The sequence below is a fragment of the Bradyrhizobium sp. SZCCT0231 genome, from assembly GCF_018130245.1.
GTDB lineage: Bacteria > Pseudomonadota > Alphaproteobacteria > Rhizobiales > Xanthobacteraceae > Bradyrhizobium > Bradyrhizobium japonicum_F.
On the sequence record NZ_JAFCKP010000012.1, the window covers coordinates 113,219 to 168,763 of the forward strand.

Genomic DNA, 55,545 nt, shown 5'->3' on the forward strand with positions numbered 1-55,545 from the left:
GGAGATTAGAATGATTAGGTTTCGTCGTCTCGCTCTGGCCGCGCTGATCCCGGCAGCGGCCTTGTCGCTTGGCTTGCCCGAGGTTCTGGCACAGACACAGAGCCCAGCGCCGGCCGCATCGGCGAGCCCCTCGCCTGCGCCATCGGCCTCGCCCTCCCCGGCCGCAAGCGCCTCGCCAGCACCCGTGGCGGCGAGCCCGTCGCCGGCGGCCAGCGCCTCGCCTTCCGCAACGGCGACACCATCGCCCGCAGCGAGCGCGTCACCGTCGCCCGCCCCGACGGCCCCACCGCCCGCCGCGGCCGCCACTCCAGCCCCGGTGCAGACTGCGGATCCCTTTGGCCTCGAGACCACGCTCGAGGCCAGGAAGGTCGTGATGGTCAAGGGCACTGCCAATTGGGACTCGGCCTTCGACACGCTGATCGACGCCTTCAAGGCCCTGAACACGCTGCTGGACAAGCAGGGCATCAAGCCGTCAGGCAATTCGATGATCGTCTACACCTCGACCGACGACACCGGCTTCACTTTCCTCGCCGAGATCCCGGTCGAGCAGGACCCGAAGAACCTGCCCAAGGACATGAGCATCGGCAAATCGCCCGAAGGCAAGGCGCTGAAATTCGTCCATCGCGGCTCCTACGACAACATGGACAACACCTATGAGGCGATCACCAATCACCTCGACGACAAGAGGCTTGAAGCCAAGGACACCTTCATCGAGGAGTACCTCACCGATCCCCTGAAGACGGTCGAGGACAAGCTCGTGATCAACGTTTTCGTGCCGCTGAAGTGAGACTGATGAAAAAGCCTGCCGTACTCGTTACGTCCCTTGCCGCCGTTTTCGCCACCGCCCTGTTGACGGCGCCCGCACGCGCCGACGATTTTCCGTCCGCCATCACGGTAAGCGGAGAAGCTACCGTTTCCGTGGCGCCCGATCTCGCACAAATCGATGCCGGCGTCGCCAACGACGCCAAGACGGCGAAGGAAGCCTCCGATGCCAACAATGCCGCGATGGGCAAGGTGCTGCTGGCGCTGAAGGGCGCAGGGATCGCCGAGAAGGATTACCAGACCTCGCGCCTGTCGCTGCAGCCGCAATACGGCCAGAACAAGTCCACCGGCGCTTCGCCCGTAACAGGCTTCCGTGCCTCCAACCGCGTCACCGTGAAGATCCGCGACGTGACCAAGGTGGCTGCCATCATCGACACCCTGGTCAGCGCCGGCGCCAACGACATCGGCAATATCTCCTTCGAGGTGACGCAGGCCTCAAAACTGCTCGACGATGCGCGCGAGCAAGCAGTCGCGGACGCCCGCCGCAAGGCGGAGATCTACGCCAAGGCCACCGGCGTCACGCTGGGCGCACCGCTCAGCGTCGCCGAAGGCGGCGCGCCGGTGCCGCTGTTCAAGGCGCGGATGGCGACGGCTCCGATGGCTGCGCCGGCCGCAGTCGCGCCGGGCGAGGAAACGCTGTCGGTGACGGTGAATGTGAGCTGGGCGATTAAGGCGGGGCAGTAAGGCGCAAGAGGCACACTGCCGCGGCACCCACAACTGTCGTCCCGGACAAGCGCGCCTCAAGCGCGCGCTGATCCGGGACCTATAACCACAAGAAGTGGTTGTCGCGCGAAGCCGGTAACTCCGAGTCTTCGCCAAACATCTCCCTGTGGCTATGGGTCCCGGATCGGCGCGCGCTTAGGGCGCGCTTGTCCGGGACGACGAGTTTATTTGCGTGGCGAGAGCTAAATCTCCACCACCTGCCCCGGCATCATCGCCACGAATCTTTCCTGCGGGATCCTCGCTGCATCGAGCGCTTCGACCAGCGCCTTGGCTGGCGCGTCGATTGCTTCGTCCGTCAGCTGGAACGTGCCGTGGTGATGCCCGAGCGCTTGCTCCGCGCCGCAGTCGGCCAGCGCCTTCACCGCGTCTTCCGGATTCATATGCTGGTCGCGCATGAACCAGCGCGGCTCGTAGGCGCCGATGGGGAGGATCGCCAGACGCAGCTTGCCGTGCTTCTCGGCGACGCGGCGAAAGTGCCGGCCGTCGCCATAGCCGGAATCGCAGACCACGTAGATTTTCCCGGCCGGCGTCTCCAGCACGAAGCTCGCCCACAGCGCCTTGTTGCGATCGAACAGGCTGCGCGCGGTCCAATGCCTTGTCGGCACCAGATGCACGGCGATGCCGCCGCCGAGCTCGACACGATCGTGCCAGTCGAAGGCCTCGACCTTGATGGTGGGATCGGCGCCGCGCATCGTGACGTCATTGCCGAGCGGGGTGACGACGCGCGGGGCGAAATTCTTGGTGAGCCGCGACAGCGTCGCGATATCGAGATGATCGTAATGCCCGTGCGAGACCAGCACGACATCGATCTGCGGCAGCTTCTCGAAGGCGATGCCGGGATCGTTGTGCCGCTTCGGCCCAGCCCAGGCGACCGGCGAGACCCGCATCGACCAGACGGGATCGATCAGGATGTTGAGACCGCCGGCCTGGATCAGCCAGCTGGCGTGACCGACGAAGGAGAGCCGCACCTTGCCGCCATCGACCCGCTCCGGCGGGATGTCGGCATGGGGACTCGGCGCCCACGCCGGCCATTTCGCGCGCTGCCGCTTGCCGTCGAACTGCCAGCGCAACACCTCACGAAGCGATTTCGGCGGCGCGCCGTCGGGGTCGAAGAAGTGCCGGCCGTTGAAATGACCGGAGGCGGGGCCGTCATAGGTTTTCATGCGGGACATCCAGAGGGAGCAGTCCGAAAAGGCGGGGGCCGGTGATCGGCAAAGCGGGCGTCCGGGGGCCGCCGGGTCGGTAACCCATCACCGGCTATATGGGCGGGGCTGGCAAAAAAGGAACCCGTCGCCGAAAATGTCACATTTTCAGTATCTTGCCTTACCAGAGGCACCCCGCCACCCTAACTTTCCTTGACTTTCGGGCGGGAGCGGCGTTTAACCCCGCCACTTTCTCGGAAAGGCTTTCTTTTCGACCCGCCGACCGGCCCTGGAGGCCGGAGGTGAACGCCCGACAGCGCTATGCGCCCTCGGGCGCAAAGGTGTTTGGACTTTCGTCTTGGGGCAATGCGCCAAGGCACATTCACGGTCATCCCCCGCGAAGGCGGGGGATCCAGTATCCCAGAGGCGCATCGGCCAGGGCCGAGAAGCCGCGGCGTACTGGATGCCCCGGTCAAGCCGGGGCATGACAGCGGACAGTAGCGGCGCCCCTTACCGGGGACAGCAACAGGACAACGGCATTGTTCGACAATCTGTCGGAACGGCTTGGTGGCATTCTCGATCGTCTGACGGGGCGCGGTGCGCTGACCGAAAAGGACGTCGATGCCGCGATGCGCGAGGTGCGCCGGGCGCTGCTGGAGGCCGACGTCGCGCTGGAGGTGGTGCGCAGCTTCACCGAGCGCGTGCGCGAGCAGGCGATCGGCGCCACCGTCGTCAAGTCGGTCACCCCCGGCCAGATGGTGGTCAAGATCGTCCATGACGAGCTGATCAACACGCTCGGCGCCGAAAGCCAGACCATCGACGTCAATGCCGTGCCGCCGGTGCCGATCATGATGGTCGGTCTGCAAGGCTCCGGCAAGACCACAACCACCGCAAAGCTCGCCCGCCGCCTGGTCCAGCGCGACAAGCGCAAGGTGCTGATGGCCTCGCTCGACGTCTATCGCCCGGCGGCGATGGAGCAGCTGGCCGTGCTCGGCCGCGACCTCGACATTCCGACCCTGCCGATCGTGGCGGGCCAGCAGCCGCCGCAGATTGCCAAGCGCGCGCTGGAAGCCGGCAAGCTCGGCGGCTACGACATCGTGCTGCTCGATACCGCCGGCCGCACCACGCTCGACGAAGAGATGATGGCGGAAGCGGCCGCGATCAAAGCGGCGGCCAATCCGCATGAAGTGCTGCTGGTCGCGGACTCGCTCACCGGCCAGGACGCCGTGAACCTCGCGCGCTCGTTCGATCAGCGTGTCGGGCTCACCGGCATCGTGCTCACACGAGTTGACGGCGACGGCCGCGGCGGCGCCGCGCTGTCGATGCGCGCCGTCACCGGCAAGCCGATCAAGCTGATCGGCACCGGTGAAAAGACCGACGCGCTGGAGGATTTCCACCCCGACCGTATCGCCGGCCGCATCCTCGGCATGGGCGACGTGGTCTCGCTGGTCGAGCGCGCCGCCGCCAATATCGACGCGGAGAAGGCCGCGCGCACCGCCGAGCGCATGCGCAAGGGTCAGTTCGACCTCAACGACATGCGCGAGCAGCTGTTGCAGATGTCCAACATGGGCGGCATCAGCGGGCTGATGGGCATGATGCCCGGCATCTCCAAGATGAAGAACCAGATCGCGGCGGCCGGCATCGACGACAAGATTTTGAAGCGCCAGGTCGCGATCATCGATTCCATGACCCGCGACGAGCGCCGTCATCCCGATCTGCTCAAGGCCAGCCGCAAGAAGCGCATCGCGGCCGGCAGCGGCCAGAGCGTCGAGCACGTCAACAAGCTGCTGAAGATGCACCGGAACATGGCCGACATGATGAAGGCCATGGGCTCGGGCAAGCGCGGCCCGCTCGCCGGCATCGCGCAGGCGATGGGCTTCGGCGGCGGCATGAAGCCGCCCTCGCCGGAAGAGATGAAGGCGCTGCAGGAGAAGATGCAGGGCGGCGGCGGACAAGGCCTGCCGAATTTGCCGAAGGATCTGCCCGCGGGTCTGCGCCAGGGCCTACCCAATGTGCCGGGGCTCACGGGCCTCAGCAACAAGCCGACCCTGCCCGGGCTCGGCGGCTTCCCCGGACTGGGGAAGAAGAAGTGAGGGCACACTCTCCCCTCGTCATTCCGGGGCACGCGAAGCGTGAACCCGGAATCCATCGGGCCGCAGATACGCGGAGAAATGGATTCCGGGTTCGCGCCTGACGGCGCGCCCCGGAATGACGAGCCATATCTTTCATTTTACGAACACTCAGGAGACCAACATGTCCGTCGTTATCCGCCTCGCCCGCGCAGGCACCAAGAAGCGTCCCGTCTATCACGTCGTCGTCGCCGACTCGCGCTTTCCGCGCGACGGCCGCTTCATCGAGCGTCTCGGCTATTTCAATCCGCTGCTGCCGAAGGACAACGAGGCGCGCCTCAAGCTCGACCTGGAGAAGGTGAAGGCCTGGGTCGCCAAGGGCGCGCAGCCGTCGGACCGCGTGGCGCGTTTCCTCGATGCCGCCGGCGTCAAGAAGCGCGAAGCGCGCAACAATCCGCAGAAGGCCGTGCCGCGCAAGGAGCGCAAGGCGCAGGCCGAAGCCGCCGCGAAGGGCTAAGGCTAGATCATGTCGGCGCTGGTCTGCGTCGCGCGGATCGGCGCCGCGCATGGTGTGCGCGGTGCGGTCAAGCTATGGACCTTCACCGAAGATCCCTTCGCCGTCAGGCGCTACGGTCCGCTCCTCGCCAAGGACGGCAAGCGCCAGTTCGAGGTCGCAACGGTGCGCGAGGCCAAAGATCATCTGGTCGCGACATTCAAGGGTGTCGCGACCCGCGATGAGGCCGAGCGCCTCAACGGCATCGAGCTCTACGTCCCCCGCGAAAAACTGCCCGCGACGGACGAGGACGAATATTACCACACCGATCTGATCGGGCTCGCCGCCGTCACCACCGATGGCGAGCCGCTCGGCCGCGTGCTCGCGATCCATAATTTCGGCGCCGGCGACATCATCGAGCTCGCGCCCCTCAAGGGCCCGACGATGCTGCTGCCGTTCTCGAATGCGGTGGTGCCGGAGGTCGATCTCAAAGGCGGCCGTGTCGTGATCGCGCTGCCGCAGGAGATCGAGGGCGAGGAGCGCGATGCTTCCTCCACGAGTCGTCCCCGCGAAGGCGGGGACCCATAACCATCGACTACAATTTTGGCTAAGCTGATTGCTCCAGCCATCGCAAAACTGGCTGCAGTGGTTATGGGTCCCGGATCTGCGCGCGCTTGAGGCGCGCTTGTCCGGGACGACGAGAACTGAGATCCGATGACACCCCCCTCCCCCTGGCGCGCGACGGTGCTGACGCTGTTTCCGGAGATGTTTCCGGGGCCGCTCGGCGTGAGCCTGGCCGGCCGGGCGCTGGCTGGCGGGCTGTGGGAGATCGAGGCGCGGGACATCCGGGCCTCCGCAACCGACCGCCATCGCAGCGTCGACGACACCCCGGCCGGTGGCGGGCCGGGCATGGTGCTGCGGGCGGATGTTCTGGCGGCCGCGATCGATGCAGCCGGGATCGCCCCTGAGCGGCCGCGCCTGCTCATGAGCCCCCGGGGTCGGCCGCTGACCCAGGCCCGTGTCGTCGAGCTCGCCCGGGGCCCCGGCCCGCTGATCGTCTGCGGGCGGTTCGAGGGGGTGGACCAGCGGGTGATCGACGGGCGCGGCCTGGAGGAAGTCTCGATCGGCGATTACGTGCTCTCGGGCGGCGAAATCGCCGCCCTCGCCCTGATTGACGCCTGCGTCCGGCTGCTGCCGGGCGTGATGGGCAAGGAGGCCTCGGGAACCGACGAGAGTTTTTCGGACGGGCTGCTCGAATACCCCCAATACACCCGCCCGCAGCTGTTCGAGGGGGTTCCGATCCCCGATATCCTGACCTCCGGCGACCACGCCAAGGTTGCCAGCTGGCGGCGGGCGCAATCCGAGGCCCTGACGGCGGCCCGGCGGCCGGATTTGTGGGCGAAAGTACAGGCCAATGTCCCGAATCGGGCCGGCCGCCAAAAAACGCCAAAAAACAAGACAGACGGGTGACAAACGCTCCGGCTTGCCTTATAGGAGCGGCCAAATCCGCAATGGCTGGATAGACGAATTTTGCGCAGCCCCCCGTTTCCAGGGCTGGGCGCGCCGATGGAGATTTACCCATGAACCTGATCAAGCAGCTCGAGCAAGAGCAATTCGACAAGCTGTCCGCCGGCAAGAACATCCCGGAATTCGGCCCGGGCGACACCGTGATCGTCAACGTGAAGGTGGTCGAAGGCGACCGCACCCGCGTGCAGGCCTATGAGGGCGTCTGCATCGGCCGTTCCGGCGGCGGCCTCAACGAAAGCTTCACTGTCCGCAAGATCTCCTATGGCGAGGGCGTGGAGCGCGTGTTCCCCGTGATGTCGCCGATGATCGACTCGATCAAGGTGGTGCGCCGCGGCAAGGTGCGTCGCGCCAAGCTCTATTACCTCCGCAATCTCCGCGGCAAGTCGGCCCGCATCGTCGAGAAGCAGGACCGTCAGGCTGCCGTCGGCGAGTAAGCTTCGCCCACCAGGCAAGTCTTTCGAAAGCGCGGGGCTCGGCTCCGCGCTTTTTTGTTGCGTCAGCCGTGCGCGTCAAAGCTCTCGCGCTTCCAATTCGGCCTGCTATATATTCTTGGAATGTTTCCAGATCTGACCAGCTTCGCCCCCGTCCAGCGCATCGTCATCGACGATCGCTCGCGGCTGCCTGGCCGGTTCTTCGGACGCTTCGCGACCTCGGCAACGTCAGAGCTTACGCGCGCAGCCTGAAAGGCTGCGCTGACGATTTTGTTGCCCGCGCGCTATCCGCGCATATCCGTCTACACAACATTCTTCGGAGCTTAAGCTCATGTCCAAGCCGACCACCCTGTACGACAAGATCTGGAACGACCATCTGGTGCACGAAGCCGACGACGGCACCTGCCTGCTCTACATCGACCGCCATCTGGTGCACGAGGTGACCTCGCCGCAGGCGTTCGAAGGCCTGCGCGCGACGGGACGCAAGGTGCATGCGCCCGAGAAGACGCTCGCCGTCGTCGACCACAACGTGCCGACCACCGACCGCACCAAGCCGAATCCCGATCCTGAAAGCATCGAGCAGATCAAGGCGCTGGCCGAGAACGCCAAGGAATTCGGCATCGAATATTACAACGAGTTCGACAAGCGCCAGGGCATCGTCCACGTCATCGGTCCCGAGCAGGGCTTCACGCTGCCCGGCACCACCATCGTCTGCGGTGACAGCCACACCTCGACGCATGGCGCGTTCGGCGCGCTCGCGCACGGCATCGGCACGAGCGAGGTCGAGCACGTGCTGGCGACGCAGACGCTGATCCAGAAGAAGGCGAAGAACATGCGCGTCACCGTCGACGGCAAATTGCCGGAGGGCGTGACGGGCAAGGATATCATCCTCGCCATCATCGGCGAGATCGGCACCGCGGGCGGCACCGGCTACGTGCTGGAATATGCCGGCGAGGCTATCCGCGCGCTCTCGATGGAAGGCCGCATGACGGTCTGCAACATGTCGATCGAAGGCGGCGCCCGCGCCGGCCTGGTTGCGCCCGACCAGAAGGCGTTCGACTTCCTGCGCGGCCGTCCGAAGTCGCCGAAGGGCGCGGCCTGGGACGCAGCGATGCGCTATTGGGAGGGCTTGCGCTCCGACGAAGGTGCGCATTTCGACCACGAGCTGCGGCTCGACGCGGCCAAGCTGCCGCCGATCGTGACCTGGGGCACTTCGCCTGAAGACGTGATCTCGGTGACCGGCATCGTGCCCGACCCCGACAAGATCGCGGACGAGGCCAAGCGCATCTCCAAGCATCGCGCCCTGAAATACATGGGCCTGACCGCAGGGACGAAGATCACCGACATCAAGCTCGACCGCGTCTTCATTGGCTCCTGCACCAACGGCCGCATCGAGGATCTTCGCGCAGCCGCCAAGATCGCGGAAGGCAAGCAGGTTGCAGGCACCGTCAACGCCATGGTCGTGCCGGGCTCCGGCATCGTGAAGGAGCAGGCCGAAGCCGAGGGCCTCGACAAGATCTTCATCAAGGCCGGCTTCGAATGGCGCGAGCCGGGCTGCTCGATGTGCCTCGCCATGAACCCGGACAAGCTGAAGCCGGAAGAGCGCTGTGCCTCGACCTCGAACCGCAATTTCGAGGGCCGCCAGGGCTTCAAGGGCCGCACCCATCTGGTGTCGCCGGCAATGGCGGCGGCCGCAGCGATCGCGGGTCACTTCGTCGACGTCAGGGACTGGCGGTAGGCCGGTTCCTGCAATTGTAGCGATCGCGGCAAACCGCCATTAATCGCCCGCAACGACACTGCGTCCTCGCGACGGTTTTGCGAGGACGCGTCATGGCCAACAAGCCGGAATATGTCGACCTGATCAGCGAGGCCACGCGCCAGCACCGGCGGCGCGCAGCGCCGCTGCGCATCGTCGCCAAGCCGGAGGTGGAGGAGACCTCCAAGCTCAGCCGCTGGCCGCCGGCGATGTTCAAGCAGTGGAAGATCGAGAATCTGATGCGGTGGAAAGCTTCGTCGTGGAAGCTGAAGGATTGGCTTTAGCCGCATTCTCCGTCATGCCCGGGCTTGTCCCGGGCATCCACGAACTTTGCTCGCACCGAAGACGTGGATGGCCGGGACAAGCCCGGCCATGACGCTGTTCGAATAGTTCACATCACCAATAACGATACGGATAGTGCCAGCGGCAGACGCGGCGCGGGCCGTAATAGGTCCAGATGATCCGGCAGCGGCGCGGATAGTTGTAGTAGGGATAATAGCCGCCGTAATAATAGCGCCGATGGAAGTGACGATAGCCGTAATGGGGACGATGATAACCCCAGTGCCGGTGGTAGCCGCCATATCCGCTGTGGCGAACGCCGCCATAGCGATAGCCGCCGACATGGCTGTGGTGAAAGGCCGGCGCGGCGCGGAAGCCGCCGCCATGAAAGCCACCGCCGCGGAAACCGCCGATATGTCCGCCGCCATGGAAGCCGCCACCGCGGAAACCTCCGCCGTGAAAATGCCCGCCGCCACCATGTCCGCCGTGCCCGCCGCCGTAACGAACCTGCGTGACGAGATCGGCGGTCGCGGCCTTCGTTGCGGGTGACGTCGCCGGATTGATCAAGCTCAGCGCTTCAGCACGACGCGCGGTGCCGGCCGACAGCATCAACGTTGCGGCGGCCGCGATCCCGAACAAGCGCATCGGGCTTGTCCCGAGCCCCAACATCCTCAGCATGGAATCCTCCCTGAAGCTGGACAGCAGAGCTGCGACGCGACGTCTCGGCCGCGCCATTGCTGTTCAATTACGGTCGCTCCCGGGATTAAATTGCGGACACCGATGTGAACGCGCCATGAATGAACGAACACCGGGCTCCGTGATGCGACGCCGTGCCGCGACGGAAGGAATTTTGCGACGGAAGGAATTTTGCAGATGACTGTCTACGCCATTGCGCAATTGAAGATGACGGACCGCGCGGCCTATGACCGCTATCAGGCGCAGTTCTTCGACGTGTTCAGAAAGTACAACGGACGGCTGCTCGCCGCCGACGAACATCCGCGCGTGCTCGAAGGCGCATGGCCGCATGACAAGCTTGTCATGATGTCGTTTCCCGACGAGGCCGCGTTCCTCGCCTTCTCGAACTCGCCCGACTACGAAGAGATCTCGCGCGACCGCAAGGCGGGTGCGCAAGCGACGGTGCTGCTGGTCAGGGGATTTGCACCCGGCTAGCGGATCACCAGAACGGCCCGTAGCTGAACACGAACGGGGCCGGCACGCCGTAGGGATAGGGACGGTAGTGGACGGGCCGCGCGTAGTAGCGTGGATCGCGGCGTGCAGCAGGCCGCGCCATGTCGTGGGTTCGCACGTGTCGTCGCGCATCGAAAACAGCGATCCCCGCCGAGGCCTCCGGTATCGTCACCCGTTGCGCAGTGGAAGCACGAGGCAGGCCGGCGGCAAGTGCGACGGCAATAGCCAATGCAATCCATCTCGCCATCACGACCCTCACGAGGCCGACGCGCTGTTGGCTGGCGCGGGGCATTGAACCGGTCAGCCCCGGCGCCAGTAGCAGCTCACGCGCGGCACGATCACGGTGCCGCTCGGCCGGTACTCCTGCACATACGTGGCGTTGCACACGCGGAGGGCGTCGGGACCGGGATTGTAGCGGGGATAGACGCCGTCCGGGCTGTAATAGGGCGTGACGCGCAAGCGCGCCGGCGGCCGCTTCCGCGGCTGGGGCATGTCGTCAGGCGGAACCGCCTGGGCGAGGCGAATCTCGGGGCCGGCGGTCTGGGCCTCGGCGCCGACGCAAAACTGCGAAAACAACCCCATGCACAGTAGAGTCAGCGCTGTTTTCGCTCGCATTTTTCCGCCCGCCTGAAACGTCCCATTGACGGCCCCACGCTCCCCGTTTTGGCGGCGCCCGTCAACCTCGCCGCGTTTATAATGCGGGATGCATCGCCGCGGAACCCGCGGTATGAGGGTCGCATGTGGACGAAATTGAAAGCGCCCTCGCTGGCCGAGATGGAAGCGATGGCTCATGACGTGTTCGAGCGCCTGCCGGCCGAATTTCGCAAGCTCTGCGAGGGCGTGATCGTCCGCGTCGACGACTTCCCGACCGACGAGGTCCTCGACGAGATGGAGTGCGAGAGCGAGTTCGACCTGCTCGGCCTGTTCCAGGGCGTCGGCCTGCCGCAGCAGAGCCTTGGCGACGTGGCGCGGCTGCCCAACATGGTCTGGCTCTACCGCCGGCCGATCCTGGACTATTGGGCCGAGCACGACGAAAGCCTCGGCCACATCGTCCGCCATGTCCTGATTCACGAGATCGGCCACCATTTTGGCCTGTCGGACGACGATATGGAGGCGATTGAGGCGCGGGCGGAGTGAAGGGTGGTTGCCGCACTGAAGGTGCGCTCCCTCCCCCGTGGCTTGATCCGGCCAAGCAGGCTAGATCTGCCCTATTCGGCCTAGGATTCCTGCCCCGATCGCGATAAACACCTGTTCTCCTAGACCACCCGGGAAAGCGCAACCATGGACAAGTTCACCACGCTGGAAGGCGTCGCGGCGCCGCTGAAGATCATCAATGTCGACACCGACATGATCATTCCGAAGCAGTACCTCAAGACCATCAAACGCACCGGTCTTGGCAAGGGGCTCTTCTCCGAGCAGCGCTACAAGGACGACGGCAGCGAGAACCCGGATTTCGTCCTCAACCAGCCCGCCTATCGCAATGCGAAGGTGCTGGTGGCCGGCGACAATTTCGGCTGCGGCTCGAGCCGCGAGCACGCGCCCTGGGCACTGCTCGATTTCGGCATCCGCTGCGTGATCTCGACCTCGTTCGGCGACATCTTCTACAACAACTGCTTCAAGAACGGCATTCTGCCGATCCGCGTTGCCCAAGAAGACCTCGACAAGCTGTTCGACGACGCCGAGCGCGGCGCCAACGCGACGCTGACGATCGACCTGCCGAACCAGGAGATCCGCGGTCCCGACGGCGGCAAGGTCAAGTTCGAGATCGATCCGTTCCGCAAGCACTGCCTGATCAACGGTCTCGACGACATCGGCCTCACCATGGAGAAGAAGGCTTCGATCGACTCCTATGAGGACAAGCTCAAGCGCGAACGCGCCTGGGCCTGATTGCAAGTTCGGTTTCGAGCCCCGGTGCCGCAAGCGCCGGGGCTTTTTCTTTGCCCTGCTTATCCCTTTATATTTTTGAGCATGATCCTCTCGGAAAACCGCTGCACACTTTTCCGGATCATGCTCTAAGCTTTGCCCATGCTGCCCGAGATCGTCACCTTCTGGCATGGCCCGATGGACGCGCTGCGCCAGACCTGTCTGCGCTCGCAGCTCGCTGTCGGCCACAAGGTCACGGTCTACAGCTTCGACCCCATTCCCGGCCTGCCGGCGGGCATTGCGAATGCCGAGGCCGAGGCGATCCTGCCGCACGCGTTCTCCGAACGGCTGCGGCCGCCGCAGCCGGACGGCAGCTGGCGCGACTGGACCATTCTGCAGTTCAGCGACTTCTTCCGCATGAAGCTGATGGCGAAGGGCCTCGGCCTCTGGCTCGATGCCGACGTGCTGCTCTTGAAGCCCGTCGAGATCGATCCGGCAAAGCCGTACTTCGCCTGGGAGCGGCCGCGCCAGCTCGGCAATTCCGTGCTCTATCTGCCGCCCGAGCACGGCATCGTTGCCGCCTTCGAAGAGCTGATGGAGCAGGAGGAGCTGACGCCGAACTGGCTGTCGCTGCGCCACCGCATCACCTTCATGATGCGCCGCCTGCGCGGCGGCTCGAACCGCCTTTCGGATATCCGCGTCGCGATCTTCGGACCCGCGGCACTCACCGCGCTCGCACGACGCACCGGCGAACTGCAGAATGCACTCCCGAAACAGTCGTTCTACGCCGTGCATGCCGAGCCGAAACTGTTCTTCGATCCCTCGAGCTATCTCGGCCTCGTCACCAACCCCGAGATCATCGGCCTGCACATCTCGCCGAAGGGCCGCGGCGGCGAGAAGCCAATTCCGGGCAGCCTGTATGCCTGGGCGGCGGAGAGATTCGCGTAGCTCTCTCCGTGTCCCGGACGCGGTGCAGCGTGCAACGCTGCTCCGCAGAGCCGGGACCCAGCTACCTGTGGGCCCCGGCTCTGCAGCGCACCGCTGCACCGGACGATGCTTCGCATCGCCAGGGAAGCGCTGCGCTGCGTCCGGGGCACGAGAGCAATTTTCCTCGCTCGATCCTGTTTGATCCAGCGCAACGCACTCCTGCATCATTGTGCCTAATCTCGCTCCAATTCCGCCGTCCGAATGGAGCTTTCCATGAGCACCGCAACCAGGCCCTATCCCATCGTCCAGGATCTCATCGACTCCTTTGCGAGCTGGCTGAAGCATCGCCGCGAGATGAACGAGATGCGGCAGCTCGATCGCGCCGATTTCGACCGGATCGCCAGCGATCTCAGGATCGCGCCCGACGATCTCGAGGAGCTGGTCCGCCACGGCCGGCACGCCGCCGACGAGCTGCCGAAGATGCTGGAGCAGCTCGGCATCAGCGCCGAAGGCCTCGGCCGCGCACAGCCGCTGCTGCTGCGCGACATGGAGCGGGTCTGCTCGCTCTGCGATCAGAAGGGACAGTGCGACCGCGATCTCGCCGACGGCACCGCCGCGGAGAATTACCACGGCTATTGCGGCAACGCCTCGACGCTGGAGTCGCTCGACCGCGCCGACCTCGTGCCGCGTTGAATCGCCCGGGGGCACCGACGAATGAGTTTCTCGGCCGGAACGGGGCCGTCGGCCTAGAGCACGCGGGGATCGTAAACGTCGACGCCCTGATCAGGGTATGCTCATTAGACGTTGCAACTAACTATGCTGGATAAGTATGGTGTCGCTTAGACTGGCTCGAACGATACCGCATGACCAATTCCGCCAAGACCGGGACCATGACCGGGACGAGGAAGCGACGGTGGCCTTTCGTGCTGGCCTTTGCGTTGCTCGTCTATCTAGCCCTCGCATATGTTCTGGTGCCCACCCTGTGGATTCACCACGAACACGAAGCGGGGCTCGCTTCGTTGCCGATGCTCACCAGGACATCGGACGATATCCCTGGTGACCCTCTGAACGTTGGACTTGTTGGCGAGGGCGGAGATGTCGTCCGCGCCATGAACGCGGCGGGATGGTCTGCGGCCGACGCCGTGACGCTGCGATCGAGCATCGAGATCGTCGGGAGCGTGGTACTGGATCGACCGTATCGCGACGCACCGGTCAGCCCGCTCTACTATCTGGGAAAGAAGGAGCAATACGCGTTCGAGAAGCCTGCAGGGAAAAGTGCAGATCGGCGGAATCACGTTCGGTTCTGGCAGGCCCTCGAGAAGGGTGATGACGGTCGTCCAGTCTGGCTCGGTTCGGCGACGTTCGACCGAGGCGTCGGGCTGAGCCACGATACGGGACAGGTAACCCATCACATCGCGGCCAACATCGATGCCGAGCGGGATCTCTTGATGGCCAACTTGCGAGCGGCCCGCGTCGTCAGCAATTTCTTTCAGATCTCCGGCATAGGCCCGACCCTGTTCGGCCGAAACGGCGGCGGCGACCCCTACTATACGGATGGCGAGATCCACGTCGCCGTCCTGGTGCCGGGAGCGGCGAGCGGACCTGCCGATCCGCCGACCATTCCACCGCCCTCATTCATCGCGCTCAAGGATGCCATATGGCACGGCATCGCTCGCCAAGCCGAAACGACGCCCTAAAGCGCGATGAGATCAGGATGAATCGTCATCGCGCATTAGGTTATTGTTTGAGCATGATCTTTCGGAAAACCGCTGCACACTTTTCCGGATCATGCTCTAGCTCTTGCTCATTCCTGCAGGCGCTTCAGTAAAGCGCCACGCCGACGCGGCATGGCTGGCGACGGGGACTATCTGTTCAACATCGCGACGACCACGCGCGCAAGGTCGGCAGGGCCTGCCACCAGCTGATCCGCGCCGGCCATTTCAAGTTCATCCCGGCTGCCATATCCCCAGAGCACGCCGAGGCCGCGCATTTTGACCGCGTGAGCACCATTGATGTCGTGGCGGCGATCGCCAACCATGAGGCTGTGCGAGGCGGAGATATTGCGCTCGGACAGGATATGGGCGAGCAGCTCCGGCTTGTGATCCAGTTCTCCGCCCGGCACCGAGCCGTGAATGCCGTCAAAGTACGTCGCGAGCTCCAGATTCTCCAGGATTCGCCTCGCAAAGACTTCGCGCTTCGATGTCGCCAGGTAGATTTGCAATTCCGCGCGCCGCATCGCCTGGAGCGCATCACCAATTCCGGGATAGGGCTCGCTTCCGAGCAGACCGCTTTCGCCGTAGTGCTGACGATAGGCGACGACCGCGTCGTCGATCCGGTCGTCGCCGTATGCGGCAAGCAACGCCCGCAATACGTCTTCAAGCGGCGGTCCAATGAAGCGCTTGATATCGAGCGTGTCGTCGGGCTCATGACCGAGCGTCCGCAACGCAGCCAGGCAGCTCGTGGCAATGCCCGGTTGCGAATCGACCAGCGTTCCGTCGAGATCGAGCAGGACAGAACGGGAGCGCACCCTTCAGCCCTTCCCCATCGCCGCGATCGCGTCCGCGATCTCGATCGTGCGGCGGGCCATGTCGGCGTGCAGACGTTCCACCATCGCACCATCGAGCCGGATCGCGCCGCGCGAGGCATTCTCCGGCAGTTCGAACGCCGCGATGATCTTTCGGGCGCGCGCGACTTCTTCTTCGGGCGGGGTGAAGATCGCGTTGCAGGCGTCGATCTGGGAGGGGTGGATCAGCGTCTTGCCGTCGAAGCCGAGATCGCGGCCTTGCGCGCATTCGGTGGCGAAACCGTCGGAATTGGCGATGTCGCTGTAGGGGCCGTCGAGGATTTCGAGGCCGTGGGCCCGCGTCGCCAGGATGCAATGGGTGATCATCGGGACCATCGCGGCACGGCCAGGCAGCATCCTGATCCGCGTCTCGCGCGAGATGTCGTTCGGGCCGAACACGAAACCGGAGAGGCGGCTCGATGGATCGCGGCCGGCGGCGGCCAGCTCCTCGGCATGCAGCACGGCGCGCGCGGTCTCGATCATGGCCCAGACCTTCACGGTTGGCGCGGCGCCGAGCTCGGCCAGCTTCCGGCCGATCGTGTCGAGATCTTCGAGGCTTGAAACTTTGGGAACCAGAATGCCGTCAGGCGAGGCCTTGGCGGCCATCGCGGCGTCATCGGCCCACCAGGGCGTGTCGAGGCCGTTGGTCCGGATCAGAACCTCGCGCTTGCCGAACCCCTCGGCCGCGATGGCGGCGGCGATGCCGTCACGCGCCACCGCCTTGGCCTCGGGAGCGACCGAGTCTTCCAGATCGAGGATCAGGCCGTCGGCGGCGAGATTGCGCGCCTTTTCCAGCGCACGGGGATTGGAGCCGGGCATGAACAGATGGCTGCGGCGCGGGCGGGTCATGCAATCGTTCCTTCCAGTTTCCTCGTCTCTCTTATGACCTGAGCCGATAGCACTTGGCATGCCCATTCGAAAGGCTTGTTCGTTCCCGGGCTCTATGGTTAGGCATAGGCCATGATCACATTCCCTGAGCATTTGCTGGAAGGCTACCGGGCCTTCGCCACCCAGCGGCTGCCGGCCGAGCAGAACCGCTACCGCGAGCTATCGGTGAAGGGGCAGTCGCCGGAAGTGATGGTGATCGGCTGCTGCGACAGCCGCGTCTCGCCCGAAGTGATCTTCGATGTCGGCCCGGGCGAATTGTTCGTCGTCCGCAACATTGCGAACCTGGTGCCGGTGTATCAGCCCGACGGCAATGCGCACGGCGTCTCGGCCGCGCTGGAATATGCGGTGACGGTGCTGAAGGTGAAGCACATCGTGGTGCTCGGCCACGCGCAATGCGGCGGCATCCGCGCCTTCGTCGACAAGATCGAGCCGCTGACGCCCGGCGACTTCATCGGCAAATGGATGCAGATGTTCATCAAGCCCGGCGAGGTGGTCGAGCAGCGCGACCACGAGTCGATGGCGCAGTTCGTCGAGCGCATCGAGAAGGCCGCTGTATTCCGCAGCCTCGAAAACCTGATGACCTTCCCGTTCGTGCGCAAGGCGGTGGAGAGCGGCCAGATGCAGACCCACGGCGCCTATTTCGGCGTCGCAGAGGGATCGCTGTTCGTGCTGGACAAGGTGGCGAAGGAATTCAGGAGAGCGAATAGCGAATAGTCCATTCGCTATTCGCAACTCACTATTCGCCGGTCACGCCGCCTGCTTCGCGATGATCAGCTCTCGTAGGGTGGGCAAAGCGGAGCGTGCCCACCACTTCTATCGCAAGCCTGGGGAGATGGTGGGCACGGCGCGCGAAGAGCGCGCCTTTGCCCACCGGCAGCTCGTTTCACGCCGCCTTCTTCTTCGCGGTGATCAGCTTGCGGTTGATCAGCACTTCCGCGATCTGAATCGCGTTGAGCGCGGCGCCCTTGCGTAAGTTATCGGACACGCACCACAGCACCAGGCCGTTCTCCACCGTCGCGTCCTCGCGGATGCGGCTGATATAGGTGGCGTCCTCGCCGGCCGCCTCATAAGGCGTGGCGTAACCGCCGGGCTCGTGCTTGTCGATGACGAGGCAGCCGGGCGCCTTGCGCAGGATCTCGCGGGCCTCGTCCGCGGTGATCGGGTTCTCGAACTCGATGTTGACGGCCTCGGAGTGGCCGACGAAAACGGGCACGCGCACGCAGGTGGCGGAGAGCTTGATCTTGGGATCAAGGATCTTCTTGGTCTCCGCCATCATCTTCCACTCTTCCTTGGTGTAGCCGTCCTCCATGAAGACGTCGATGTGGGGGATGACGTTGAAGGCGATGCGCTTGGGGAACTTCTTCGCGACCAGCTCATCGTTGGTGTAGACGGCCTTGGTCTGCGAGAACAGTTCGTCCATCGCGTCCTTGCCGGCACCCGACACCGACTGATAGGTCGAGACCACGACGCGCTTGATCGTTGCCTTGTCGTGCAGCGGCTTCAGCGCAACGACGAGCTGCGCGGTCGAGCAGTTCGGGTTGGCGATGATGTTCTTCTTCTTGAAGCCTTCGGTCGCGCCTGCGTTCACCTCCGGCACGATCAGCGGCACGTCCGGGTCCATGCGCCAGGCCGAGGAATTGTCGATCACGACCGCGCCGGCGGCGCCGATCTTCGGCGACCATTCCTTCGACACCGACCCGCCCGCCGACATCAGGCAGATGTCGACGTCGGAGAAGTCGTAATGCTCGAGCGCCTTGACCTTCAGGGTGCGGTCGCCATAGGAGACCTCGACGCCGACGCTCCGGCGCGACGCCAGGGCCACGACCTCGTCCGCGGGGAATTTGCGCTCGTCCAGGATGTTGAGCATTTCCCGACCGACATTGCCGGTCGCGCCGACGACTGCGACTTTGTAACCCATCGTTCACTCTCCGATGAAAAAGCCCGTTCCTGAAGCTGACGCTTAAACAGGAAGAGCAGCGCTTCTATGCGAGAACCGGCCGCAAGACAACGTGGGACCATGCCTGAAGGCCGTGGATGCAGTCGCCTGAGGCCAGCACGGCCGTTAGCCCTACCCAGATCCAGCTGGCGCTTTTGGCCTTCGCCGACGAGGTCGTCGGTACGCTGGCACACCTGTTCGCCTATGTGGGGGCGCTCGCCCTGTTCGCCATCCTCGCCCTCGCAGCGCTCGGCCAGCTGCCTGACGTGCAGGACGAGGAACCGGCCGACAAGCCGGGCTGGAGCGTGGCCGACCGTTCGTACCCTGCCTTCGCCGTCAGCCGGCTCGATTCACAAGAGAAAACAGCATCTTACACCATCTTCAGGCATCCCGAAGGCGGCCGCCGGGACGTGCTGCGCTGGACCGACACGGCGGACAAGCCTGTGGCCGAGCTCGAAATCTACCGCCAAGGCGCCGAATTCGACGTGACACGGCCGGCGGCCGCGGGTCTGGCCGCCCAGATGGGTTTGGGTGCGGCCACCCCGCTCGAGCAGGCCGGCCTGATCGACACCAAATTCGGTCCCGTCGCCCTGTTCCGGCCAACCGGCACTACGGCGCAGGGCTGCCTCGGCTATCTCAAGCGCAGCGAGGAGCCGGCGCTGCAGATCTCCGGTTTCTCCTGCCAGGGCGGCAGCCTGCCCGCGACGCGCGCGGCGATCGCCTGCACGCTGAACCGGCTGACGCTGCTGACCTCCGGCAACGAGCCAAAGCTGGCTGAAATGTTCGCCCATGCCGAGCTCAGGCGCCGGTCCTGCGATTCGCAGGGCTCACCGGACTGGCTGCTCGGCGCCGCCAATGCGCAATTGCGCGGGGCGCTTTGATCGGCATCAAGCTCAAGTGGCTGGTTTGCATGCAACTTTTGCCGGCACGCACGATTATTCGGAGCTGGTGTGACCCAATTGACCTAGTTGCGGCCACCCCAGCCGGGCTAGTATGGCGTGAAATCGACTGGCGGCTTGCCGCCTGAAGGGGACGTGATGAGCTCGAAATTTGCTGGTGTAAACAAGTTGGCCGCGAACAAACTGGCGACACTGCTTGCGGCGGGCGCCGCAATTGCCATCGCGTTCGCGACCCCGGCTGCGGCCGACACCAAGACCAAGCGCTATGACGATCGCGGCCGCCCCTATTACGGACCGAGCGGCCCCAACGCGGTCTATCAGCAGGGCCGCACCCGTATCTATGTGAGCAAGCGCTCCTGGCTCGACGGCGGCACCGAGGTCAATCCGGGCGACCGCAAGTTCACCGACTACGCCTTCCCGCCGGCGGTGGGCTATCCATCCTTCGCCCGCGAGAACCTGAACCGGCCGATCGACCGCCAGCCGCTCTCGCCGCCGCAGGATGTCGGCGGCTATCCGCAGAACTTCCCGCTGTACTGAGCGGACGGATCTTTCCGAATCAAATGGCCGGGCTCACGCCCGGCCATTTTTGTTTTGATGAGGTGCCGTAGGGTGGGCAAAGGCGCCCTTGCGCCGTGCCCACCATCTCTCCATGGTCGCGAAAAATGCGTGGGCACGCTTGCGCTTTGCCCACCCTACGATTCTGCAACTGCGGCAAACACCGGATCATAGCGCCGGCAAAACTCCTCGATCGCCTCGGAGCGGAAATCACTGATGCGCTCGAAGATGAGCGCGTCCGGCCAATCCCACCAGGCGATGCGGCGCAGGCTTGTCGCGACGGCATCAGAGAAGCGCTTGCGGATGGGGCGCGCGGGAACGCCGCCGACGATGGTGTAGGGCTCGACGTCGCGGCTGACGACAGCGCCGGCGGCAATCACCGCGCCGTCGCCGACCGTGACGCCCGGCAGCAGGATGGCGGCGTGGCCGATCCAGACATCGTTGCCGACGATGACGCGGTCGCCGCGGCGCTCCGCGAAGAAATCGCGGTCGCGTGTTACCGTCGCCTCGTAATATTCGGGGCAATAGGTGAAGCGATGCTGGGATGGCCGGCCCATCGGATGATTGGGCGCACCGATCCGCACCGAATTGGCGATCGCCGTGAACTTGCCGATCGCCGCGTCGGCGACGTCGCAATTCTCGCCGAGATAGGAGTAGTCCCCGAGCGAAGAATATTCGATGCGCGTGCCCGCGAGCACCTCGCAGCGCCGCCCGATCTGCGCCTCGCGCTGGCGCACCGTTTCATGGACGATGGTTTCCGCGATCTTGGGGCGGGGCGTATCCATGAGGCGGCTCCGATGAAGACGCCGTAGGGTGGGCAAAGGCGCCCTTGCGCCGTGCCCACCATCTCTCGGCAATCACAATCAACATGGTGGGCACGCTTACGCTTTGCCCACCCTACGATGGCGGTGCTTTTGGCTACGCGTGCAGCTTCTGCAATTCCTTCAAGATCGCTTCGCCCATCTGCGTGGTGGAAGCGGCCGTGGTGCCTTCCGACTTGATGTCGGCGGTGCGCAGGCCGCTTGCGAGCACGGCGGCGATCGCCTGGTCGACCTTGTCGGCGAGATCGCCCATGTCGAAGGAATAGCGCAGCGCCATGCCGAAGGACGAGATCATCGCGATGGGATTGGCGAGGCCTTGGCCTGCGATATCAGGCGCCGAGCCGTGCACTGGCTCGTACAGCGCCTTGCGCTTCTTGGTCTTGACGTCGACCTCGCCGAGCGAGGCCGAGGGCAGCATGCCGAGCGATCCGGTCAGCATCGCCGCGATGTCGGAGAGCATGTCGCCGAACAAATTGTCGGTGACGATGACGTCGAACTGCTTCGGCCATTTCACCAGCATCATGCCGCCGGAATCGGCGAGCTGGTGCTCGAGCGTGACGTCAGGGTATTCGCGCTTGTGGACCTGGGTCATGACCTCGTTCCAGAGCACGCCCGACTTCATGACGTTGCGCTTCTCCATCGAGGTCACCTTGTTCTTGCGCTTCCTGGCAAGCTCGAAGGCGACGCGGCCGATGCGCTCGATCTCATAGGTGTCGTAGACCTGGGTATCGATGGCGCGCTTCTGGCCGTTGCCGAGATCGGTGATGGTCTTGGGCTCGCCGAAATAGACGCCGCCGGTGAGCTCGCGCACGATCATGATGTCGAGGCCTTCGACTGCCTCGCGCTTCAGGCTGGATGCATCGGCCAGCGCCGGGTAGCACACCGCGGGACGCAAATTGGCGAACAGCGCGAGATCCTTGCGCAAGCGGAGCAGGCCGGCTTCGGGGCGCACCTCATAGGGAACGGCATCCCACTTGGGACCGCCGACCGCGCCGAAGATCACGGCGTCGGCGTCTTTCGCCTTTGCCATGTCGCCCTCGGAGATCGACACCTTGTGGGCGTCATAGGCCGAGCCGCCGACGAGCCCGGTGTCGGTCTCGAACTTGGCGATCCCGGCCGAATTGAGCCAGTCGATCAGCCGCTTCACCTCGCCCATCACCTCGGGGCCGATACCGTCGCCGGGGAGCAGCAGCAATTTGTGGGTCGCCATGGTCGTTTCCTCTGAGATCGAATTCGGCCGGAGTGCTAGAGCGGCGTTGCGCCCTTGGCAAGACACCATTGCCGCGCCGCGGCTGTGCAAGACAGGCAGGGCCTGCCACAGTGCGGGCTGCCGGAGTACCCCTTGCACGCCCAAGACTGCTTTACTAAAGACCGCCGTCCCCCGAACCCGCATCCTGCGCGGCTGATCCTGACCCTGTCGCTGGCGGCGACGGTCGGGCTCGGCATCGGCCGCTTTGCCTATGCGCTGGTGCTGCCCGACATGCGGGAAGACCTCGGCTGGTCCTACTCGGCGGCCGGTTTCATGAACACCATCAACGCGGTCGGCTACCTCGTCGGCGCGCTGGTGGCGTCCCGGCTGATTCAGCGCGTCGGCTGGTCGGCGGCGATCCGCGGCGGAACCCTCGCCTGCCTCGCCGCGCTCGCCACCTGCGCGCTGTCAGGCAATTTCGTCGCGCTGAGCCTGGCGCGCCTCGTGCTGGGCTTGGGCGCGGCGGCCGGCTTCGTCGCCGGCGGCGCGCTGGCTGCGACCGTTGCGCAGTCGCAGCCCGCGCGGGCCAATTTCCTGCTGAGCCTGTTCTACGCCGGCCCTGGCATCGGCATTCTCGCCTCGGGGCTGATCGCCCCGTTCACGCTGCAATATTTCGGGCCGGGCTCGTGGTGGATCGTGTGGTGGGCGCTGACGCTGCTGTCCGTCGCGATGACCATCCCGCTGTTCCTGATCCGTATCGAGAGCAGTGTCCGTTTCTCGGAAGGCGGTCACACGTCGTTCGCGATCCCGCCGGTGCTGATCTATCTCGCCGGCTACTTCCTGTTCGGCGCCGGCTACATCGCCTACATGACCTTCATGATCGCCTATGTGCGCGACGGCGGCGGCGGGGCTGCGGCACAGGCGGCGTTCTGGAGCCTGATCGGCCTGTCCGCCTTCGTCACGCCATGGGCCTGGCGCGGCGTGCTGGCGCTCGATCGCGGCGGGCTCGCCACCGCCATCATCCTCGGCACCAACGCGCTGGGTGCGGCCCTGCCGATGCTGGGGCATTCGCCGGCATGGCTCGCGGTCTCGGCCGTCGTGTTCGGCGTCGCCTTCTTCGCCGTGGTCGGCTCGACCACCGCCTTCGTACGCTTCAACTATCCGCCGCAGGTGTGGCCGACCGCGATCGCGGCGATGACGATCTCGTTCGGCGTCGGCCAGACGCTCGGGCCGATCGTGGTCGGTGCGATCACCGATGCGCTGGGGAGCTTGAGTTACGCGCTGAATGTCTCGGCGGCGCTATTGGCGCTGGGGGCGGTTGCGGCGCTGTGCCAAAGGAAGGTGGGGCCGAGGGCTTGACCGTCATTCCGGGGCGCGCGTCGCGCGAGCCCGGAATCCATTCATCCACCAGCGCTGCGGCCCGATGGATTCCGGGTTCTCGCTTCGCGAGCCCCGGAATGACGGACTCCATCAGCTCCCACTGAACGAATTGTACCCCTGGTCTTCCCAATAGCCGCCCTTGTAATCGTTGGTGACTTCCATCGAGACCACGTATTTCGGGTTCTTGAAGCCGAGCTTCGTGGGCACGCGGATCTTCATCGGGAAGCCGTAGGCGCGCGGCAGAATTTCGTTGGCGTATTTGAACGTCATCTGGGTCTGCGGATGCAGCGCGCTGCGCATGTCGAGCGGCGAGTTGTAGCCGTCCTTGTCGGCGCACTGGAACCAGACATATTTCGCGCGGGTGTCGGCGCCGATCAGTTTTAAGAAATCGCGCAAGGGCGTGCCGGTCCAGCTGCCGATCGCGCTCCAGCCCTCGACGCAGATGTGACGGGTGATTTGCGTGACCTGCGGCAATTGATAGAGCTCGTCCAGCGTCCACGACTTCTTGTTGTCGACGAGTCCGCGGACCTCGAGCTTCCAGTCTTTGCCGTCGACGTCGGGCGCGTCGTCGAGATCGTAGTAGGCGTTGAACGGGAACGGCTTCGTGATCGCGCTTTCGGGAAACGTCGGTGCCAGCGCGTCGGGATTGAAGACGAAGGCCTGCACCGCGTCGTTGAATTTCGAGACCTGCTTCAGCATCTCCTCGGCCGAAGAGGAGTCGACGACGTCGCAGCCGGTGAGCAGGGTCAGCGCGCCCAGGCTGGCGCCGCCCGCGATGAAGCGGCGGCGGGTCACGTCGGGCATCGTCTTGATGGAGTCCTTGATCAGGAGGCGCTTGTCGACGCCGGGGATCAGGAATGAGCGCTTGGCCATGGTCTCCTCCTTATCGCCCGATGATCATCGCGCGCAGGCTCTTCGGCACCAGCAGCGCGAGCAGGACGTGGATGACGAGGAAGGCGCAGATCGCGGCCATGCAGAAGAAGTGGACATAGCGCGCGGTCGGATAATCGCCGAACAGCATCACAAGGTAATAAAGCTGCACCGGCTTCCACATCGCAAGGCCCGACAGCACGATCAGCACGCCGACCACGATGATGCCGGCATAGAGCAAGCGCTGCACGTAGTTGTAGACGGTGAGATCGTCATGGCCGAGCTTGAAGGTCAGGGCGGCCCTGACGTCGTGCAGCACGCCTGACGGCGTGATCGGCAGCAGTTTCTTGCGGAAGCGGCCGGTGGCGAAGCCGGTGATGAGATAGGCGAGGCCGTTGATCATCAACAGCCACATCGCCGCGAAGTGCCAGAGCAGGCCGCCGCCGAGCCAGCCGCCGAGCGTGTACTCGCGCGGGAAGCTGAAGCCGAACAGCGGCGAGGCGTTGTAGATCTGCCAACCCGACAGGATCATCAGGATCATGGCGAGGGCGTTGATCCAGTGCATGACGCGGACCCAGGCCGGCTGGATCACTTTGGCCGGGGTGGCCCTGACCTGCTCGTCGGTGACTGTGAGGCTCGCCATGGTGGTTCCGTCCTGAAGGTCGCGTGACAACAATTATACGCCGGTGCGTCCGCTTTCGTTACGCCCTGTCGGCCATCGAATCGATGCCGTGAGGCTATTGCGGTCACAAAAATGCGAGCCGGGCACCCCCGGCTCGCCGTCTCGAAGCACCCTGCTCGGGGATGAAACAGGGGGGCGCGGTGTTACGTCGCCGGCATCAACACGGTGTCGACAACATGGATGACGCCGTTGGACTGGTTGACGTTGGAGATCGTCACCATCGAGGTGCCGCCCTTGGCATCGACGATCCAGGTCTTGCCGTCCATCTTCTTCACGGTCAGCTCCTCGCCCTCCGCGGTCTTCAGCTTCTTGCCGTCGGTGAGGTCGGAGGCATCGAGCTTGCCGGGCACGACATGGTAGGTGAGGATCTTGGTCAGCGTCGCCTTGTTCTCGGGCTTGACCAGATTGTCGACGGTGCCGGCCGGCAGCTTGCTGAAGGCGGCGTTGGTCGGCGCGAACACCGTGAACGGACCCTTGCTCTCCAGCGTCGGCACCAGGCCGGCCGCCTTCACCGCCGCCACCAGCGTGGTGTGGTCCTTCGAGTTGACCGCGTTCTGCACGATGTTCTTGGACGGGAACATCGCGGCGCCGCCGACCATGACGGTCTTCTCCTCGGCACGCACAGGCGCGACGACGGTCGCGGTGATGGCGAGGGCGCTGAAGGCGGCGGCAGCGAGATAGGCAATGCGCTTCGACATGGAAAGTCTCCCGATTGAATGATGACCGGCGATGGCCGGCGTTTGAGTTGGGCAACAACGGCGACTGCGACAGGTGAGAAGTGATGCAGCAGTGCCGTCGTTGGACCGAACTACGGGAGGGTTCGCGATGCGGTTTCGGGGAAAAATTCTTTGTGATGGGTGAAACTATCGGCGGGGATGTTCGTGCGGGGCGAACATGCGCCTCACCCTCCGCCGTCGTCCCGGACAAGCGCGCTCCTAGCGCGCGCAGATCCGGGACCCATAATCACAGGAAGGAGTTTTGCGAAGACTCGGAGTGACCAGTTTCGCGCGACAACTTCTCCCTGTGGTTATGGGTCCCGGGCTCGCGACTTTGTCGCACCCCGGGACGACGAGCGGAGAATGTGGCGCGGTCGTCGCGTCTCAATCCCTGTTGTTCGGTGTCTGGATGAACCCGCGATTATGCGTGGGGCTGATCAGGAGCTCGTTGATGCAGACGCGCGGCGGCATGCTGGCGATGAAGGCGATGGTGCGGCCGAGATCTTCGGATTGCAGCATCCTGGCCTGCTCCTCTTCGCTCGGCACCACGGGACGCAGCTTCAGGATCGGGGTGGCGACTTCGCCCGGCATCAGGCAGCAGGCGCGCAGGCCGTTGACGCATTCGTCCATGTTGAAGGAATGGGTCAGCGCCAGCACCGCATGCTTGGTGGTGGTGTAGGCCGGGCCCGGCATCTTCGAGACGTGGCGGCCGGCCCAGGACGAGACATTGATGATCGAGCCGTCCTGCTGCTTGCGCATCGTCGGCAGCACGGCGCGCATGCAATAGAGCACGCCGTTGAGATTGACTTGGACCAGCTTGTCCCAGCCTTCGAGTTCCATGTCCTTCCAGCTGCGCTTGGGAACATTGATGCCGGCATTGTTGACCAGGAGGTCGATGCGGCCGTGCTTTGCGACGATCTGATCGGCCGCCTTCTGGGCCTCGGCTGCGTCCGACACATCCAGTGCAATGGCCTCGGCTGCCCCGCCGGCATTGGTAATCCTGGTCACCACGGCATCCAGGGCTGACTGGCGACGGCCCGAGACCACCACGATCCAGCCGTCGGCAGCCAACGCCTCGGCGCCGGCCTCCCCGATCCCGCTGCCGCCGCCCGTGACCCAGGCCACGCGTTTCCCGTTTCTTGTCATGCCAACTGTCTCCGTTGCTTCTGCGGGGCGGTTTTTGCTAATCCAGCCCTCGATTTTGACCGGCCTCCGCCGTCGAGGAATGTTGCATGAACCAAGCTGCCAACGCCAACCTGTTTTCCCGCCTGTTCGACGGCCTCGACGACCCTGCGCGCCTCGCGATCGAGACGCATGACGGCGCCCGCATCAGCTATGGCGACCTGATCGCGCGCGCCGGGCAGATGGCGAACGTGCTGGTCGCCCGCGGCGTGAAGCCGGGCGACCGCGTCGCGGTGCAGGTTGAAAAATCCGTCGCCAACATCGTGCTGTATCTCGGCACGGTGCGCGCCGGCGCAGTCTATCTGCCGCTCAATACCGCCTACACGCTGAACGAGCTCGACTACTTCATCGGCGATGCCGAGCCATCGCTCGTGGTCTGCGATCCCTCGAAGGCGGAAGGGCTGGCCCCGATCGCCGCCAAGGTGAAGGCCAGGGTCGAGACGCTCGGGCCCGATGGCGGGGGCTCGCTGACTGAGGCCGCCGACAAGGCAAGCCGCGAGTTCACCACCGTGCCGCGCGAAAACGACGATCTCGCCGCGATCCTCTACACCTCGGGCACCACCGGCCGCTCCAAGGGCGCGATGCTGACCCACAACAATCTCGCATCGAACTCGCTCTCGCTCGTCGATTACTGGCGCTTCACCGACAAGGACGTCTTGATCCACGCGCTGCCGATCTACCACACGCACGGCCTGTTCGTGGCAACCAATGTGACGCTGTTCGCCCGCGCGTCGATGATCTTCCTGCCAAAGCTCGATCCGGACCTGATCATCAAGCTGATGGCGCGCGCCACCGTGCTGATGGGCGTGCCGACCTTCTACACCCGCCTGCTGCAGAACCCCGCGCTGTCGCATGAGACCACCAAGCATATGCGGCTGTTCATCTCGGGCTCGGCGCCGCTGCTCGCCGACACCCATCGCGAATGGTCGGCGCGCACGGGACATGCCGTGCTCGAGCGCTACGGCATGACCGAAACCAACATGAACACGTCGAACCCGTACGATGGCGAGCGCGTCCCCGGCGCGGTCGGCTTCCCGCTGCCCGGCGTCTCGGTGCGCGTCACCGATCCCGAGACTGGCAAGGAGCTGCCGCGCGAGGAGATCGGCATGATCGAGGTCAAGGGCCCGAACGTGTTCAAGGGCTACTGGCGCATGCCGGAGAAGACCAAGGCCGAATTCCGCCCCGACGGCTTCTTCATCACCGGCGACCTCGGCAAGATCGACGGCAAGGGCTACGTCCACATCCTCGGCCGCGGCAAGGATCTCGTGATCTCCGGCGGCTTCAATGTCTACCCGAAGGAAATCGAGAGCGAGATCGACGCCATGCCGGGCGTGGTCGAATCCGCGGTGATCGGCGTGCCGCACGCCGATTTCGGCGAGGGTGTCACGGCGGTTCTGGTCTGCAACAAGGGCGCCGATGTCAGCGAAGCCTCGGTGCTGAAGGCACTCGACGGCCGGCTGGCAAAATTCAAGATGCCCAAGCGCGTCTTCGTCGTCGACGAGCTGCCGCGCAATACGATGGGCAAGGTGCAGAAGAACATCTTGCGGGATACGTACAAGGATATCTACGCGAAGAAGTGAGGCGCGCGGGCTTTAGGCAAAACCGCGCCACCCCCTCGCTGTCATGCCCCGCCTAGTGCGCAATTGCGCACGGGGGCGGGGCATCCAGTACGCTGCGGCCTCTCGTTCAATCGGACACGCCGGGGCGACCCGGCTGGGGTGGAATGCGGGCGGCGCATATCGATCGCCGGCGCGTTATGGTGCCATTGAGCTGCGCGCCGAGATGTCCGCCCTGCGGAATCAGCGGCAGGCTGCGCCAATGCTCTGGCTGGCATGAACGGCCAATGATAAATGGGGGGATTAGAGGCGTTCCAATAGTGATTTCAATGCGCCTCGCGGGGCGCTCAAGAAGTGAATTTATATTCTTAGCTTCGCTGGCGGACCGGCTTGCTGGTATACCAAGGCCCTGATTGGCCTTGGTTCATCAAGGCCATAGAGCTGAACCGGCGTTCGATTTATGGCGATTTGGTGATTGCGCAGGCCAAATCGACTCCGTAAATAGAGCCGACCTTTCGCGATCCCCGCGCGCCCCATGCTGGGCCGCAACAAACATCAAAAGCCGCCCATGACCGCACGGATCGAACGACCGCTTTCGCCGCACATCCAAACCTATCGCTGGACCCTGACGATGGCGCTGTCCATCGTTCACCGTGCCACCGGCATCGCCCTTTACGTGGGAACGCTGCTGCTGGCCTGGTGGCTGATCGCAGCCGCCTCCGGCCCGGCCGCCTACGCCCACGTCCAAGCCTTCTCCGGCAGCATCATCGGACGCCTGATCGTGTTCGGCTACACCTGGGCGCTGATGCACCATATGTTGAGCGGCATCCGGCATTTCGTGTGGGACCTCGGCTACGGCTTCAAGGCCAATGAGCGCGAAGCCCTGACCTGGGGCGCGCTGATCGGCGGCATCGTGCTGACGGTGCTGGTCTGGATCATCGCCTATGCGATCGGAGGCGGACGATGAGCGCGACCGATACACCGAAGCGCAGCATGCGCACGCCGCTCGGCCGCGTCCGCAATCTCGGCGCCGCCCATTCCGGCACGTCGGATTTCTGGCGCCAGCGCATCACCGGCGTCGCCATGACGCTGCTGATGATTCCGGTCGTGGTCATCGTGATGATGCTGCTCGGCCGCAACCAGGCCGGCGCCGCGCAGATCCTCGGCTCGCTGCCGATCGCGGTGATCCTCCTGCTCTTCATCGCCGCCAGCGCCTGGCACATGAAGATCGGGATGCAGGTGGTGATCGAAGACTACGTCCATAACGAGAAGCTGAAGCTCATCGCGATCATGCTCAACAACTTCTTCTCGGTCGCCGTGGCGCTCGCCTCGACCTATGCGATCCTGAAACTTTCTTCCGGAGTGTAACCCATGGCCGCCACAACGAATGGCACGGGCAACGGCGCTCCCGCCACCAACGGAAAAGCCTATCCGATCGAAGACCACACCTATGACGTGGTCGTGGTCGGCGCCGGCGGTGCGGGCTTGCGCGCCGTCGTCGGCTGCAGCGAGGCCGGTCTTCGCACCGCCTGCATCACAAAAGTGTTTCCGACCCGCTCGCACACGGTCGCGGCACAGGGCGGCATCTCGGCCGCGCTCGGCAACATGCACAAGGACGACTGGCGCTGGCACATGTACGACACCGTGAAGGGGTCGGACTGGCTAGGGGACCAGGACGCGATCGAATACATGGTGCGCAACGCGCCCGAAGCCGTCTACGAGCTCGAGCATTGGGGCGTACCGTTCTCGCGCACCGAGGACGGCAAGATCTACCAGCGTCCGTTCGGCGGCATGACCATGGACTTCGGCAAGGGCCAGGCGCAGCGCACCTGCGCCGCCGCCGACCGTACCGGTCACGCCATGCTGCACACGATGTACGGCCAGTCGCTGCGCCATGCGGCAGAATTCTTCATCGAGTTCTTCGCCATCGACCTGATCATGGACGACCAGGGCGCCTGCCGCGGCGTGATCGCGCTGAAGCTCGACGACGGCACGCTACATCGCTTCCGTGCCCAGACCACGATTCTGGCGACCGGCGGCTATGGCCGCGCCTACGCCTCCTGCACCTCGGCCCATACCTGCACCGGCGACGGCGGCGGCATGGTGCTGCGTGCCGGCCTGCCGCTGCAGGACATGGAGTTCGTGCAGTTCCACCCGACCGGCATCTACGGCGCGGGCTGCCTCGTCACCGAGGGGGCGCGCGGCGAAGGCGGGTATCTCGTCAATGCCGAGGGCGAGCGCTTCATGGAGCGCTATGCGCCGTCGGCCAAGGACCTCGCCTCGCGCGACGTCGTCTCGCGCGCGATGACCATCGAGATCCGCGAGGGGCGCGGCGTCGGCAAGAAGAAGGACCACATCTTCCTGCATCTCGACCATCTCGATCCCGCAGTGCTGGCCGAGCGGCTGCCCGGCATCTCCGAATCCGCAAAGATCTTCGCCAATGTCGACGTGACGCGCGAGCCGATCCCGATCGTGCCGACCACGCACTACAACATGGGCGGCATCCCGACGAACTATCACGGCGAAGTGCTGACCAAGAGGAACGGCGACGACAATGCCGTGGTTCCCGGCCTGATGGCGCTGGGTGAGGCCGCCTGCGTCTCCGTGCATGGCGCCAACCGGCTCGGCTCCAACTCGCTGATCGACCTCGTCGTGTTCGGCCGCGCCGCGGCGCTGCGCTGCGCCGAGAAGCTGACGCCCAACGCCGAGCAGCCGGAATTGCCGGCGAACTCGGCCGAGATGGCGCTCGGCCGCCTCGACCATTTCCGCTATGCTTCCGGCGGCACCCCGACCGCGAAGCTGCGCGAAGGCATGCAGCACGTGATGCAGAACAATTGCGCGGTGTTCCGCACCGGCGAAGTGCTGAGCGAAGGCCAGAACCTGATCGCAAAGGTCCACAGCGGCATCACCGACATCGCCGTGTCCGACCGCTCGCTGGTGTGGAATTCGGACCTCGTCGAGACGCTCGAGTTCGACAACCTGATCGGGCAGGCGGTGGTGACCATGAACTCGGCCGCCAACCGCACCGAGAGCCGCGGCGCGCACGCCCGCGAGGACTTCTCCGAGCGCGACGACAAGAACTGGATGAAGCACACGCTGGCCTGGCTGGACGATGCCGGCAAGGTCAAGATCGAGTACCGCCCGGTTCACGACTACACCATGACCAACGACGTGCAGTACATCCCGCCGAAGGCGCGCGTGTATTGAGGAGCAACAGGCGCTCGTCATTCCGGGATGGTCCGAAGGACCGGACCCGGAATCTCGAGATTCCGGGTTCGATGCTGCGCATCGCCACGGAATGACGAAAGGTTAGAGCAATGGTTGAATTCGCACTTCCGAAGAACTCCAAGATCACTGGCGGCAAGACCTGGCCGAAGCCGGCGGGCGCGACCGAGCTCCGCGAGTTCAAGGTCTATCGCTGGAATCCGGACGACGGCAAGAATCCGAGCGTCGACACCTATTACGTCGACACCAACGATTGCGGTCCGATGGTGCTGGACGGCCTGATCTGGATCAAGAACCACATCGACCCGTCGCTGACCTTCCGCCGCTCCTGCCGCGAGGGCGTCTGCGGCTCCTGCGCGATGAACATCGACGGCCAGAACACGCTGGCCTGCACCCGCTCGATGCACGACGTGAAGGACGGCGCGGTGAAGGTCAATCCGCTGCCGCACCAGCCGGTGGTGAAGGACCTCGTCCCCGACCTCACCAATTTCTACGCGCAGTATGCGTCGGTCGAGCCGTGGCTGAAGACGACCTCGCCGACGCCGCAGAAGGAATGGCGCCAGAGCCACCAGGACCGCGAGAAGCTCGACGGCCTCTACGAGTGCATCCTGTGCGCCTGCTGCTCGACCTCCTGCCCGAGCTATTGGTGGAACAGCGAGCGCTACCTCGGTCCTGCCGCGCTGCTCCAGGCCAACCGCTGGGTCTCCGATTCGCGCGACGAAGCCACCGGCGAGCGGCTCGACAATCTCGAGGACCCGTTCCGGCTCTACCGCTGCCACACCATCATGAACTGCGCCAAGGCGTGCCCGAAGGGGCTGAACCCGGCGGAAGCCATCGCCGAGCTCAAGCTCAAGATGGTCGAGCGGCAGATCTGAGACGAGGGCCATCCCTTCCACCCCGGTCGGCCAGACCGGCCGGGGTGTTCTGCAATTGCGATCAATTCGAGCAGAATTTTCCTCGTCCCGCTCCGCGCGCAAATTTTAGGATCGCAACCAGCGGTTCCAGCATAAGCTACTTCCTCCCCTGCACAACATTCGGTTAAGCTCCTCCTCGGGACCGGAGCGACTGTGCAGAGGGCGCAACGCAACTCGCTGAGGCTGTTGCAGTGGATGATGGCGGCATCCCTGGCGCTGCCGATTGCGCTCTTCGTCGTTGCCGCCACGATCTCCTACACATCGACCAAGGATATCGCCGATCGGGAGATCGAGCGCACGGTCGATGTCGCCCATGAGCACGCGCTCAAGGTGTTCGAGACCATCGACCGCAGCCTCGCCGAGCTCAACGAGGTCGTGCGCAGCCTTCCGGACGACATCATCCGCGCGCGAGAACCGGCATTGCATCGCCGCCTGAAGCGCCTGACCGATTCGCTGCCGCAGCTCAAATCGGCCTGGGTCTTCGATGCGGACGGAAAAGCGCTGGTCAACAGCCTCGTCTCGCCACCGCCGGACCTGGGCTTTGCCGACCGCGATTACTTCTATGCCCACATCGACCAGAACATCGGCACCTTCATTGGCACCGCCCTGACGCCACGACCACCTTATCGGGGCGCCCGCTTCTTTGGAATCAGCCGCCGCCGCGACTCCGACGACGGCCACTTCATCGGCGTGATTCATGCCTCGGTGCTGCCGGAATATTTCGAGAGCTTTTACGCCAGAATTGGATCAGACCCCGGCAGCTTCTTCGCGATGGGGCGCACCGACGGCGCGATGCTCACGCATTTTCCCCGGCTCGACCACGACCTTCGGCTCGATCCGGCCGGACCGGTCGGCCAGAAGATCGCGGCTCAACCCGAGCACGGCCTCATCACCGTCGCCTGGCCCTCGGACGGCATCGAGCGGCGCATCGCCTACCGGCGTGTCGCCGCGTATCCGATCTATGTCAGCGCCGGGCTCGAGACCTCGGCGATCCGCGCGCGCTGGTTCGCCACCATGGGCCAGCATCTGGTGTTCGGCATTCCCGCCACCGCGCTGCTGTTTCTGCTGCTGGCGCTCGCCTTGCGGCGCACCCGGCACCTTCAGGCCGAAGCTGCAAGGCGGCGCGAGGTCGAGGAGGCGCTCAAGCACAGCCAGCGCCTGGAGGCGCTCGGCCAGCTCACCGGAGGCGTCGCCCACGACTTCAACAACCTCCTGACCGTGATCCGCGCCTCGGTCGATCTGTTGAACCGCCCGCAGCTGACCGAGGAGCGACGGCAGCGCTACATCACGGCCATTGCGGATTCGGTGGCGCGCGCGGCCAAGCTGACCTCCCAGCTGCTCGCCTTTGCGCGGCGCCAGACCCTCAAGCCGGAGGTATTCGACGTCGGTGCGCGGGTGCAGTCGCTGCACGATATGCTTGCCACGCTGCTGGGTCCCGCGATCGAGATCGTCATGCAGCTGCCGGCGGAACCGTGCCTCGTCGATGCCGATGCCAGCCAGTTCGAGACCGCGCTGATCAACATGGCGACCAATGCGCGCGATGCCATGCAGGGCAAAGGCAGGATCGTTTTCAAGGTCGCGGCCACAACGACCGTTGCGGACACGCTGGCGCAGCTTTCGGCCAGCCAGACCTCGGCAGACCATGGCTTCGTCCGCGTGACCGTCAGCGACACCGGCGTCGGCATTCCCGCCGCGCGATTAGGGCGCATCTTCGAGCCGTTCTTCACCACCAAGCAGGTCGGCCACGGCACCGGTCTCGGCCTGTCCCAGGTGTTCGGCTTCGCCCGGCAGTCCGGCGGCGAAGTGACTGTGACGAGCGAGGTGGGGCACGGCAGCACGTTCTCGCTCTATCTGCCGCGCGTGCCGCCGGACCTGCTGCCGCAGCGCCAGGCGCCCAACACTGCGCCGGCGGTGGCCGGCAGCGGCATGTCGGTGCTGGTGGTCGAGGACAATATCGAGCTGGCCAATTTCGCCGCCGACGGCCTCACCGAACTCGGCTACACCATCACGCAGGTCGATAATGCAACCGACGCACTCGCCGAGCTCGTGATGGACGCAGACCGCTTCGATGTCGTGTTCTCGGACGTGGTGATGCCCGGGATGACCGGGCTCGATTTGGCAAAGGCGATCCGCGACCGCGGCATCAACGTGCCGATCGTGCTGACCACCGGCTACAGCCAGGCCCTGTCACAGGAGGGCGCTGCCCGATTCGATCTCGTGCAAAAGCCTTATTCGATCGAGGAATTGTCGCGCGTTCTGCACCGGGCTGCGCGGCCGCGACGCGTGCGCGACGGCGCCGCCGAATGATCCCGCGGCCGGAACCGACGGGAACCGACTGATTTCCTTCGCGTTGTCCGCCCATGCACAAGCCGGCCGCGACGCGCGAACAGGGCAAGAAGCCGCCCTTTGTCGAGATCAAAGGCGAGAACGGCGATGAAGTGACACCGCCGCCCGAGCTGGCCGAACCCGACCCCGAGCTCTCACCCGAGGAAGCCGAGCAGGCCCGCAAGGATTATCTGCTGACGCGGTTCTGGATCAGCGCGCGCGGTTTCTGGGGCCGCAACGGCAACCGCCTCGCCTGGCCGCTCTCGATCGGCCTCGGCCTGCTGATCGTGCTGACCGTCAGCGTCCAATACGGCATCAATGTCTGGAACCGCGAGATCTTCGATGCCATCGAGAAGCGCGACGCAACGAGTGTCTTCCATCTCACGGCGCTGTTCTTCCCGCTCGCGATCGGCAGCATCGTGCTCGCCGTCGCGCAGGTGTTCGCGCGCATGGGCATCCAGCGGCGCTGGCGTGCCTGGCTCACGGCAAGCGTGCTGACGCGCTGGCTCGCGAACGGACGCTACTACCAGCTCAACCTCGTCGGCGGCGACCACGGGAATCCGGAATACCGGATCGCGGAAGACTTACGCATTGCGACCGACGCGCCGGTCGACTTCATTGCCGGCGTCACCTCGGCGCTGCTGTCGGCCGCGACCTTCATCGTCGTGCTCTGGACCATCGGCGGCGCGCTCACCGTCACGCTCGGCGGCTCGTCGGTCACCATCCCCGGCTTCCTGGTGATCGCCGCGATGCTGTACGCCGCGATCGCATCCGGATCGATCGTGGTGATCGGCCGGCGCTTCGTGCAGGTCTCCGAGGACAAGAACCAGGCCGAGGCCGATTTCCGCTACACGCTGACGCGCGTGCGCGAGCACGGCGAGAGCATCGCGCTGCTCGGCGGCGAGCAGGAGGAACGCGACGGCATCGACCGCAATTTTGCCCGCGTGCTGCGGCAATGGGCGCGGCTCGCCGGCCAGCACATGCGCACCACGCTGGTGTCGCAAGGATCGAGCCTCGTTGCGCCGGTCGTGCCGCTCTTGCTCTGCGCGCCCAAATTCCTCGACGGCAGCATGACGCTGGGACAGGTGATGCAGGCGGCTTCTGCCTTCACCATCGTGCAGAGCGCGTTCGGCTGGCTGGTCGACAATTATCCGCGGCTGGCCGACTGGAACGCCTGTGCGCGCCGCATCGCCTCGCTGATGATGTCGCTCGACGGCCTCGAACGCGCCGAGCAGGGCGACGGCCTCGGACGCATCAAGCGCGGCGAGACGCGCGACGATGCGGTACTGGAGCTGCACGATCTCTCCGTCACGCTCGATGACGGCACCGCGGTGGTCGGCGAAACCGAGGTGGTGATCGAACCGGGCGAGCGGCTGCTGGTCGCCGGCGAATCCGGCACCGGCAAGAGCACGCTGGTGCGCGCCATCGCCGGCCTGTGGCCATGGGGCGGCGGCAGCGTCAATTTCCATGCCGACCGGCGCCTGTTCATGCTGCCGCAGCGGCCCTACGTACCCACGGGATCGCTGCGCCGCGCCGTCGCCTATCCCGGGGCCGCAGAGGACTGGACCGCCGGGGAGATCGGCGAAGCCCTGCACAAGGTCGGCCTCGATCATCTCAAGGAGAAGATCGAAGAGGAAGGACCGTGGGACCAGACGCTGTCTGGCGGCGAGAAGCAGCGCCTCGCCTTCGCGCGGCTGCTGCTGCACAATCCCGACATTGTCGTGCTCGATGAGGCGACCTCGGCGCTCGACGAGAAGAGCCAGGACAAGATGATGAAGATGATCACCGACGAGCTGCCGAAGGCGACCATCGTCAGCGTCGCGCATCGCGCCGAGCTGGAGGCTTTCCACAGCCGCAAGATCGTGCTGGAGCGGCGCAAGGGCGGCGCCAAGCTCGTCAGCGACGTCGACCTGATTCCGCGCAAGGGCAGGCGCAGGCTGCTCGGCCGTTTCCTGAGGCAGCGGAAGGTCTCGAAGAAGGCGGCGTGAGCCGTAGCCCGGATGGAGCGCAGCGCAATCCGGGGAGGTCCATCCGCGCGGTGAGAATCCCGGATTACGCTGCGCTCCATCCGGGCTACGGACCTGAAGTTGGAGTCCCCATCAAAACCGGCTATGCATGCGCCGCCTGCAACGAGGACCTGCTGCTTGACGTCCGACAACGCCCCTTCGTCCGCGCCGTTCGGCGCGTTTGCGCCCAACGCGGCGCAGGCTGCGCTCATCCGCCTCGCTCAACGATCGGGGCTGAAGCGCGGTGCATTCCGGCCCTGGATGTCGCGGCTGGTCGATCTGCTGCGCAGTGGCCCGGTCGACGTGCAATATCAGGGCGCCTCGTTCCGCTTCGATCACCAGGGCAGCGCGACCGAGCGCGGCGCGCTGTTCAACCCCGACTACAATCTCGACGAGCTCGACTTCCTGCGCCAGCACACCCCTGCGGGCGGCACGTTCGTCGACGTCGGCGCCAATGTCGGCACGTTTGCGCTGGTGATGGCGCGGCAGGTCGGCACCCAAGGCAAGGTGGTCGCGATCGAGCCGCATCCGCTGACCTTCGGACGGCTCGCCTTCAACCATGCCGCGTCGAAGACGCCGCAGGTGCGCCTGGTGCAGGCGGCGGCGGGCGACAGCGACGGCGAGCTGATGATCGAGAGCGGCGGCGGCAATCTCGGCGCCACCCACGTCGTCACCGGCGCGGCCAGTGCCGAGGCCATCAAGGTGCCGTCGCTGCGGTTGACACGCATTCTCGATGAGGCTGGCGTCAACCAAGTCGATTCGCTCAAGATCGACGTCGAGGGCTTTGAGGACCGCGTGCTGATCGGCTTCTTCCGCGACGCGCCGCAATCGCTGTGGCCGCGCGCAGTGGTGATCGAACACCTGTCACAAAACGAATGGCAGCAGGATTGTATTGCCGACATGGTCGCGCGCGGCTTTACGATCGCACGCAAGACACGGAGCAATACGTTCCTGTCGCGCTGACGAGGACAAGCAACGGAGGTCATGATGATCGACCATTTGGGTTTCTCCGTCTCCGACTATGAGCGCGCCAAGGCGTTCTACGCGAAGGCGCTGGCCCCGCTCGGCTACGGCCTGATCATGGAAGTGACGGCAGAGCAGACCGGCCACGCAGCCGCCGCGGGCTTCGGCGCCGACGGCAAGCCGGACTTCTGGTTCGGCGGCGAAGGCGCCATGAACAAGCCGGTGCATATTGCGATCGCAGCCAAGGACCGCGCCACGGTGGATGCCTTCTACAAGGCGGCGATGGCGGCCGGTGGCCGCGACAACGGTCCGCCCGGCATCCGCCCGCATTATCACGCGAACTATTACGGCGCCTTCGTGCTCGACCCTGATGGCCACAATATCGAGGCCGTCTGTCATCTGCCCGAATAGGGCGCTTCGACACGATGCGACAGGGAACATCGGCACGGCATCGTCGTTATCGTTCTCTGGACAACGATCTCGATGATGCCGATGCCGATCGAACCGCCCGAGATTCCACCGGCAACACCGGGGACTCCCACGGAGCCGCCGCCGGGAATTCCGCCCGGCAATCCTCAGCCCGACATCACGCCGCCGGTGCACGAGCCCGGCGAATCACCACGACCCAACGAATTGCCGGGCCACGTGCCTGAAGAGATTCCATCGCGCGGGCCGAACGGTCCGCTCACGCCCAATCCTGCGACGGACGCAACACCGCCGCGGCAGCACATGTGAGGCGACGCATCACATGTGAGGCGATTGCAAGCTGCGTCTGAATGCGCAATGAACGTCGCCGTAGTGAGATGATTTGCGTGCAGAAATAAATCGGACTGCGGTCGCATCGCCCGCCACAATGCGGCCTAACGCGTGGCTGTTCATCACGACACTTCGTCAAAGAACCTTCCGGGGAAGTTCACCACCATGACCAACCTTCGTTTCGTGCTGCTTGCGACGACGGCTCTGACCGCGATGCAATTGGCAAACACCGCATCGCATGCGCAAAGCGCTTCGCCGCTCGTCGTCGCACAGGCCCAGCCGCAAGAGACGGGCCCTGACGGAAAACCGAAGCAGCCGCCGAAGGGACCGCCGGCGGCCGCCCCGCCTGCCGCACCCGCGCGCCCGGCAGCACCGCCGCCCGCGGCGGCACCGCCCCACCCGCCCGCAGCGCCCCCGCCGGCAGCCGCACCGCCGCGCCCGACAGCACCGCCTCCGCCGCCGCCACCACCTGCGGCCCGTCCGGCGCCTCCGCCGCCCGCGGCCGCTCCGAAGCAGCCTTCGCCGCCTCCACCACCGCCGGCCGCCCCAAAGCAGCCTTCGCCGCCTCCGGCTGCGGCGCCGCAGCAGCGCGCCCCGACACCGCCTCCCCCGGCGCCACCTGCCGCGCGCCCGGCTCCCACGCCGCCGGCACCGCCTCCTGCCGCGGCTCCGCAGCAGCGCGCGCCCACCGCGCCGCCGCCTGTGGCACGCCCGACTCCAACGCCTCCGCCGCCCCCGGCAGCGCCTCCATCGGCCCGGCCCGCGCCTGCACCCACGGCGACACCGCCTGCTCCGACGGCAGCGCCCACGGCCCGCCCCGGCGCGCCTGCGCCGGCTGCAACGCCTGCTCCGACGGCGACACCCACACCGGCGCCGACATCTGCGCCGACCGCAACCCCGGCGCCGGGCAGCACGCCTGGCGCGCCGCCGGCCGGCCGCCCCGGCGCACCTCCGCCCGGCGCGCGTCCTGGCTCGCCTCCGGCGGCGGGATCGCCGACCCCCGGCGCCACGCCCGCTCCAACGGCGACGCCGGCTCCCGGCAGCACTCCGACGCCACCGCCCGGACGTCCGGGGTCGGCAGCGCCCGCTCCCGGCGCGACCCCAGCCCCGACGGCGACGCCAACCCCCGGCCAACAGGGTGGAACGCCTCCTGCCGGCGCACCCGCTGCCGGTACTCCGGCTGCGCCGCCCCAGGCCGGCACCCTCCCGCCCCGGCCCGCAGCTCCGGCCGGCGCCGCGGCGCCGACGGTCGTCCCTGGCACGCCCGCCGCGGCACCGCCGCCGAACCGGGCGCAATACGCGCCGCCGACGGTTGCGCCCGCCTTCCGGGCTGCGCCGACCATCGCTGCACCGCTGCCGCCACCGCCGCGTCCGCCGCAGCGTGACCTGACGCCGCTCGCGATCGGTGCGGGCGTGGTGGCGGGCGCCGTGATCGGCGCGACCATCGCCGACCTCCACAACCAGCGGCGCGAGGTCGTCGAAGGCGGCCGCACCATCTACAACGAGCCGGACCGCATCATCATCCGCGATCCCGGCGGGCAGGCCTATGTCCGCGGCAACGATCTCTATCGCTTCCGCTATGGCGCCCGCGACATCCGCACCGATACCGTCGGCGGCGAAACCCGCACCGTCGTGATTCGTCCCGATGGCAGCGAGGTGATCACCGTGGTCGGCCCGGATGGCTCGCTGCTGCGACGCATCCGCAGGGACCCCGGCGGGCGCGAGATCGTCATCATCGACAACAGCTACCGCGATCCGCGGTCGGTCGGCGGCTTCTATGTCGACGTGCCGCCGCCGGTCGTGAACATTCCCTACGATCGCTACATCGTCGACGCGGAGGAGGCGTCGCCGGACGTGATCTACGCGACGATGCAGGCCCCGCCGGTGCAGCGGATCGAGCGGCGCTACTCGCTCGACGAGATCCGCTACAGCCCCAATGTCCGCATGCAGATGCCGAGCATCGACGTCAACACGATCAACTTCGAGACGGGATCGTGGACCATCCCGCCGGACCAGGCGGCCCGGCTGCAGGTGATCGCCGACGGCCTCAACCAGGCGATCCAGCGCAATCCGCGCGAGGTGTTCCTGATCGAGGGCCACACCGACGCGGTCGGCAACGAGGTCGACAATCTGTCGCTGTCGGACCGCCGTGCGCAATCCGCGGCCGAATTGCTGACGCAGCAGTTCAATGTGCCGGCGGAAAACCTGACGTCGCAGGGCTATGGCGAGCAGTACCTGAAGGAGCAGACGCAGGGGCCGAGCCTGATCAACCGGCGTGTCACGGTCCGCCGCATCACGCCGCTGCTCAATGGCGGCCAGGCCTCGCTGCCGCCGCCCCCGCCCGGCACCGCGCCGCCGCGCTGAGGCGAAGCACAAATGCAAATGGCCGGGAGCGTCCCGGCCATTTTGTTTGGCGCGTGTGTGGCCGCTACTGTCCCGCCGCGAGCCCGAGCGCGTCGGCCATGACACGGAACACTTCGGTGTTGTCCATCGAGCCGTGCACGCGCTCGCTGCCCGGTCCGGTCGCGGTCAGGATGACGTCCTCGCCCGAATGCACGCTGGCGCCGACCAGCGCCGACAGATTGCCGGGGCGCAGCACCGCGCCCGGGACCTCCTTGTATTTGTCGTTGGCCTTGAAGGTGCCGTCGGCGCCGGCCTTGACGGTCGGCTCGTTGGGATTGTCGAGCTTCGGACGGAACGTCTCGTAGTGATCGGGCAGGCTCGCCGAGAAGATGGCAAGCCGCCGGCTCACGTCGACGCGTGACGGATAACCTTCCGCATCCGGCGCGGGATAGTTGGGAAATCCGGCCTGATCGTAGACTCCGACGCGCTCGCGCAAGGGAACGTTGGGCGTCGTGCCCATATCGTCATTCACCGTGCCGACGAGGCTGTTGGGATGATTGTGGTCCGCCAGCACCAGGATGAGGGTGTCGTCACCGCGTGCGCGCGCCCATTCGCGCGTCCGGCGCACCGCGTTGTCGAGCATGATCGTGTCGTAGACGGCGCGCTCCATGTCGAGCAAATGCGCATATTTGTCGATCAGTCCGGATTCGACCATCAGGAAGAAACCGCTCTCGTTCTTCGAAAGGATGTTCAGCGCCCCCTGCACCTGCTCGGTCAGATCAGGCTGCTCGGGAAACTTCTTGACGCCGCCGCCCTTCAGGAATTTGCGGTCGAGCACACCGTCCATGTTGCCGGTGGCGAACAGGCCGAGCAGCCTGCTTGTCTCCTGTTTTGCGGCAAACGCGCTGAGCTCGCTCGCGGTGGTCGCCACCTGATAGCCGGCATCGCGAAACTTCGCGATGTAATCGGTTTCGTCCTTGCGTTTCGAGCCGGCGGCCGACTTCGGCAGAAAATTCGCGCTGCCGCCGCCCATCACGACATCCGGCTTCGCCGTGAAGAATTGCTCGACGATCTCGTCATAGGCGGCGCGCCGGCGGGTGTGCGCAACCATCGCCGCCGGGGTCGCGTCTTCGATCTCGGTATTGGTGACGATGCCGATCGCCATGCCGAGCCGCCTTTTGGCGAGGCTCGCGATGGTTTCGACCCGGGGATCGTCCAACGGATTTGCGGTGCGATCCGCATAGACGCCGAGGGCGTTGACGGCACTCTTGTGCCCGGTCGCATAGGCGCTGGCCGAGTTCGCAGAATCCGTGATGATCGAGTCCGAGCCGGCGGTTGCAACCAGCGCCATGTGAGGCATGTCGTCGATGGCGAGCTTGCCGTGGCTCTTGCCCTCCGAAATCCCCTTGGACAGGATTCGCGCTGCGACCCGATGCGCCGGCGACATGCCGTCACCGATAAACAGGATGACGTTCTTCGCCTTGCGCGGACCGGTGTCGTAGACCGTCCACGTGACACTGCGCTGGCGCGTGCCGTCGCTCACGTCCACGGCAACGCTGCCCGGCGCGGTCAGCGTGACGTCGCGCAGGATCAGGGCCGACTGCTCCTTGCCATCCTCGCGGTCGATGAAGGTCCCGGCACGGCCGAACGCGGTCGCATAGTCCGCGCCGTTCACCGTCACCTTCAACTTGGCGGGATCGACCGGCCCGGGGAGCTCGACCTTGAAGTCGAACTGGGCCCCGGCCAGGATCTCGGCACGATCGATCGGATAGATCGTCTGTGCCGACAGCGACGATGTCCAACAGAGGACGATGAGAGAGGCGACGGTTGACCTCTTGACCATATTCGATGCTCCGCGATCCGATTTCCGACAGGAACAGGAAGCGTAGCGATCGAGAATGACACGGTCATTAAGTCACGTATTGCCCCGCCGGGTGGCAAAGGGCCTGACCCCAAGGCCCTGAACGCTTGTCGCTTTTGGCCATCATCCGCCTCTCGCCGCGCCGCCAAGGTGGGGCGAGCCTGCAAGGGCAGACAGCCGGGAGCCGATCCCGGCCTTCCTTGGTATCACGCGGTCAACGCTCCTGTCGGCAGGCAGGCCTCGCAAACGGCGGCGACATGCCGGTGATCGGTGCCGCAACAGCCGCCGAGAATCCGCATGCCCGGGAATGCGCGCCTGAGCGAAAGGTAACGGCGGCCGAGATCAGCGGGATCGCCGCTGTCGAGCGTCTCCGACTCGTCGAGTTCGGCATGGCTTCTGGCCGACGCATTGGCTCTGACGCCGTGAATGCGCTGAACCCACGCCTCGCCCCCCGCGAGTGCACCCTCGAAATGAGTGGGATGCGCGCAGTTAATCAGGAAATATTCGCAAGCGCGCTCCGTCGCGTCATCGACCGTTTCAATCGCTTCGCGCAGGGACTCCCCCCTGACCAGGCGACCATCCATCTCGACCGTGAAGGAGATCGCGACTGGAATCTCCTGTCTCTTGGCCGCGCGCACCACACCTACGGCCTCGTTGATGCTGTTCAGCGTGAACGCGGTCACCATGTCGGCGCCTGCCTCGGCGAAGGCCGCGATCTGAGCCGAGTGGTAGGCTTCGGCTTCTGCCGCATCCATGTTGCCGGCCTTGTAGCCGTCGCCGCGCGGGCCGATCGCGCCGCTGATCACGCAAGGCGCGCCGGAGGTCTCCCATTCGCCGCGCAATTCCTCCAGAAAGCGGATGGAGCGCATGTTGATGGTCTTGAGCCCGGCCGCATCGTAGCCGAGCTTGGCGGCCCAATCGGGGTTGGCGCGCCAGGTCGGGCTGTCGAGCACGAAGCCGAGCCCATGCTGCCGCGCGATGCGGAGATAAGATTCGTAGTAGCGTTTCAGATGCGCGCGACCTTCCGCGCTGTCGAGCAGCACGAATGCCGCGAAATGAGGCAGCTCCAGCCCTTCGTGAAAGATCAGGGTGGTTTCCATGCCGCCGTCGGTCAGGAAAATGCCGCCGCGGTACTGCGGCAGGCCGTGTCTGTATCTGGCCATCGATCGCTCCATCATTTGCACGGGCCGCTCTCGTCGTTCGGTCGCGCCATGCCCGCCTGCGGTCGCGTCAAGTGGTGCCGCATAATGTCGCGCTGCTCTAGAAGCCTGATGGTGCGGCTGAACTTCCGACCGCAAACAGACGACAAATCAGGGGCTTGCGCGAGGCCCTCGGTTGGGGCGTTTGCCGCACGCAGCGGATTCCGCACCTTTGGTGTGGTTTTGGAGGAGCCGATGGGAAAGGGCGAAGCGACGCGCGAACGCATTCTCGAAATCGCGGAAGCGGCAGTGCTCGCAAAAGGCTTCGCGGCGACCTCGATCGACGAGGTCATCGCCGAGGCCGGACTCACCAAGAGCGGCTTCTTCTATCACTTCAGGGATAAAAACGCGCTCGCGCGGGAGATGCTGCGCCGCTACGTGGAAACGAACGATCGGCTGTTCGACGAAATCTTCAGGCGGGGACGTGAGCTCTCGGACGACCCGCTCCAGTCCTTCTTGATCTCTTTGAAACTGCTCGCCGAGATCATGGCCGACCTGCCCAACGGCCATCCCGGCTGCCTGATCGCCAGCATCTGCTATCAGGAGCGCTTGTTCGACCGCGAGGTTCGCGACCTGACCGCGCAATCAGTCAGGAGCTGGAATGCGCATTTCCGCGCGATCCTCGACGGCATCGCCGCAGTCTATCCGCCGCGCGAGGCCATCGACCTCGACGATCTCGCCGAGATGATCTCGTGCGTGGTCGACGGCGCGATCATCATGTCGAAGACGCTCAACGACCCGAAGCGGCTGGAGCGACAGATCCTGCTGTTCCGCAGCTGTGTGAAGCTGGTATTCGCCGCAGGGCCGGCAAAGCCCTCGACCAGCCCCTAGCACGATCGCGACGACGATCAGCCCTTGTCGCTTTCGAGCCTGAAGATCTGCGAGCCCTCCGAGCCCGACAACAGACCGGTCTTCGAGTAGAGACCGAGCTTGGTGCGGGTGTCGGCGATGTCGAGGTTGCGCATGGTGAGCTGGCCGATGCGGTCGGCCGGCGTGAAGGCGGCGTCCTCCACCTTCTCCATGCTGAGCCGCTCCGGCGCATAGGTGAGGTTGGGGCTCTCGGTGTTGAGGATCGAATAGTCGTTGCCGCGGCGCAGCTCCAGCGTGACCTCGCCGGTGACGGCGCGCGCGACCCAGCGCTGCGCGGTCTCGCGCAGCATCAGGGCCTGCGAATCGAACCAGCGGCCCTGATAGAGCAGGCGCCCCAGCCGCATGCCGCTGATGCGGTACTGCTCGATGGTGTCCTCGTTGTGGATGCCGGTGACGAGGCGCTCATAGGCGACGTGCAGCAGCGCCATGCCGGGCGCCTCGTAGATGCCGCGGCTCTTGGCCTCGATGATGCGGTTCTCGATCTGGTCGCTCATGCCGAGGCCGTGGCGGCCGCCGATCGCATTGGCTTCGAGGAACAGTGCGACGGGATCGGAGAAGGTCTGGCCGTTCAACGCCGTGGGCTGGCCTTCCTCGAACCGCACCACGACCTTCTCGGCCTTGACGGCACAATCGTCGCGCCAGAACGGCACGCCCATGATCGGATTGACGATCTTGATGCCGCTGTCGAGGCTCTCGAGATCCTTCGCCTCATGGGTGGCGCCGAGCAAATTGCTGTCGGTCGAGTACGCCTTCTCGGCGCTCATCTTGTAGGCGAAGCCCTGCGCGGTCATGAACGCCGACATCTCGGCGCGGCCGCCGAGTTCGTCGATGAACTGCTGGTCGAGCCAGGGCTTGTAGATCTTCAGGCCGGGATTGGTGAGCAGGCCGTAGCGATAGAAGCGCTCGATGTCGTTGCCCTTGAAGGTCGAGCCGTCGCCCCAGATGTTGACGCCGTCTTCCTTCATCGCCGCGACCAGCATCGTGCCGGTGACGGCGCGGCCCAGGGGCGTGGTGTTGAAATAGGTGATGCCGCCGGTCGAGATGTGGAAGGCGCCGGACTGGATCGCGGCGATGCCTTCATGGACGAGCTGCGTGCGGCAATCGACCAGACGCGCCTTCTCGGCGCCGAACTCCATCGCCTTGCGCGGGATCTCGTTGTAGTCGGCTTCGTCCGGCTGGCCGAGATTGGCGGTGTAGGCGTAGCAGCGCGCGCCCTTCTGCTTCATCCAGAGCAGCGCCGCGCTGGTGTCGAGGCCGCCCGAAAAAGCGATGCCGACTTTCTCACCCTTGGGCAGGCTTTTCAGGATCGTGGTCATGGGGCTTCCAATCGGGTCTCAAGCTGATGTGATGGGTAGGTTTGACCGCGCGAATATCAAATTTCGCGGGGCTCGGCACCCCTTTAATGGCTCAAACCGAGGGCTCGGGGCCGGTCTTGCGGCCGAACAGGCGCTGGCGGAGCCGGTAGGCGGGCATGTTCAGCCGGGTCAGGGCGGCATCGACCGCCTCGTCCGAGAACCGCGTCCGCGGCCAGCGGTAAATCAGCGCGTAGGCGAACCAGATCACGACGAAGGTGACGAGGCCCGCGATGGAAACGTCGGTGAAAAAGTGGCCGCCGAAGGCCATGCGCAGCCCGCTCGTGACGGCGCCGAACACCACGGCGGCGGTATAGGCGAGGGGGCGCCACGCCGGCGGCGCCAGCGCGGCCGGCGCGAGCGTCCAGAATGCCGTCGCTCCTTCGCCGGAGAAGAACGAGCAGTTGCGCCCGCAGCTGCCGCGCGGATCCCACCACGGCACGAATTGCTGGTCGCCGGCAAACTCGGTCACCACCACCGGACGGGGACGGCCCCAATAGTTCTTGAACGTCAGGTTGGTCAAAATGCCGGCCGACATGGTCAGCGTCACCAGCAGGAAGATCACCGTGCGCCCCGGCACCATCAGCGGCCGGTCGGGCCGGATCATCTTGACCACGAGCGCGACGATCGAGGGCAGCGCGAACGCCCAGGCGATCCACATCGCCGCATCGCGCACGAAGCCGGCCCAGCCGTTCAGCTTGAGCGGGAACGTCCTGGTCGCGGGGTCGAAGAACAGCGATGCGAGCTTGAGGTCGAGCTCGGGATAGAGGCCGAAGACGACGCCGATCACGAGCCACAGCGCCAGGGCGATGAAGAGTCCAGTCCGGTTCATGGCGCGCGGTTTAGCGGAGTGGGGCGGGGATGGAAACCCCAAGGGAGGTGCCCATCCTCCCCTGGAGGGGAGGGTAAGAAACTCACCGCGAATCCGGCCGCGACTGCGACGGCAACGGCGGAGGGGGTTTCCGCGGGGGCGGCGGGTTGCGCCAGGCGCCGGCGTTGCGGCCGGCGATCAGCCAGTAGACGACGCCGGCGACGATGCCCGCGCCGGTCATGATTTCCAGGTGACGCCGCACGATACCTTCGAACTGCAGCGTGTCGGCGTGGAAGGGAACAAGGCCGAGATAGCAGGCGAGCCCGACGAGGCCGCCGCCGACGGCATAGGCCAGCGCGCTGCGGATGTAGAGCGCTTCGGTGATCGCGACGATCACCGCCGCCGGCACCAGGGCGAAGCCGGACACGAAGATGAAGCCGAAACCGAGCAGGATGTCGAGCGTGCCCTGGTCGACGGGACCGGCGCCGAGATCGGCGAATTCCGGAAACAGCAGCGCGACGACGATGATCATGCCGCCGACGAAGCAGGCGGCGAGGAAGCCGATGAAGATGACGACGAGGCGGCCGATCAGGGACATGAGACGAGCCTTACCGTCATTGCGAGCGCGGCGAAGCAATCCAGTCTGTCCCCGCGGCAAGATTCTGGATTGCTTCGCTGTGCTCGCAATGACAGGGATGCGAGAGCATCGGCATGAAAACCTAATCCGTCATCGCCATGGCGCGCAGCGCCTGGCGCTCGCGGGCGGAGAGCTTTTCGGTCTCCGACTTGAGCTGGCCGCAGGCGGCGAGGATGTCGCGGCCGCGCGGGGTGCGCACCGGCGAGGAATAGCCGGCGTTGAAGATGTATTCGGAGAACTTCTCGATCTGGTCCCAGTCCGAGCATTCATAGGCCGTGCCGGGCCAGGGATTGAACGGAATCAGGTTGATCTTGGCGGGAATGCCCTTGAGCAGCTTCACCAAGAGCTTGGCATCTTCGAGCGAATCGTTGACGCCCTTGAGCATCACATATTCGAAGGTGATGCGGCGCGCGTTCGAGGCGCCGGGATAGTCGCGGCAGGCCTGCAAGAGCTCCTTGATCGGATATTTGCGGTTGAGCGGCACCAGTTCGTTGCGCAGCTCGTCGCGCACCGCGTGCAGCGAGATCGCGAGCATGACGCCGATCTCCTCGCCCGCGCGCACGATGTTCGGCACCACGCCCGAGGTCGACAGCGTGATGCGGCGGCGGGAGATGCCGATGCCTTCATTGTCACCGACGATGAGAAGCGCATCGCGCACCGCGTCGAAATTGTAGAGCGGCTCGCCCATGCCCATCATCACGATGTTGGTGACGCGGCGCGTGCCGTCCTCGCGATCGGCCCAATCGTTCAGGCGATCGCGCGCGACCATGATCTGCCCGACGATCTCGCCGGCCGTGAGGTTGCGCACCAGGCGCTGCGTGCCGGTGTGGCAGAACGAGCAGTTCAGGGTGCAGCCGACCTGCGAGGAGACGCAAAGCGTGCCGCGATCGGTCTCGGGGATGTAGACGCACTCGACCTCATGCGCCTTCTGAACATTGTCGCCGCTCGGCAGCCGCAGCAGCCATTTGCGGGTGCCGTCGTTGGAGATCTGCTCGGCCACGACTTCGGGACGGTCGACCGTGAAATGCTGCGCGAGATCGCCGCGAATGCCTTTGGAGATCGAGGTCATCTCGTCGAAGCTCTGGGCGCCGCGGAAATAGATCCAGTGCCAGAGCTGCTGCACGCGCATCTTGCGCTGGGCCGGTGCGACGCCGATCTCGCCGAGGCGGTCGGCAAGCTCGGCGCGCGACAGGCCGATCAGCGACGGTTTTGCCGGCGGTACATAGGTTTCGAGCGGAGTCTTCTCCACCAATGTTGCGTTGTGCGGCTCGGTCATCGGTTGCCTGAGATTGCTGCTGTCTCGTCATGCCCGGGCTTGTCCCGGGCATCCACATTCTTTCCCGCCCGGAGCCAGCACGTGGACGGCCGGGGCAAGCCCGGCCATGACGGCAACACCTTTGGGATAACCCTATATAGCAACCGGAACCGCCGATTGCGACCTTATCGACCGCAGCCTTAACGCCGACAGTCCTAACGCCTGCAGCCTTAACGCCTGCAGTCCTGGGCGATCTTGTCGAGCGCCTGGGCGAGGCCCTTCAGCGAGAAGGTGTCGGTCGTCTCCGTGCCCTTGGCCGAGACGCCCTTGACGACGAGATCGGCGGATTTGCGCATGGCTTCGACCATCCGCTCCTCCTCGGCTGCGTTCTTGATCCAGAGGCCGTCGCCCTGCGTATACATCGCGAAGGCGGCGCCGCCGACCTCGACCGTCGATTCCGAGCCCGGCTTCAGCGCATAGCCGATCATGACCGAGACCTCGTTGTTCACCTTCTCCGCCGGCCGGGTCGACACGAACGCATAGGCGGGATCGCGCGGCCGGTTCGGGGGGTTGGTCTTCGACGACGAGGGTTTTGCCAGCGCGAAGCAGACCTTCTTGCCGTTCGGCGTCGCCGAGTATGCTCCCCAGGTGCCGAACTGGCCGATCAGCGTCGGTTCCGCACCGCCCGCAACTGCCGCGGGCGTGGCCGCCGGTTTGCTCTCGGGCTTCGCGGCCGCCTTTGCAGTCGTGTTGGCCGCCGGCGCGGCCGGCTTCGGTGCCGCCTCTTTTGGAGCAGACTCTTTTGGAACAGACTTGGCCGCCGGTTGCGCCGTCTGCGCCCGCGCAGAAACGGCGATTCCCCCGGCCATGACGCCAGTCATCAAAGCTAAAATCAGCACCCGCCACATGCTGGAGTGGTTCCCTCAATATTGTGACTGGAAGATGGCCCGAGCGCGCTTTGTCCCCGGGCAGGGATAGCCGGGAAAGTCCAATTTGGGAAGGCAGTTAGCGGTATCGGCGGCGGCTATGCCCTGGATCGCGCGGCGCGTCGCTCGACCCATTGCGCCTCGATCCAGCCGAGCAAATCCACGGCGCCGGAACTGCGCAAATGTCGACGGCCGCACCGTCGCGGATATCGCAGGCGATCGTCGTGACTTTGCCGCCGGTCTCTTCGCGCATCTCGCGCGCCGTTGCCTCGAGCCGGTCGAGCTTGCGGCCGCAGATCACGAGCCCGGCGCCGAGCGCGAGGAAGCGACGGCCCATCGCCGCGCCGAGGCCCGAACCACCACCGGTGACGAGGATGCGCTTGCCCCTGAGCAGGCTTGTTTCAAACGTCGTTTGAATCCTTGCCGTTTCGATACACCGCGTCATTGCGAGTCCGTGCCGCGGAAATAGTCTGGCGCGCGTCTGACTCTCAGAGCTGGTCCCAACTCGCAATGACGGGAGGATAGGTCTGTGCATCGCTTTGGGCAAAGAATCCGGATTGTCGCCACTGCCTAAATCCGGCAGAAACGGCCTAACTATAATTCCACTCGAAACGCCTCAAGGTGCCGCCATGAAAGCCATCCTCTGCTCGCAATATTGCCAGCCCGACGATCTCGTGCTGGCCGAGGTGCCGGATCCGGTGGCGGGCCCCGGCGAAGCCGTAATCGCGATCAAGGCGGCGGCGCTGAATTTCTTCGACATCCTGATGATCCAGGGCAAGTACCAGATCAAGCCGCCGTTCCCGTTCTCGCCGGCGGCGGAAGTTGCCGGCGTGATCGAGAGCATCGGCGCTGGTGTCACCGACCTGAAGGTCGGCGATCGCGTGGTTGCCTCCTGCGGCCACAACGGCGCGCGCGAGAAGATCGCGCTGCCGGCGGCCTCGATCGTGAAGATTCCTGATAATCTCGACTACGACCGCGCGGCCGGCATCATCATCATCTACGGCACCGCGCTGCATGCGCTGGAAGATCGCGCCAGCCCGAAGCCCGGCGAGACGCTCGCGGTGCTCGGCGCAGCCGGCGGCACGGGCCTTGCCGCCTGCGAGCTCGGCAAGCTGATGGGCCTGAAGGTGATCGCCTGCGCCTCGTCGGACGAGAAGCTCGAATTCGCCAAGGCGCATGGCGCCGAGCTGACGCTGAACTACGCCAAGGAAGATCTGAAGGAAGGCCTGCGCAAGCTGGCGGGCGGCAAGGGCGTCGACATCGTCTTCGATCCCGTGGGCGGCGCATATGCCGAGCAGGCGCTGCGCTCGATCGCCTGGGAGGGCCGCTTCCTCGTGATCGGCTTTGCCGCCGGCGACATCCCGAAGATGCCGCTGAACCTCGCCTTGCTGAAGGGCTGCGACATCCGCGGCGTGTTCTGGGGCGCATGGACCCGGCTCAACCCGGCGAAGAATCGCGCCAATCTCGAGAAGCTCGTGAAGTGGACCGCGGAAGACAAGATCTCATCGCATGTCGACCGCACCTTCCCGCTGGCGCAGACGGCGGACGCGCTGAAGGTGCTGGCGGGACGTCAGGCCATGGGCAAGGTGATTCTGCATCCTTAACGACCTTGCGGCGAATGGCGTCGCGACGCCATCGCCACACACTCAACTGTCATCGCCCGGCTTGACCGGGCGATCCAGTATTCCGAGACGGCAGTGATTGAATCGAGAGGCCGCGGCGTACTGGATTCCCCGCCTGCCGCCTTCGCTAAAGCTTCGGCGCCCCTGGACCTCAACCCCGGCGAAGCCTTGGCGTAGCCGGGTCGCGGGGAATGACAGCGGTGGGTGTGGTTGAATCGCCCCTACCGCGCCGCCTCGCCCTCCTCCACCCCACGCTTCAGCGCGGCGCGCGCGGCTTCGCGGTGCTCGGTCGTGATGTGGCTGGCGACCATGCGGATCGCGGTGGCGAGCACGGCGGCGTCATCGGCGAAGCCGAGGATCGGCATCACGTCCGCGACGAAGTCGAACGGCAGGATGAAATAGGCGATCGCTCCCAACAGCGAGGCCTGGACGTGGCGCGGCGTCTGCCGGTCGAACGCGCAGTAATAGGCGGCAAGCAAATCTTCCGCGAACGGCAGCTGCGCGGCGACACGCTTCAGCTTGCGCCAGAAGCGGCGGCGCACGCTCTCGCGATCTTCCGCGAGCCGATCGGCCGGCTCGAAGCCGACGCCGTGCTCGGCAGCCATGCTCGAATGCTCCCGTTCTGCCGGAGGCGGCGGATCGCCCCATCCCGGCTGATCACAAGATGGGGATGCGGCCGGTCCCTGCAAGACGTCAGCCAAGTATCCGTCAAGTGTCAGCCTGCGATGGCGTTCATCGCCTTGGCCAGCGCCATGTCGAGCGCGGTGACGCCGCCGGCGTCGTGGGTCGACAGCACCACCTCCACCGTCTTGTAGACGTTGCGCCATTCGGGGTGGTGATCCATCTTCTCGGCGACCAGCGCGGCGCGGGTCATGAAGCCGAACGCCTCGTTGAAATCCTTGAAGACAAAGGTCTTCGCGATAGCGTCGCGGCCCTGGACTTCGGTCCAGCCCGGTAGTCCGCCCAGCGCCTGCTTGCGCGCCTCCGCCGAGAGCCGTTCTGCCATGGTCGTCTCCGTCCTCTAAGGGGAACTTTACTCTAACACCGCCCCGGCGCCCGGGTTCATACGGGATTTCCTGCATCCGCTAACCATGACGGAGATGTAACCCCGCCGGACAAGAAATTTGCTACAATTGTGGGTGTAATCGCCGGCCGAGATGAAACTGAGCCTGAAGCGCCCGTTTGGGAAATCGATGACCGGGGGATTGGACCTGGCCGAAACGCCCCCTCCGCCTTCGCCGCGATCCGCGGCGCGGAAGACGGCGCTCGTGTCTCTGGCACTCGTGCTTGCGATCATCGGCGCGCTCGCCGGCGGCTATTACTTCGCGATGCGCCCCGTGACGCTCAAGATCGCGGTCGGCCCCGCCAACAGCGACGACGTCAAGGTCGTGCAGACGCTGACGCAGGCCTTCACGCAGAGCAAGGGCCATGTGCGGCTGCGGCCGATCCAGACTGACGGCGCCACGGCCAGCGCCAACGCGCTCGCGGAAGGCAAGGTCGATCTCGCCATCGTGCGCGGCGACCTCGAGGTGCCGAAGAACGCGCAAGCGGTCGCGACCCTGCGCAAGAACGTCGCGGTGCTGTGGTCCGTGCCGGGCAAAGGCAAGAAGCGGGGCCCCAAGATCACCAAGGTCGCGCAGCTCGCTGGTCATCGCGTCGGCGTGGTCGGCCGCACCCAGGCCAACGTCAACCTGCTCAAGGTGATCCTGCAGCAATATGGCGTCGATCCCGCCAAGGTCGAGATCGTGCAATTCCCGGCGAACGAAGCAGCCGAGGCGATCAAGGCGCAGAAGGCCGACGTCTATCTCGCGGCCGGCCCCGTCAACAGCAAGATCACGGCGGACGCGATCGCCGCCTCCACCAAGGATTTCGGCGCGCCTACCTTCCTCGCGATCGATTCGGCGGACGCGATCGCGCAAAACCATCCGGTCTACGAAGCATCCGAGATTCCCGCCGGCACCTATGGCGGCTCGCCCGCCCGCCCGGAGGACGAGGTCAAGACCATCAGCTTCTCGCACCACATCGTGGCGCGCAAAGGTGTGTCCGAAACCACCATCGCGGCGTTCACACGCCAGCTCTTCGCCGTTCGCCAGCAACTGGTCACGGAATTTCCGCTCGCGGCGAAGATCGAAACGCCCGATACCGACAAGGATGCGGTGATCCCGGTGCATCCGGGTGCGGCCGCCTTCGTCGACGGCGAGGAAAAGACCTTCCTCGACAAGTACAGCGATTACATCTGGTGGGGTCTGATGGCATTGTCCGCCATGGGCTCGATCGGCGCCTGGTTCGCGGGTTACCTCAAGAGAGACGAGCGCGACAACAACAGCCATCTGCGCGAGCGGCTGCTGGACATGATCGCCGCGGCGCGCAAATGCGAGACGACCGAAGAGCTCGACCAGATGCAGGCCGAGGCCGACGAGATCCTGCGCGACACGCTGCGCTGCTTCGATCACGGCGCGATCGAGGAAGGCGGGCTCACTGCCTTCAACATCGCACTCGACCAGTTCCACGCCGCCGTCGCCGACCGCAAGGCGGTGCTGATGAGCCTGCCGCAGAACCTGCAACGCGCGGGGGCGCAGTTCAGGGCCGCCGGCAACGCCTAAGCGCTGGCGTGCGTTATTGCTGCGTCACATTGTCTCAATATAGCTTCCACCGTCATTCCGGGGCGCGCAACGCGCGAACCCGGAATCCATCGAGCCGCATTCGCGAGGAGAAATGGATTCTCAGGTGCGCAATTGCGCACCATAGTTCGCGCCTGACGGCGCGCCCCGGAATGACGTGCCTTCCTGCGAGCTCGGGTTCGGAGCCATCCTTCATGAACATCAATTTCTCCCGCCGCCGTTTCCTCGCGACCGGCACCGGCGCGCTCGGGGCCATCGCAATGCCCCATCTGTCGCGCGCAGCCGACCGGCCGGCGGTCACCCACGGTGTGCAGGCGGGCGATGTCACCGCCAGTGGCGGCGTGGTGTGGGCGCGCGCCGACCGTCCAGCGCAGATGCTGGTCGAGGTGGCGACGACCGAGTCCTTCAAGGACGCCCGTGCGCTGCCGCCGATCGCGGCGCTGCCCGAGAGCGATTTCACCGCGAAGATGCTGGTTGAAAATCTTCCGGCCGGCCAAGACATCTTCTACCGCGTCCGCTTCCGCGACCTCTCGCATAGCGCTATCGAAGGCGAGTCCGTCGTCGGCCGCTTCCGCACCGCGCCGGCCGACCGCCGCGACGTCAGCTTCGTCTGGGGCGGCGACGTCGCAGGGCAGGGCTGGGGCATCAACCCCGACGATGGCGGCATGCTCACCTTCTCGGCGATGCGCAAGCACCGTCCGGATTTCTTCCTGCATTCCGGCGACACGATCTATGCCGACGGCCCTATCCAATCCGAGGTGAAGCTTGCCGATGGCAAGATCTGGAAGAACCTGACCATCCCGGAGAAGGCCAAGGTTGCAGAGACGCTGGACGAGTACCGCGCCGCGCACAAATACAATCTCACCGACGGCAATCTCCGCGCCTTCAATGCCGAAGTGCCGATCTTCGTGCAGTGGGACGACCACGAAGTCACCAACAACTGGTCGCTCTCGAAGGAGCTGCCGGCCGCCTACAAGGTACGCGACATCTCGCTGCTCGCGGCCCGCGCGGGTCGCGCCTTTCACGAGATGTACCCGATGCGCGAGAGCATCACCGAGCCCGGCCGCGTCTATCGCCAGATCTCCTACGGCCCGCATCTCGACGTGTTCGTGCTCGACGAGCGCAGCTATCGCGGCCCGAACGGCGCCAATCTCGAAACCGCTTACGGCCCGGCGAGCTATTTCCTCGGCCCGGACCAGATCGCCTGGCTCAAGCGCGGCCTCCTCAATTCGCGCGCGACGTGGAAGGTGATCGCCTCGGACATGCCGATCAGCCTTGTCGTCTCGGACACGCCGAAGGGCGGCTCGGAAGCCATTGCGCAGGGCGACGGCCCGGTGCGTGGCCGCGAGTTCGAGATCGCCGACATCCTCCGCTTCATCAAGATGGCGCCGATCCGCAACAC

56 protein-coding genes and 1 pseudogene (1 of these 57 running past the window's edge) are annotated in these 55,545 nt (G+C 65.4%); 34 read left to right on the forward strand and 23 right to left on the reverse strand.

Translation table 11 applies throughout. The features are described 5' to 3' along the window. The first annotated feature begins 10 nt into the window (after window positions 1–10). Together JQ566_RS24395 and JQ566_RS24400 are read left to right on the forward strand one after the other, a co-directional pair. Window positions 11–787 (forward strand): GyrI-like domain-containing protein, encoded by a 777-nt coding sequence (locus JQ566_RS24395; protein ID WP_212376711.1) that lies wholly within the window; start codon window positions 11–13, stop codon window positions 785–787. A 5-nt stretch (window positions 788–792) separates the two neighbouring features. Further along, on the forward strand, window positions 793–1,506 hold the full coding sequence (locus JQ566_RS24400) for an SIMPL domain-containing protein (RefSeq protein ID WP_212376714.1): 714 nt from the start codon (window positions 793–795) through the stop codon (window positions 1,504–1,506). Window positions 1,507–1,727: 221 nt separating this feature from the next. Here JQ566_RS24400 and JQ566_RS24405 read toward each other — a convergent pair whose 3' ends face one another. Then, window positions 1,728–2,717 (reverse strand): MBL fold metallo-hydrolase, encoded by a 990-nt coding sequence (locus tag JQ566_RS24405; RefSeq protein WP_349643352.1) that lies wholly within the window; start codon window positions 2,715–2,717, stop codon window positions 1,728–1,730. A gap of 509 nt (window positions 2,718–3,226) precedes the next feature. Here JQ566_RS24405 and ffh point away from each other — a divergent pair. The 7 genes from ffh to JQ566_RS24440 all read left to right on the forward strand — a co-directional run bounded on the left by ffh (window position 3,227) and on the right by JQ566_RS24440 (window position 9,247). Further along, the gene (ffh, locus tag JQ566_RS24410; RefSeq protein WP_212376720.1) at window positions 3,227–4,780 is read left to right on the forward strand and encodes a signal recognition particle protein; all 1,554 of its coding nucleotides are present in this window, start codon (window positions 3,227–3,229) and stop codon (window positions 4,778–4,780) included. Between the two features lie 160 nt (window positions 4,781–4,940). Then, window positions 4,941–5,273, forward strand: coding sequence for a 30S ribosomal protein S16 (gene rpsP, locus JQ566_RS24415; protein WP_027573011.1), 333 nt, complete (start codon window positions 4,941–4,943; stop codon window positions 5,271–5,273). Between the two features lie 9 nt (window positions 5,274–5,282). Beyond that, entirely contained in the window at window positions 5,283–5,837 is a 555-nt protein-coding gene (gene rimM, locus JQ566_RS24420) for a ribosome maturation factor RimM (protein WP_212376723.1), read from the forward strand. A 126-nt stretch (window positions 5,838–5,963) separates the two neighbouring features. Beyond that, on the forward strand, window positions 5,964–6,719 hold the full coding sequence (gene trmD / locus JQ566_RS24425) for a tRNA (guanosine(37)-N1)-methyltransferase TrmD (protein WP_212376726.1): 756 nt from the start codon (window positions 5,964–5,966) through the stop codon (window positions 6,717–6,719). A gap of 110 nt (window positions 6,720–6,829) precedes the next feature. Further along, on the forward strand, window positions 6,830–7,210 hold the full coding sequence (gene rplS, locus JQ566_RS24430) for a 50S ribosomal protein L19 (protein WP_212376730.1): 381 nt from the start codon (window positions 6,830–6,832) through the stop codon (window positions 7,208–7,210). A 328-nt stretch (window positions 7,211–7,538) separates the two neighbouring features. Then, a complete protein-coding gene (leuC, locus tag JQ566_RS24435) occupies window positions 7,539–8,945 on the forward strand; it encodes a 3-isopropylmalate dehydratase large subunit (protein WP_212376733.1) in 1,407 nt (468 codons plus the stop codon). 92 nt (window positions 8,946–9,037) lie between these two features. Then, window positions 9,038–9,247 carry a hypothetical protein gene (locus JQ566_RS24440; protein WP_212376736.1) on the forward strand — a complete coding sequence of 70 codons (210 nt, stop codon included), beginning with the start codon at window positions 9,038–9,040 and terminating at the stop codon, window positions 9,245–9,247. A gap of 112 nt (window positions 9,248–9,359) precedes the next feature. Here the strand turns inward: JQ566_RS24440 and JQ566_RS24445 are convergent, their stop codons facing one another. Then, window positions 9,360–9,920, reverse strand: a complete 561-nt coding sequence (locus JQ566_RS24445; protein WP_212376739.1) for a hypothetical protein — start codon at window positions 9,918–9,920, stop codon at window positions 9,360–9,362. Between the two features lie 195 nt (window positions 9,921–10,115). Between JQ566_RS24445 and JQ566_RS24450 the strand changes: the two genes are divergently transcribed. After that, window positions 10,116–10,412, forward strand: coding sequence for a DUF1330 domain-containing protein (locus tag JQ566_RS24450; RefSeq protein WP_212376742.1), 297 nt, complete (start codon window positions 10,116–10,118; stop codon window positions 10,410–10,412). 4 nt (window positions 10,413–10,416) lie between these two features. On the opposite strand, the gene JQ566_RS24455 is transcribed toward JQ566_RS24450, so the two are convergent. Both JQ566_RS24455 and JQ566_RS24460 read right to left on the reverse strand, forming a co-directional pair. Continuing rightward, window positions 10,417–10,677: a hypothetical protein gene (locus tag JQ566_RS24455; RefSeq protein ID WP_212376744.1), complete on the reverse strand. Its 261-nt coding sequence runs from the start codon at window positions 10,675–10,677 to the stop codon at window positions 10,417–10,419. A gap of 53 nt (window positions 10,678–10,730) precedes the next feature. Beyond that, window positions 10,731–11,012, reverse strand: coding sequence for a hypothetical protein (locus JQ566_RS24460; protein ID WP_212376747.1), 282 nt, complete (start codon window positions 11,010–11,012; stop codon window positions 10,731–10,733). Between the two features lie 156 nt (window positions 11,013–11,168). Here JQ566_RS24460 and JQ566_RS24465 point away from each other — a divergent pair, with 156 nt between their 5' ends. The 5 genes from JQ566_RS24465 to JQ566_RS24485 all read left to right on the forward strand — a co-directional run bounded on the left by JQ566_RS24465 (window position 11,169) and on the right by JQ566_RS24485 (window position 14,917). Continuing rightward, window positions 11,169–11,567 (forward strand): metallopeptidase family protein, encoded by a 399-nt coding sequence (locus tag JQ566_RS24465; RefSeq protein WP_212376750.1) that lies wholly within the window; start codon window positions 11,169–11,171, stop codon window positions 11,565–11,567. Between the two features lie 144 nt (window positions 11,568–11,711). Continuing rightward, complete coding sequence (leuD, locus tag JQ566_RS24470) at window positions 11,712–12,317, forward strand: 3-isopropylmalate dehydratase small subunit (RefSeq protein ID WP_212376752.1); 606 nt, start codon at window positions 11,712–11,714, stop codon at window positions 12,315–12,317. A gap of 138 nt (window positions 12,318–12,455) precedes the next feature. Continuing rightward, entirely contained in the window at window positions 12,456–13,241 is a 786-nt protein-coding gene (locus JQ566_RS24475) for a glycosyltransferase family 32 protein (protein ID WP_212376755.1), read from the forward strand. A 252-nt stretch (window positions 13,242–13,493) separates the two neighbouring features. Next, on the forward strand, window positions 13,494–13,913 hold the full coding sequence (locus JQ566_RS24480) for a hypothetical protein (RefSeq protein ID WP_212376758.1): 420 nt from the start codon (window positions 13,494–13,496) through the stop codon (window positions 13,911–13,913). A gap of 170 nt (window positions 13,914–14,083) precedes the next feature. Continuing rightward, complete coding sequence (locus JQ566_RS24485) at window positions 14,084–14,917, forward strand: LssY C-terminal domain-containing protein (RefSeq protein ID WP_212376761.1); 834 nt, start codon at window positions 14,084–14,086, stop codon at window positions 14,915–14,917. Between the two features lie 167 nt (window positions 14,918–15,084). Here JQ566_RS24485 and JQ566_RS24490 read toward each other — a convergent pair whose 3' ends face one another. Both JQ566_RS24490 and JQ566_RS24495 read right to left on the reverse strand, forming a co-directional pair. Then, the gene (locus JQ566_RS24490) at window positions 15,085–15,747 is read right to left on the reverse strand and encodes an HAD hydrolase-like protein (RefSeq protein WP_212376764.1); all 663 of its coding nucleotides are present in this window, start codon (window positions 15,745–15,747) and stop codon (window positions 15,085–15,087) included. Window positions 15,748–15,750: 3 nt separating this feature from the next. Then, complete coding sequence (locus JQ566_RS24495) at window positions 15,751–16,632, reverse strand: HpcH/HpaI aldolase/citrate lyase family protein (RefSeq protein WP_212376767.1); 882 nt, start codon at window positions 16,630–16,632, stop codon at window positions 15,751–15,753. Window positions 16,633–16,743: 111 nt separating this feature from the next. Here JQ566_RS24495 and JQ566_RS24500 point away from each other — a divergent pair, with 111 nt between their 5' ends. Next, window positions 16,744–17,385 carry a carbonic anhydrase gene (locus JQ566_RS24500; protein WP_212376770.1) on the forward strand — a complete coding sequence of 214 codons (642 nt, stop codon included), beginning with the start codon at window positions 16,744–16,746 and terminating at the stop codon, window positions 17,383–17,385. A 169-nt stretch (window positions 17,386–17,554) separates the two neighbouring features. On the opposite strand, the gene JQ566_RS24505 is transcribed toward JQ566_RS24500, so the two are convergent. Next, window positions 17,555–18,589: an aspartate-semialdehyde dehydrogenase gene (locus JQ566_RS24505; protein ID WP_212376773.1), complete on the reverse strand. Its 1,035-nt coding sequence runs from the start codon at window positions 18,587–18,589 to the stop codon at window positions 17,555–17,557. 116 nt (window positions 18,590–18,705) lie between these two features. On the opposite strand from JQ566_RS24505, the gene JQ566_RS24510 reads away from it, so the two are divergent. Together JQ566_RS24510 and JQ566_RS24515 are read left to right on the forward strand one after the other, a co-directional pair. Beyond that, entirely contained in the window at window positions 18,706–19,488 is a 783-nt protein-coding gene (locus tag JQ566_RS24510; protein ID WP_212376776.1) for a hypothetical protein, read from the forward strand. A gap of 156 nt (window positions 19,489–19,644) precedes the next feature. Then, window positions 19,645–20,043: a hypothetical protein gene (locus JQ566_RS24515; protein WP_212376779.1), complete on the forward strand. Its 399-nt coding sequence runs from the start codon at window positions 19,645–19,647 to the stop codon at window positions 20,041–20,043. A 155-nt stretch (window positions 20,044–20,198) separates the two neighbouring features. Here JQ566_RS24515 and JQ566_RS24520 read toward each other — a convergent pair whose 3' ends face one another. Together JQ566_RS24520 and leuB are read right to left on the reverse strand one after the other, a co-directional pair. Further along, entirely contained in the window at window positions 20,199–20,846 is a 648-nt protein-coding gene (locus JQ566_RS24520) for a DapH/DapD/GlmU-related protein (RefSeq protein WP_212376782.1), read from the reverse strand. A 133-nt stretch (window positions 20,847–20,979) separates the two neighbouring features. Continuing rightward, the gene (gene leuB / locus JQ566_RS24525) at window positions 20,980–22,092 is read right to left on the reverse strand and encodes a 3-isopropylmalate dehydrogenase (RefSeq protein ID WP_212376785.1); all 1,113 of its coding nucleotides are present in this window, start codon (window positions 22,090–22,092) and stop codon (window positions 20,980–20,982) included. Window positions 22,093–22,224: 132 nt separating this feature from the next. On the opposite strand from leuB, the gene JQ566_RS24530 reads away from it, so the two are divergent. After that, complete coding sequence (locus JQ566_RS24530) at window positions 22,225–23,430, forward strand: YbfB/YjiJ family MFS transporter (protein ID WP_212376788.1); 1,206 nt, start codon at window positions 22,225–22,227, stop codon at window positions 23,428–23,430. A 111-nt stretch (window positions 23,431–23,541) separates the two neighbouring features. Here the strand turns inward: JQ566_RS24530 and JQ566_RS24535 are convergent, their stop codons facing one another. The 4 genes from JQ566_RS24535 to JQ566_RS24550 all read right to left on the reverse strand — a co-directional run bounded on the left by JQ566_RS24535 (window position 23,542) and on the right by JQ566_RS24550 (window position 26,865). Further along, window positions 23,542–24,324, reverse strand: coding sequence for a molybdopterin-binding protein (locus JQ566_RS24535; RefSeq protein ID WP_212376790.1), 783 nt, complete (start codon window positions 24,322–24,324; stop codon window positions 23,542–23,544). Window positions 24,325–24,334: 10 nt separating this feature from the next. Beyond that, window positions 24,335–24,964, reverse strand: coding sequence for a cytochrome b/b6 domain-containing protein (locus JQ566_RS24540; RefSeq protein ID WP_212376793.1), 630 nt, complete (start codon window positions 24,962–24,964; stop codon window positions 24,335–24,337). Between the two features lie 182 nt (window positions 24,965–25,146). Further along, window positions 25,147–25,701 carry a fasciclin domain-containing protein gene (locus JQ566_RS24545; protein ID WP_212376797.1) on the reverse strand — a complete coding sequence of 185 codons (555 nt, stop codon included), beginning with the start codon at window positions 25,699–25,701 and terminating at the stop codon, window positions 25,147–25,149. 402 nt (window positions 25,702–26,103) lie between these two features. Further along, window positions 26,104–26,865, reverse strand: a complete 762-nt coding sequence (locus JQ566_RS24550) for an SDR family oxidoreductase (protein WP_212376800.1) — start codon at window positions 26,863–26,865, stop codon at window positions 26,104–26,106. Window positions 26,866–26,951: 86 nt separating this feature from the next. On the opposite strand from JQ566_RS24550, the gene JQ566_RS24555 reads away from it, so the two are divergent. The 11 genes from JQ566_RS24555 (at window position 26,952) to JQ566_RS24600 (ending at window position 41,010) form a co-directional block, all read left to right on the forward strand. Next, the gene (locus JQ566_RS24555) at window positions 26,952–28,481 is read left to right on the forward strand and encodes a malonate--CoA ligase (RefSeq protein ID WP_212376803.1); all 1,530 of its coding nucleotides are present in this window, start codon (window positions 26,952–26,954) and stop codon (window positions 28,479–28,481) included. A 544-nt stretch (window positions 28,482–29,025) separates the two neighbouring features. After that, window positions 29,026–29,424 (forward strand): succinate dehydrogenase, cytochrome b556 subunit, encoded by a 399-nt coding sequence (gene sdhC, locus JQ566_RS24560; RefSeq protein ID WP_212376806.1) that lies wholly within the window; start codon window positions 29,026–29,028, stop codon window positions 29,422–29,424. After that, a complete protein-coding gene (gene sdhD / locus JQ566_RS24565; protein ID WP_212376809.1) occupies window positions 29,421–29,825 on the forward strand; it encodes a succinate dehydrogenase, hydrophobic membrane anchor protein in 405 nt (134 codons plus the stop codon). The genes sdhC and sdhD overlap by 4 nt, the downstream gene beginning before the upstream one ends. Window positions 29,826–29,828: 3 nt before the next feature. Next, entirely contained in the window at window positions 29,829–31,664 is a 1,836-nt protein-coding gene (gene sdhA / locus JQ566_RS24570; RefSeq protein ID WP_212376812.1) for a succinate dehydrogenase flavoprotein subunit, read from the forward strand. 110 nt (window positions 31,665–31,774) lie between these two features. Continuing rightward, window positions 31,775–32,557: a succinate dehydrogenase iron-sulfur subunit gene (locus tag JQ566_RS24575; protein ID WP_212376815.1), complete on the forward strand. Its 783-nt coding sequence runs from the start codon at window positions 31,775–31,777 to the stop codon at window positions 32,555–32,557. A gap of 192 nt (window positions 32,558–32,749) precedes the next feature. Beyond that, entirely contained in the window at window positions 32,750–34,903 is a 2,154-nt protein-coding gene (locus JQ566_RS24580) for a hybrid sensor histidine kinase/response regulator (RefSeq protein ID WP_212376818.1), read from the forward strand. A gap of 53 nt (window positions 34,904–34,956) precedes the next feature. After that, on the forward strand, window positions 34,957–36,909 hold the full coding sequence (locus tag JQ566_RS24585) for an ABC transporter ATP-binding protein/permease (protein ID WP_212376821.1): 1,953 nt from the start codon (window positions 34,957–34,959) through the stop codon (window positions 36,907–36,909). 156 nt (window positions 36,910–37,065) lie between these two features. Next, complete coding sequence (locus JQ566_RS24590) at window positions 37,066–37,890, forward strand: FkbM family methyltransferase (RefSeq protein ID WP_212376824.1); 825 nt, start codon at window positions 37,066–37,068, stop codon at window positions 37,888–37,890. Window positions 37,891–37,914: 24 nt separating this feature from the next. Further along, entirely contained in the window at window positions 37,915–38,301 is a 387-nt protein-coding gene (locus JQ566_RS24595; protein ID WP_212376827.1) for a VOC family protein, read from the forward strand. A gap of 81 nt (window positions 38,302–38,382) precedes the next feature. Then, complete coding sequence (locus JQ566_RS34685) at window positions 38,383–38,625, forward strand: hypothetical protein (protein ID WP_249139773.1); 243 nt, start codon at window positions 38,383–38,385, stop codon at window positions 38,623–38,625. A gap of 186 nt (window positions 38,626–38,811) precedes the next feature. Continuing rightward, window positions 38,812–41,010, forward strand: coding sequence for an OmpA family protein (locus JQ566_RS24600; RefSeq protein WP_212376830.1), 2,199 nt, complete (start codon window positions 38,812–38,814; stop codon window positions 41,008–41,010). A gap of 64 nt (window positions 41,011–41,074) precedes the next feature. Here JQ566_RS24600 and JQ566_RS24605 read toward each other — a convergent pair whose 3' ends face one another. Together JQ566_RS24605 and JQ566_RS24610 are read right to left on the reverse strand one after the other, a co-directional pair. After that, entirely contained in the window at window positions 41,075–42,832 is a 1,758-nt protein-coding gene (locus JQ566_RS24605; protein ID WP_212376833.1) for an alkaline phosphatase, read from the reverse strand. A gap of 224 nt (window positions 42,833–43,056) precedes the next feature. Continuing rightward, complete coding sequence (locus JQ566_RS24610) at window positions 43,057–44,013, reverse strand: homocysteine S-methyltransferase family protein (RefSeq protein ID WP_212376957.1); 957 nt, start codon at window positions 44,011–44,013, stop codon at window positions 43,057–43,059. Window positions 44,014–44,244: 231 nt separating this feature from the next. Here JQ566_RS24610 and JQ566_RS24615 point away from each other — a divergent pair, with 231 nt between their 5' ends. Further along, a complete protein-coding gene (locus JQ566_RS24615; RefSeq protein ID WP_212376836.1) occupies window positions 44,245–44,880 on the forward strand; it encodes a TetR/AcrR family transcriptional regulator in 636 nt (211 codons plus the stop codon). Window positions 44,881–44,897: 17 nt separating this feature from the next. Here JQ566_RS24615 and argG read toward each other — a convergent pair whose 3' ends face one another. The 6 genes and pseudogenes from argG to JQ566_RS24645 all read right to left on the reverse strand — a co-directional run. Then, window positions 44,898–46,235 carry an argininosuccinate synthase gene (gene argG / locus JQ566_RS24620; RefSeq protein ID WP_212376839.1) on the reverse strand — a complete coding sequence of 446 codons (1,338 nt, stop codon included), beginning with the start codon at window positions 46,233–46,235 and terminating at the stop codon, window positions 44,898–44,900. A 91-nt stretch (window positions 46,236–46,326) separates the two neighbouring features. Further along, a complete protein-coding gene (locus tag JQ566_RS24625) occupies window positions 46,327–47,103 on the reverse strand; it encodes a phosphatase PAP2 family protein (RefSeq protein WP_212376842.1) in 777 nt (258 codons plus the stop codon). 82 nt (window positions 47,104–47,185) lie between these two features. Then, window positions 47,186–47,680 carry a hypothetical protein gene (locus JQ566_RS24630; protein ID WP_212376845.1) on the reverse strand — a complete coding sequence of 165 codons (495 nt, stop codon included), beginning with the start codon at window positions 47,678–47,680 and terminating at the stop codon, window positions 47,186–47,188. 121 nt (window positions 47,681–47,801) lie between these two features. Beyond that, window positions 47,802–48,995: a dual-specificity RNA methyltransferase RlmN gene (gene rlmN / locus JQ566_RS24635; RefSeq protein ID WP_212376847.1), complete on the reverse strand. Its 1,194-nt coding sequence runs from the start codon at window positions 48,993–48,995 to the stop codon at window positions 47,802–47,804. Between the two features lie 209 nt (window positions 48,996–49,204). Further along, entirely contained in the window at window positions 49,205–49,882 is a 678-nt protein-coding gene (locus JQ566_RS24640; RefSeq protein WP_212376850.1) for an invasion associated locus B family protein, read from the reverse strand. Between the two features lie 202 nt (window positions 49,883–50,084). Continuing rightward, window positions 50,085–50,345: pseudogene (locus tag JQ566_RS24645) on the reverse strand (SDR family NAD(P)-dependent oxidoreductase); the annotation flags it as partial. 184 nt (window positions 50,346–50,529) lie between these two features. Here JQ566_RS24645 and JQ566_RS24650 point away from each other — a divergent pair. Beyond that, entirely contained in the window at window positions 50,530–51,504 is a 975-nt protein-coding gene (locus tag JQ566_RS24650) for an NADPH:quinone oxidoreductase family protein (protein WP_212376853.1), read from the forward strand. Window positions 51,505–51,743: 239 nt separating this feature from the next. Here the strand turns inward: JQ566_RS24650 and JQ566_RS24655 are convergent, their stop codons facing one another. Together JQ566_RS24655 and JQ566_RS24660 are read right to left on the reverse strand one after the other, a co-directional pair. Then, window positions 51,744–52,127: a YkvA family protein gene (locus JQ566_RS24655; RefSeq protein WP_212376856.1), complete on the reverse strand. Its 384-nt coding sequence runs from the start codon at window positions 52,125–52,127 to the stop codon at window positions 51,744–51,746. A gap of 110 nt (window positions 52,128–52,237) precedes the next feature. Then, window positions 52,238–52,528, reverse strand: a complete 291-nt coding sequence (locus JQ566_RS24660; protein WP_212376859.1) for a 4a-hydroxytetrahydrobiopterin dehydratase — start codon at window positions 52,526–52,528, stop codon at window positions 52,238–52,240. Between the two features lie 151 nt (window positions 52,529–52,679). Between JQ566_RS24660 and JQ566_RS24665 the strand changes: the two genes are divergently transcribed. Together JQ566_RS24665 and JQ566_RS24670 are read left to right on the forward strand one after the other, a co-directional pair. Further along, on the forward strand, window positions 52,680–54,125 hold the full coding sequence (locus JQ566_RS24665; protein WP_212376863.1) for a TAXI family TRAP transporter solute-binding subunit: 1,446 nt from the start codon (window positions 52,680–52,682) through the stop codon (window positions 54,123–54,125). 212 nt (window positions 54,126–54,337) lie between these two features. Further along, window positions 54,338–55,545: the 5' portion of an alkaline phosphatase D family protein gene (locus JQ566_RS24670; protein ID WP_212376866.1), read on the forward strand. The gene runs 334 nt beyond the window's last position; only the first 1,208 of its 1,542 coding nucleotides appear in the window; its start codon is at window positions 54,338–54,340; its stop codon lies beyond the right edge, outside the window.

Bases quoted from the DNA above. Each gene is read 5' to 3' on its own strand.
- sdhA (WP_212376812.1), top strand. From the start codon at position 29,829: ATGGCCGCCACAACGAATGGCACGGGCAACGGCGCTCCCGCCACCAAC.
- JQ566_RS24550 (WP_212376800.1), bottom strand. From the start codon at position 26,865: ATGACAAGAAACGGGAAACGCGTGGCCTGGGTCACGGGCGGCGGCAGC.
- JQ566_RS24485 (WP_212376761.1), top strand. From the start codon at position 14,084: ATGACCAATTCCGCCAAGACCGGGACCATGACCGGGACGAGGAAGCGA.
- JQ566_RS24630 (WP_212376845.1), bottom strand. From the start codon at position 47,680: ATGTCCCTGATCGGCCGCCTCGTCGTCATCTTCATCGGCTTCCTCGCC.
- rlmN (WP_212376847.1), bottom strand. From the start codon at position 48,995: ATGACCGAGCCGCACAACGCAACATTGGTGGAGAAGACTCCGCTCGAA.
- JQ566_RS24655 (WP_212376856.1), bottom strand. From the start codon at position 52,127: ATGGCTGCCGAGCACGGCGTCGGCTTCGAGCCGGCCGATCGGCTCGCG.
- JQ566_RS24515 (WP_212376779.1), top strand. From the start codon at position 19,645: ATGAGCTCGAAATTTGCTGGTGTAAACAAGTTGGCCGCGAACAAACTG.
- JQ566_RS24585 (WP_212376821.1), top strand. From the start codon at position 34,957: ATGCACAAGCCGGCCGCGACGCGCGAACAGGGCAAGAAGCCGCCCTTT.
- rimM (WP_212376723.1), top strand. From the start codon at position 5,283: ATGTCGGCGCTGGTCTGCGTCGCGCGGATCGGCGCCGCGCATGGTGTG.
- JQ566_RS24640 (WP_212376850.1), bottom strand. From the start codon at position 49,882: ATGTGGCGGGTGCTGATTTTAGCTTTGATGACTGGCGTCATGGCCGGG.
- JQ566_RS24445 (WP_212376739.1), bottom strand. From the start codon at position 9,920: ATGCTGAGGATGTTGGGGCTCGGGACAAGCCCGATGCGCTTGTTCGGG.
- JQ566_RS24500 (WP_212376770.1), top strand. From the start codon at position 16,744: ATGATCACATTCCCTGAGCATTTGCTGGAAGGCTACCGGGCCTTCGCC.
- JQ566_RS24540 (WP_212376793.1), bottom strand. From the start codon at position 24,964: ATGGCGAGCCTCACAGTCACCGACGAGCAGGTCAGGGCCACCCCGGCC.
- JQ566_RS24450 (WP_212376742.1), top strand. From the start codon at position 10,116: ATGACTGTCTACGCCATTGCGCAATTGAAGATGACGGACCGCGCGGCC.
- JQ566_RS24600 (WP_212376830.1), top strand. From the start codon at position 38,812: ATGACCAACCTTCGTTTCGTGCTGCTTGCGACGACGGCTCTGACCGCG.
- JQ566_RS24535 (WP_212376790.1), bottom strand. From the start codon at position 24,324: ATGGCCAAGCGCTCATTCCTGATCCCCGGCGTCGACAAGCGCCTCCTG.
- JQ566_RS24605 (WP_212376833.1), bottom strand. From the start codon at position 42,832: ATGGTCAAGAGGTCAACCGTCGCCTCTCTCATCGTCCTCTGTTGGACA.
- leuD (WP_212376752.1), top strand. From the start codon at position 11,712: ATGGACAAGTTCACCACGCTGGAAGGCGTCGCGGCGCCGCTGAAGATC.
- trmD (WP_212376726.1), top strand. From the start codon at position 5,964: ATGACACCCCCCTCCCCCTGGCGCGCGACGGTGCTGACGCTGTTTCCG.
- leuC (WP_212376733.1), top strand. From the start codon at position 7,539: ATGTCCAAGCCGACCACCCTGTACGACAAGATCTGGAACGACCATCTG.
- JQ566_RS24665 (WP_212376863.1), top strand. From the start codon at position 52,680: ATGAAACTGAGCCTGAAGCGCCCGTTTGGGAAATCGATGACCGGGGGA.
- JQ566_RS24510 (WP_212376776.1), top strand. From the start codon at position 18,706: ATGCAGTCGCCTGAGGCCAGCACGGCCGTTAGCCCTACCCAGATCCAG.
- JQ566_RS24555 (WP_212376803.1), top strand. From the start codon at position 26,952: ATGAACCAAGCTGCCAACGCCAACCTGTTTTCCCGCCTGTTCGACGGC.
- JQ566_RS24440 (WP_212376736.1), top strand. From the start codon at position 9,038: ATGGCCAACAAGCCGGAATATGTCGACCTGATCAGCGAGGCCACGCGC.
- JQ566_RS24615 (WP_212376836.1), top strand. From the start codon at position 44,245: ATGGGAAAGGGCGAAGCGACGCGCGAACGCATTCTCGAAATCGCGGAA.
- JQ566_RS24625 (WP_212376842.1), bottom strand. From the start codon at position 47,103: ATGAACCGGACTGGACTCTTCATCGCCCTGGCGCTGTGGCTCGTGATC.
- JQ566_RS24455 (WP_212376744.1), bottom strand. From the start codon at position 10,677: ATGGCGAGATGGATTGCATTGGCTATTGCCGTCGCACTTGCCGCCGGC.
- sdhD (WP_212376809.1), top strand. From the start codon at position 29,421: ATGAGCGCGACCGATACACCGAAGCGCAGCATGCGCACGCCGCTCGGC.
- JQ566_RS34685 (WP_249139773.1), top strand. From the start codon at position 38,383: ATGCCGATCGAACCGCCCGAGATTCCACCGGCAACACCGGGGACTCCC.
- JQ566_RS24400 (WP_212376714.1), top strand. From the start codon at position 793: ATGAAAAAGCCTGCCGTACTCGTTACGTCCCTTGCCGCCGTTTTCGCC.
- JQ566_RS24575 (WP_212376815.1), top strand. From the start codon at position 31,775: ATGGTTGAATTCGCACTTCCGAAGAACTCCAAGATCACTGGCGGCAAG.
- argG (WP_212376839.1), bottom strand. From the start codon at position 46,235: ATGACCACGATCCTGAAAAGCCTGCCCAAGGGTGAGAAAGTCGGCATC.
- JQ566_RS24465 (WP_212376750.1), top strand. From the start codon at position 11,169: ATGTGGACGAAATTGAAAGCGCCCTCGCTGGCCGAGATGGAAGCGATG.
- JQ566_RS24475 (WP_212376755.1), top strand. From the start codon at position 12,456: ATGCTGCCCGAGATCGTCACCTTCTGGCATGGCCCGATGGACGCGCTG.
- JQ566_RS24480 (WP_212376758.1), top strand. From the start codon at position 13,494: ATGAGCACCGCAACCAGGCCCTATCCCATCGTCCAGGATCTCATCGAC.
- JQ566_RS24545 (WP_212376797.1), bottom strand. From the start codon at position 25,701: ATGTCGAAGCGCATTGCCTATCTCGCTGCCGCCGCCTTCAGCGCCCTC.
- sdhC (WP_212376806.1), top strand. From the start codon at position 29,026: ATGACCGCACGGATCGAACGACCGCTTTCGCCGCACATCCAAACCTAT.
- JQ566_RS24520 (WP_212376782.1), bottom strand. From the start codon at position 20,846: ATGGATACGCCCCGCCCCAAGATCGCGGAAACCATCGTCCATGAAACG.
- leuB (WP_212376785.1), bottom strand. From the start codon at position 22,092: ATGGCGACCCACAAATTGCTGCTGCTCCCCGGCGACGGTATCGGCCCC.
- JQ566_RS24395 (WP_212376711.1), top strand. From the start codon at position 11: ATGATTAGGTTTCGTCGTCTCGCTCTGGCCGCGCTGATCCCGGCAGCG.
- JQ566_RS24660 (WP_212376859.1), bottom strand. From the start codon at position 52,528: ATGGCAGAACGGCTCTCGGCGGAGGCGCGCAAGCAGGCGCTGGGCGGA.
- rpsP (WP_027573011.1), top strand. From the start codon at position 4,941: ATGTCCGTCGTTATCCGCCTCGCCCGCGCAGGCACCAAGAAGCGTCCC.
- JQ566_RS24595 (WP_212376827.1), top strand. From the start codon at position 37,915: ATGATCGACCATTTGGGTTTCTCCGTCTCCGACTATGAGCGCGCCAAG.
- rplS (WP_212376730.1), top strand. From the start codon at position 6,830: ATGAACCTGATCAAGCAGCTCGAGCAAGAGCAATTCGACAAGCTGTCC.
- JQ566_RS24405 (WP_349643352.1), bottom strand. From the start codon at position 2,717: ATGTCCCGCATGAAAACCTATGACGGCCCCGCCTCCGGTCATTTCAAC.
- JQ566_RS24505 (WP_212376773.1), bottom strand. From the start codon at position 18,589: ATGGGTTACAAAGTCGCAGTCGTCGGCGCGACCGGCAATGTCGGTCGG.
- JQ566_RS24650 (WP_212376853.1), top strand. From the start codon at position 50,530: ATGAAAGCCATCCTCTGCTCGCAATATTGCCAGCCCGACGATCTCGTG.
- JQ566_RS24610 (WP_212376957.1), bottom strand. From the start codon at position 44,013: ATGGCCAGATACAGACACGGCCTGCCGCAGTACCGCGGCGGCATTTTC.
- JQ566_RS24495 (WP_212376767.1), bottom strand. From the start codon at position 16,632: ATGACCCGCCCGCGCCGCAGCCATCTGTTCATGCCCGGCTCCAATCCC.
- JQ566_RS24460 (WP_212376747.1), bottom strand. From the start codon at position 11,012: ATGGGGTTGTTTTCGCAGTTTTGCGTCGGCGCCGAGGCCCAGACCGCC.